The 55,722-nt window shown below is 70.1% G+C and carries 52 protein-coding genes (2 of these 52 only partly in view); 22 read left to right on the top strand and 30 right to left on the bottom strand.

Annotation, left to right across the window (positions count from 1 at the left end; genetic code table 11):
• Positions 1-349 carry the 3' portion of a nitroreductase family deazaflavin-dependent oxidoreductase gene (locus OHT21_RS41510; protein ID WP_328773399.1) on the top strand. Its footprint begins 101 nt before the window's first position, so the window shows 349 of its 450 coding nt (coding positions 102-450); its start codon lies off the left edge, out of view; it ends in the stop codon at positions 347-349.
• A gap of 152 nt (positions 350-501) precedes the next feature.
• On the opposite strand, the gene OHT21_RS41505 is transcribed toward OHT21_RS41510, so the two are convergent.
• Entirely contained in the window at positions 502-1,473 is a 972-nt protein-coding gene (locus OHT21_RS41505) for a cation diffusion facilitator family transporter (RefSeq protein WP_443050696.1), read from the bottom strand.
• 104 nt (positions 1,474-1,577) lie between these two features.
• On the opposite strand from OHT21_RS41505, the gene OHT21_RS41500 reads away from it, so the two are divergent.
• The 3 genes from OHT21_RS41500 (at position 1,578) to OHT21_RS41490 (ending at position 3,492) form a co-directional block, all read left to right on the top strand.
• Positions 1,578-2,594 carry a glutathione S-transferase family protein gene (locus OHT21_RS41500; RefSeq protein ID WP_328773397.1) on the top strand — a complete coding sequence of 339 codons (1,017 nt, stop codon included), beginning with the start codon at positions 1,578-1,580 and terminating at the stop codon, positions 2,592-2,594.
• 65 nt (positions 2,595-2,659) lie between these two features.
• Entirely contained in the window at positions 2,660-2,968 is a 309-nt protein-coding gene (locus OHT21_RS41495) for a DUF4235 domain-containing protein (protein WP_328773396.1), read from the top strand.
• Between the two features lie 62 nt (positions 2,969-3,030).
• On the top strand, positions 3,031-3,492 hold the full coding sequence (locus tag OHT21_RS41490; protein WP_328773395.1) for a peroxiredoxin: 462 nt from the start codon (positions 3,031-3,033) through the stop codon (positions 3,490-3,492).
• 32 nt (positions 3,493-3,524) lie between these two features.
• On the opposite strand, the gene OHT21_RS41485 is transcribed toward OHT21_RS41490, so the two are convergent.
• Positions 3,525-3,917 carry a VOC family protein gene (locus OHT21_RS41485; RefSeq protein WP_328773394.1) on the bottom strand — a complete coding sequence of 131 codons (393 nt, stop codon included), beginning with the start codon at positions 3,915-3,917 and terminating at the stop codon, positions 3,525-3,527.
• A 333-nt stretch (positions 3,918-4,250) separates the two neighbouring features.
• Between OHT21_RS41485 and OHT21_RS41480 the strand changes: the two genes are divergently transcribed.
• Positions 4,251-5,282 (top strand): 7-epi-alpha-eudesmol synthase, encoded by a 1,032-nt coding sequence (locus OHT21_RS41480; protein ID WP_328773393.1) that lies wholly within the window; start codon positions 4,251-4,253, stop codon positions 5,280-5,282.
• 92 nt (positions 5,283-5,374) lie between these two features.
• Here OHT21_RS41480 and OHT21_RS41475 read toward each other — a convergent pair whose 3' ends face one another.
• From OHT21_RS41475 to OHT21_RS41455, 5 genes are read right to left on the bottom strand one after another with little or no spacing between them, the layout of a single operon-like run.
• Complete coding sequence (locus tag OHT21_RS41475) at positions 5,375-6,613, bottom strand: cytochrome P450 (protein ID WP_328773392.1); 1,239 nt, start codon at positions 6,611-6,613, stop codon at positions 5,375-5,377.
• Positions 6,610-7,230 (bottom strand): GTP-binding protein, encoded by a 621-nt coding sequence (locus OHT21_RS41470; RefSeq protein WP_328773391.1) that lies wholly within the window; start codon positions 7,228-7,230, stop codon positions 6,610-6,612. The genes OHT21_RS41475 and OHT21_RS41470 overlap by 4 nt, the downstream gene beginning before the upstream one ends.
• A complete protein-coding gene (locus OHT21_RS41465; RefSeq protein WP_328773390.1) occupies positions 7,211-7,585 on the bottom strand; it encodes a DUF742 domain-containing protein in 375 nt (124 codons plus the stop codon). Before OHT21_RS41465 ends, OHT21_RS41470 begins: the two co-directional genes overlap by 20 nt.
• Complete coding sequence (locus OHT21_RS41460; protein ID WP_165340961.1) at positions 7,582-7,992, bottom strand: roadblock/LC7 domain-containing protein; 411 nt, start codon at positions 7,990-7,992, stop codon at positions 7,582-7,584. Before OHT21_RS41460 ends, OHT21_RS41465 begins: the two co-directional genes overlap by 4 nt.
• Positions 7,989-9,668: a sensor histidine kinase gene (locus tag OHT21_RS41455; protein WP_328773389.1), complete on the bottom strand. Its 1,680-nt coding sequence runs from the start codon at positions 9,666-9,668 to the stop codon at positions 7,989-7,991. The genes OHT21_RS41460 and OHT21_RS41455 overlap by 4 nt, the downstream gene beginning before the upstream one ends.
• A gap of 304 nt (positions 9,669-9,972) precedes the next feature.
• On the opposite strand from OHT21_RS41455, the gene OHT21_RS41450 reads away from it, so the two are divergent.
• Complete coding sequence (locus OHT21_RS41450; protein WP_328773388.1) at positions 9,973-11,349, top strand: cytochrome P450; 1,377 nt, start codon at positions 9,973-9,975, stop codon at positions 11,347-11,349.
• Positions 11,350-11,365: 16 nt separating this feature from the next.
• Here the strand turns inward: OHT21_RS41450 and ccrA are convergent, their stop codons facing one another.
• The 4 genes from ccrA to OHT21_RS41430 form a co-directional block, all read right to left on the bottom strand.
• A complete protein-coding gene (ccrA, locus tag OHT21_RS41445) occupies positions 11,366-12,670 on the bottom strand; it encodes a crotonyl-CoA carboxylase/reductase (RefSeq protein ID WP_328773387.1) in 1,305 nt (434 codons plus the stop codon).
• Positions 12,671-12,747: 77 nt separating this feature from the next.
• On the bottom strand, positions 12,748-13,629 hold the full coding sequence (locus tag OHT21_RS41440; RefSeq protein ID WP_328773386.1) for an alpha/beta hydrolase: 882 nt from the start codon (positions 13,627-13,629) through the stop codon (positions 12,748-12,750).
• Between the two features lie 153 nt (positions 13,630-13,782).
• Positions 13,783-18,450 (bottom strand): polyketide synthase, encoded by a 4,668-nt coding sequence (locus OHT21_RS41435; protein WP_328773385.1) that lies wholly within the window; start codon positions 18,448-18,450, stop codon positions 13,783-13,785.
• Positions 18,447-20,147, bottom strand: a complete 1,701-nt coding sequence (locus OHT21_RS41430; protein ID WP_328773384.1) for a fatty acyl-AMP ligase — start codon at positions 20,145-20,147, stop codon at positions 18,447-18,449. The genes OHT21_RS41435 and OHT21_RS41430 overlap by 4 nt, the downstream gene beginning before the upstream one ends.
• Positions 20,148-20,468: 321 nt before the next feature.
• Here OHT21_RS41430 and OHT21_RS41425 point away from each other — a divergent pair, with 321 nt between their 5' ends.
• The 3 genes from OHT21_RS41425 (at position 20,469) to OHT21_RS41415 (ending at position 22,963) form a co-directional block, all read left to right on the top strand.
• Positions 20,469-21,944, top strand: a complete 1,476-nt coding sequence (locus OHT21_RS41425) for an MFS transporter (protein ID WP_328773383.1) — start codon at positions 20,469-20,471, stop codon at positions 21,942-21,944.
• A 102-nt stretch (positions 21,945-22,046) separates the two neighbouring features.
• Positions 22,047-22,409, top strand: a complete 363-nt coding sequence (locus tag OHT21_RS41420; protein ID WP_328773382.1) for a DUF1304 domain-containing protein — start codon at positions 22,047-22,049, stop codon at positions 22,407-22,409.
• Complete coding sequence (locus OHT21_RS41415) at positions 22,406-22,963, top strand: TetR/AcrR family transcriptional regulator (RefSeq protein ID WP_328773381.1); 558 nt, start codon at positions 22,406-22,408, stop codon at positions 22,961-22,963. Before OHT21_RS41420 ends, OHT21_RS41415 begins: the two co-directional genes overlap by 4 nt.
• 92 nt (positions 22,964-23,055) lie before the next feature.
• Here OHT21_RS41415 and OHT21_RS41410 read toward each other — a convergent pair whose 3' ends face one another.
• Together OHT21_RS41410 and OHT21_RS41405 are read right to left on the bottom strand one after the other, a co-directional pair.
• Positions 23,056-24,162, bottom strand: coding sequence for an NAD(P)-dependent alcohol dehydrogenase (locus OHT21_RS41410; protein ID WP_328773380.1), 1,107 nt, complete (start codon positions 24,160-24,162; stop codon positions 23,056-23,058).
• Positions 24,163-24,207: 45 nt separating this feature from the next.
• Positions 24,208-25,662: an aldehyde dehydrogenase family protein gene (locus OHT21_RS41405; protein ID WP_328773379.1), complete on the bottom strand. Its 1,455-nt coding sequence runs from the start codon at positions 25,660-25,662 to the stop codon at positions 24,208-24,210.
• 104 nt (positions 25,663-25,766) lie between these two features.
• Here OHT21_RS41405 and OHT21_RS41400 point away from each other — a divergent pair, with 104 nt between their 5' ends.
• Together OHT21_RS41400 and OHT21_RS41395 are read left to right on the top strand one after the other, a co-directional pair.
• On the top strand, positions 25,767-26,207 hold the full coding sequence (locus OHT21_RS41400) for a MarR family winged helix-turn-helix transcriptional regulator (RefSeq protein ID WP_328773378.1): 441 nt from the start codon (positions 25,767-25,769) through the stop codon (positions 26,205-26,207).
• 180 nt (positions 26,208-26,387) lie between these two features.
• Entirely contained in the window at positions 26,388-26,768 is a 381-nt protein-coding gene (locus tag OHT21_RS41395; RefSeq protein ID WP_328773377.1) for an anti-sigma factor antagonist, read from the top strand.
• 57 nt (positions 26,769-26,825) lie between these two features.
• On the opposite strand, the gene tuf is transcribed toward OHT21_RS41395, so the two are convergent.
• Positions 26,826-28,019: an elongation factor Tu gene (gene tuf / locus OHT21_RS41390; protein WP_328773376.1), complete on the bottom strand. Its 1,194-nt coding sequence runs from the start codon at positions 28,017-28,019 to the stop codon at positions 26,826-26,828.
• Between the two features lie 428 nt (positions 28,020-28,447).
• Here tuf and OHT21_RS41385 point away from each other — a divergent pair, with 428 nt between their 5' ends.
• The gene (locus OHT21_RS41385) at positions 28,448-29,098 is read left to right on the top strand and encodes a DUF4230 domain-containing protein (protein ID WP_328773375.1); all 651 of its coding nucleotides are present in this window, start codon (positions 28,448-28,450) and stop codon (positions 29,096-29,098) included.
• On the opposite strand, the gene OHT21_RS41380 is transcribed toward OHT21_RS41385, so the two are convergent.
• Both OHT21_RS41380 and OHT21_RS41375 read right to left on the bottom strand, forming a co-directional pair.
• Positions 29,086-29,271: a hypothetical protein gene (locus OHT21_RS41380; RefSeq protein WP_328774471.1), complete on the bottom strand. Its 186-nt coding sequence runs from the start codon at positions 29,269-29,271 to the stop codon at positions 29,086-29,088. The two genes, OHT21_RS41385 and OHT21_RS41380, sit on opposite strands and share 13 nt — an antisense overlap.
• Positions 29,268-29,453 (bottom strand): hypothetical protein, encoded by a 186-nt coding sequence (locus tag OHT21_RS41375; RefSeq protein ID WP_328773374.1) that lies wholly within the window; start codon positions 29,451-29,453, stop codon positions 29,268-29,270. The genes OHT21_RS41380 and OHT21_RS41375 overlap by 4 nt, the downstream gene beginning before the upstream one ends.
• Before the next feature lie 230 nt (positions 29,454-29,683).
• Here OHT21_RS41375 and OHT21_RS41370 point away from each other — a divergent pair, with 230 nt between their 5' ends.
• Positions 29,684-30,325 carry a VanZ family protein gene (locus OHT21_RS41370; protein WP_328773373.1) on the top strand — a complete coding sequence of 214 codons (642 nt, stop codon included), beginning with the start codon at positions 29,684-29,686 and terminating at the stop codon, positions 30,323-30,325.
• Positions 30,326-30,475: 150 nt separating this feature from the next.
• Here OHT21_RS41370 and bla read toward each other — a convergent pair whose 3' ends face one another.
• Positions 30,476-31,405: a class A beta-lactamase gene (gene bla, locus OHT21_RS41365; protein WP_443050561.1), complete on the bottom strand. Its 930-nt coding sequence runs from the start codon at positions 31,403-31,405 to the stop codon at positions 30,476-30,478.
• Between the two features lie 109 nt (positions 31,406-31,514).
• Positions 31,515-31,751, bottom strand: coding sequence for a hypothetical protein (locus tag OHT21_RS41360; protein WP_328773371.1), 237 nt, complete (start codon positions 31,749-31,751; stop codon positions 31,515-31,517).
• Positions 31,752-31,926: 175 nt separating this feature from the next.
• Here OHT21_RS41360 and OHT21_RS41355 point away from each other — a divergent pair, with 175 nt between their 5' ends.
• Both OHT21_RS41355 and OHT21_RS41350 read left to right on the top strand, forming a co-directional pair.
• Entirely contained in the window at positions 31,927-32,961 is a 1,035-nt protein-coding gene (locus OHT21_RS41355; RefSeq protein WP_328773370.1) for a PHP domain-containing protein, read from the top strand.
• A gap of 76 nt (positions 32,962-33,037) precedes the next feature.
• A complete protein-coding gene (locus tag OHT21_RS41350; protein ID WP_443050559.1) occupies positions 33,038-34,264 on the top strand; it encodes an FUSC family protein in 1,227 nt (408 codons plus the stop codon).
• 106 nt (positions 34,265-34,370) lie between these two features.
• Here OHT21_RS41350 and OHT21_RS41345 read toward each other — a convergent pair whose 3' ends face one another.
• Positions 34,371-35,345, bottom strand: coding sequence for a phosphotransferase family protein (locus tag OHT21_RS41345; RefSeq protein ID WP_328773369.1), 975 nt, complete (start codon positions 35,343-35,345; stop codon positions 34,371-34,373).
• A 172-nt stretch (positions 35,346-35,517) separates the two neighbouring features.
• On the opposite strand from OHT21_RS41345, the gene OHT21_RS41340 reads away from it, so the two are divergent.
• From OHT21_RS41340 to OHT21_RS41330, 3 genes are all read left to right on the top strand, one after another.
• Complete coding sequence (locus tag OHT21_RS41340) at positions 35,518-36,012, top strand: FBP domain-containing protein (RefSeq protein WP_328773368.1); 495 nt, start codon at positions 35,518-35,520, stop codon at positions 36,010-36,012.
• 81 nt (positions 36,013-36,093) lie between these two features.
• Positions 36,094-37,341 carry an FUSC family protein gene (locus tag OHT21_RS41335; protein ID WP_328773367.1) on the top strand — a complete coding sequence of 416 codons (1,248 nt, stop codon included), beginning with the start codon at positions 36,094-36,096 and terminating at the stop codon, positions 37,339-37,341.
• Positions 37,342-37,434: 93 nt separating this feature from the next.
• Entirely contained in the window at positions 37,435-38,664 is a 1,230-nt protein-coding gene (locus OHT21_RS41330; RefSeq protein WP_328774423.1) for a lactonase family protein, read from the top strand.
• On the opposite strand, the gene OHT21_RS41325 is transcribed toward OHT21_RS41330, so the two are convergent.
• Together OHT21_RS41325 and OHT21_RS41320 are read right to left on the bottom strand one after the other, a co-directional pair.
• Positions 38,632-39,393, bottom strand: a complete 762-nt coding sequence (locus OHT21_RS41325; protein WP_328773366.1) for a DUF2470 domain-containing protein — start codon at positions 39,391-39,393, stop codon at positions 38,632-38,634. The genes OHT21_RS41330 and OHT21_RS41325 overlap by 33 nt on opposite strands.
• A gap of 107 nt (positions 39,394-39,500) precedes the next feature.
• A complete protein-coding gene (locus OHT21_RS41320) occupies positions 39,501-40,331 on the bottom strand; it encodes a pentapeptide repeat-containing protein (protein WP_328773365.1) in 831 nt (276 codons plus the stop codon).
• 217 nt (positions 40,332-40,548) lie between these two features.
• On the opposite strand from OHT21_RS41320, the gene OHT21_RS41315 reads away from it, so the two are divergent.
• Positions 40,549-40,749, top strand: a complete 201-nt coding sequence (locus OHT21_RS41315; protein WP_328773364.1) for a DUF5999 family protein — start codon at positions 40,549-40,551, stop codon at positions 40,747-40,749.
• Between the two features lie 33 nt (positions 40,750-40,782).
• Here the strand turns inward: OHT21_RS41315 and OHT21_RS41310 are convergent, their stop codons facing one another.
• The 9 genes from OHT21_RS41310 to OHT21_RS41270 all read right to left on the bottom strand — a co-directional run bounded on the left by OHT21_RS41310 (position 40,783) and on the right by OHT21_RS41270 (position 50,668).
• Positions 40,783-41,529 (bottom strand): PIG-L deacetylase family protein, encoded by a 747-nt coding sequence (locus OHT21_RS41310; RefSeq protein ID WP_328773363.1) that lies wholly within the window; start codon positions 41,527-41,529, stop codon positions 40,783-40,785.
• Positions 41,530-41,593: 64 nt separating this feature from the next.
• Positions 41,594-42,895, bottom strand: a complete 1,302-nt coding sequence (locus OHT21_RS41305; protein ID WP_328773362.1) for an alpha/beta fold hydrolase — start codon at positions 42,893-42,895, stop codon at positions 41,594-41,596.
• A gap of 56 nt (positions 42,896-42,951) precedes the next feature.
• Positions 42,952-43,977: a LacI family DNA-binding transcriptional regulator gene (locus OHT21_RS41300; RefSeq protein ID WP_328773361.1), complete on the bottom strand. Its 1,026-nt coding sequence runs from the start codon at positions 43,975-43,977 to the stop codon at positions 42,952-42,954.
• A 79-nt stretch (positions 43,978-44,056) separates the two neighbouring features.
• A complete protein-coding gene (locus OHT21_RS41295; RefSeq protein ID WP_328773360.1) occupies positions 44,057-45,481 on the bottom strand; it encodes a BNR repeat-containing protein in 1,425 nt (474 codons plus the stop codon).
• Positions 45,482-45,550: 69 nt separating this feature from the next.
• On the bottom strand, positions 45,551-45,871 hold the full coding sequence (locus tag OHT21_RS41290; protein WP_328773359.1) for an L-rhamnose mutarotase: 321 nt from the start codon (positions 45,869-45,871) through the stop codon (positions 45,551-45,553).
• A 17-nt stretch (positions 45,872-45,888) separates the two neighbouring features.
• Entirely contained in the window at positions 45,889-46,974 is a 1,086-nt protein-coding gene (gene rhaS / locus OHT21_RS41285; protein WP_328773358.1) for a rhamnose ABC transporter substrate-binding protein, read from the bottom strand.
• Between the two features lie 139 nt (positions 46,975-47,113).
• Entirely contained in the window at positions 47,114-48,124 is a 1,011-nt protein-coding gene (locus OHT21_RS41280; RefSeq protein ID WP_328773357.1) for an ABC transporter permease, read from the bottom strand.
• Entirely contained in the window at positions 48,117-49,154 is a 1,038-nt protein-coding gene (locus OHT21_RS41275; protein ID WP_328773356.1) for an ABC transporter permease, read from the bottom strand. Before OHT21_RS41275 ends, OHT21_RS41280 begins: the two co-directional genes overlap by 8 nt.
• Positions 49,151-50,668 (bottom strand): sugar ABC transporter ATP-binding protein, encoded by a 1,518-nt coding sequence (locus OHT21_RS41270; RefSeq protein ID WP_328773355.1) that lies wholly within the window; start codon positions 50,666-50,668, stop codon positions 49,151-49,153. The genes OHT21_RS41275 and OHT21_RS41270 overlap by 4 nt, the downstream gene beginning before the upstream one ends.
• A gap of 273 nt (positions 50,669-50,941) precedes the next feature.
• On the opposite strand from OHT21_RS41270, the gene rhaI reads away from it, so the two are divergent.
• The 3 genes from rhaI to OHT21_RS41255 form a co-directional block, all read left to right on the top strand.
• Entirely contained in the window at positions 50,942-52,111 is a 1,170-nt protein-coding gene (gene rhaI / locus OHT21_RS41265; protein ID WP_328773354.1) for an L-rhamnose isomerase, read from the top strand.
• 231 nt (positions 52,112-52,342) lie between these two features.
• On the top strand, positions 52,343-54,382 hold the full coding sequence (locus OHT21_RS41260; protein WP_328773353.1) for a bifunctional aldolase/short-chain dehydrogenase: 2,040 nt from the start codon (positions 52,343-52,345) through the stop codon (positions 54,380-54,382).
• Between the two features lie 8 nt (positions 54,383-54,390).
• Positions 54,391-55,722, top strand: the 5' portion of a protein-coding gene (locus tag OHT21_RS41255) for a rhamnulokinase (RefSeq protein WP_328773352.1). Its footprint extends 144 nt past the window's final position; only the first 1,332 of its 1,476 coding nucleotides appear in the window; its start codon is at positions 54,391-54,393; the stop codon falls past the right edge of the window.

The raw sequence follows: 55,722 nt of genomic DNA, 5'->3' as shown, positions 1-55,722 counted from the left end.
GGACACGGGAATGCCCGTGATCCTGCTGACCACCCGAGGTGCCAAGAGCGGCAAGCTACGCAAGACGCCCCTCATGCGCGTGGAGCACGAGGGCGTGTATGCCGCCGTCGCCTCTCTGGGCGGTGCCCCCAAGCACCCGGTCTGGTACTTCAACGTCAAGGCCGACCCGCACGTGGAGCTCCGGGACGGCACGGTCGTCCAGGACATGAGGGCCCGCGAGGTGACCGGCGAGGAGAAGGCGGTGTGGTGGGAGCGCGCCGTCGCGGCATACCCGCCTTACGCCGACTACCAGGAGAAGACCGACCGCGAGATCCCGGTCTTCGTCCTGGAACCGATCAAGGAGAACTGATCCCGTAGCCACAGTGCTCGGCAGACCCGGCCGGTTCCTTCGATCCAGTACGCATGAAGCGTCGTGCGCCGGGCACACAACCCTCAGGCCCCGCCGCGCTCCCCCGTCGCGGCGGGGTCGCCCGCTGTCCGGGACATCGGCGAAAGCGCAGGTCAGCTGCCGCGTGCCTGGCGGTGGGCGGTCCGCTTCGCGGTCAGTGCGTCCGTGATGTCGAGGAAGATCTGGTCGGCTTCCGGGATCGCGTAGGACACGGTGCGTTTGATGCGTTCCGCGACCAGTTCGACCTCTTCGCTGTCCAGGCCGGGGGTCAGGTCGACCCGGGCGGCCACCAGGGTCGAGTCCAGGCCCAGCTTCATCGTCAGCAGGGACTCCACGGAGTCGATCTCCGGCTGCGCCTGCAGCAGGGCCCGGATACGGCGGCTCTGCTCGGGGTCCGCGGCCCGGCCGATCAGCTGGTCGCGGGCGTCGCGGCCCAGGCGGTACGCCACGTACACGAGCAGCGCCCCGATGGCGCACGAGGCCAGTGCCTCCCAGACGACCTGGCCGGTGGCCATGTGGAGCGCCATTCCGGCGATCGCGAGGCACACACCGAGCACGGCGGTGCCGTCCTCGGCGACGACCGTCCGCAGCGCCGGGTCACGGGCTCCGGAGGCGCCGCCCTGGACACGTACCTGGTGCAGGGCCCGCAGCAGGGAGATCCCCTCGGAGACGAGGGCGACCCCGAGGACGACGAGGCCCGCCACATAGCCGTCGTACGACTCCGCCGCTCCCCTGCGCAGCGCCTCGAAGGCCTGGAAGAAGGAGAAGCAGCCGCCCATCACGAAGATGCCGACGGCTGCGAGAAGCGACCAGAAGAAGCGTTCCTTGCCGTAGCCGAAGGGATGGCGGCTGTCGGCGCGACGTCGGCTGCGGCGCAGGGCGGCGAGCAGGAACACCTCGTTCATGCTGTCGGCCACGGAGTGCGCCGCCTCCGATAGCAGCGCGGGCGAGCCGGCGACCAGGCCACCCACCGTCTTGGCCACGGCGATCACGACGTTCGCGGCCAGTGCCACCAGCACGGTGACACGGGTCCTGCGGTCCGACACGGTCAAGGGCTTATGGCTCACTTCGGCCGATTGCCCCAGTCGCGCGCCCTCACACGGGGTGAGCGCCGAAATCGGGGAACTCCTGTCATCAGGACAGGTCCCGGCACCTCCGCACACCCGGGAAAGGACAGGAGACAGGAGCCATGAGCGACACCGACGGCAACACCGCGTACGGCAGGAAGTCGTTCCAGCGGTCCAAGAGCCACTTCACGGACCGCATCACGGCGGACGCCCGGGACGGCTGGCCGGTCGAGGCCGGACGCTACCGGCTGGTCGTCAGCCGCGCCTGCCCCTGGGCGAGCCGCGCGGTGATCTCCCGGCGGCTGCTCGGGCTCGAGGACGCCCTGTCGATGGCCATCGCCGACCCCATCCAGGACGACCGCAGCTGGCGCTTCACCCTGGACCCGGACGGCCGCGACCCGGTACTCGGCATCCGCTTCCTCAGCGAGGCGTACGACGCGCGCGAGACCGACTACCCGGGCGGCGTCAGCGTCCCCGCGATCGTGGACGTGCCCAGCGGCCGCCTGGTCACCAACGACTTCCAGCAGATCACTCTGGACCTGGCCACCGAGTGGACGGACCTGCACCGGAAAGGGGCGCCGGACCTGTATCCGGCCGGGCTGCGCGACGAGATCGACGAGGTCATGGAGGAGGTGTACGAGGACGTCAACAACGGGGTGTACCGTGCCGGCTTCGCCACCGGCCAGGAGGAGTACGAGTCGGCCTGTGAGCGGCTCTTCCGGCGGCTGGAGCTGCTGTCGGCGCGGCTCGCCGACCGGCGCTATATGGTCGGCGACACGATCACGGAGGCGGACATCAGGCTGTTCACCACGCTGGTCCGGTTCGACGCCGTCTATCACGGCCACTTCAAGTGCAACCGCTGGAAGTTGACGGAGGATGAGGTGCTGTGGGCGTACGTCCGCGATCTCTACCAGACGCCGGGCTTCGGGGACACCGTCGACTTCGACCACATCAAGCGGCACTACTACCAGGTTCATACGGGCATCAACCCGACCCGCATCGTGCCCATCGGCCCGGATCTCTCCGGCTGGCTGACACCGCACCGCCGTGAGGAACTCGGTGGCCGCCCGTTCGGAGACGGGACCCCGCCGGGGCCGGTGCCCGAGAGCGAGCGGGTCCCGGCAGCGGGGCGGCCCTGACCGGCGCGTACAGGACCAGCGCCGACGACAAGTAGACAAAGACACAAGGACATAAGGAGTCAGCGATGGCGAAGAACAAACAGAAGAAGATGAAGCTGCCCCTCGCCTACAAGCCCCTCGGCTTCGTGCTCGGCTGGACGAGCGGAACCCTCGCCACCATGGCCTTCCAGAAGACGTGGAAGGCGATCCGGCACGAGGACGACGCGCCCGACGCGCTGGACAAGGAACGGAGTTGGGGCGAGATCCTGCTGGCCGCGGCCGTGCAGGGGGCCATCTTCGCCGTCGTCCGCAGTGCCGTGGACCGTACGGGTGCCGCGTTCATCGAACGCAGGACCGGAGTGTGGCCGTCCGGCGAAGACGGCGGGCGGGACTGAACTCCCTTACGGTGGCGTAAGGTTGAATCCGGAACGGCGGCCGGACGGCAGGAGAGCGAGCTGTGACCACCCAGCCAGAAGTGGGCGACACCGTCGAGGACTTCGCGCTGCCCGACGAGACCGGCACGTCCCGGAAGCTCTCCGAGCTCCTGGCCGAGGGTCCCGTCGTCCTCTTCTTCTACCCGGCCGCCCTCACCCCGGGCTGCACCGCCGAGGCGTGCCACTTCCGCGATCTGGCCGCCGAGTTCGCCGCCGCCGGGGCCCGGCCGGTGGGGATCAGCGGCGATCCGGTGGACCGGCAGCAGGAGTTCGCCGGGAAGCACACACTCGGGTTTCCGCTGCTGTCCGACCCCGACGGGGCGATCCGGGAGCGGTTCGGAGTGAAGCGCGGTTTCTCGATGGCGCCCACAAAGCGGGTCACCTTCGTCATCTCCCAGGACCGGAAGGTACTCGAGGTGGTGCGCAGCGAGTTCCGGATGAGCGCACACGCCGATCGCGCCTTGGCCGTCCTGCGTTCAGCCTGACCTCGGAGCCCGCGCCCTGAACTCGGTCGGATTCAGCCCGACTTGGGTGCCGTGTCGCGGTTGCGGCGCAGGGTGAAGGAGTGGCCGGCCGGATCCGCGTATCCCCGTTCCTCGAAGCGGCCGGACGCCTCCTTGGTCTCCAGCGGACGGCCGCCGAGGGAGACGACCCTGCGTTCCGCCTCGTCGAGGTCCTCCACATGGAAGTCCAGGTGGACCTGGAGGGAGTTCTCGGGGCGCGGCCAGCTCGGCGGAGTGGCGGTCATGTCCCGGCGGAACGCCATCCGGGTCCCGTCGGCGCCCTTGATCTCCACGCGGTTCGCGCTCGCGTCCGTCTGCTCGGCCTCCAGCAACTCCTTGTAGAACAGGGCGAGTTTCTCCGGTTCGGCGCAGTCCAGCACCACGACGCCTGCCACTACGAGTGCCATGTCTCCTCCGTACGGGGCCGAACACGGCGGCGTACCCAGCCGCCGCCCGTCGTCCACGGGTACCCCACCTCCTGGAATCAGTCGCCCACGACCGAACGTCTCCGCCCGGCGTAGACATTTCGCCAAGGTCGCCGGAATCGCCGGAGGAAGTAACGAAGGTCACGGTGAAGTCACGGAGGTCACGGCATAGATCATTTACGATCAGGGCAGCCTCGTAGCGATATCGAGTCAACTTTCGTCTCGGGAAGCGCAGTTCGAGTCGGCGGGGATCGGTTTCGATCACTCGCTCGCAGGGTGGGGGGCCCTGTGAATCGTCCCCAAGAGAGGATGCGAATGCCGCAGGACGTCAAATTCGACCTCCCCTTCACCACCCCCATCAGCGAGCATCTCGAGTACGCCCGTGCGCGTCATCTGCGCTGGGTCTGGGACCGTCGTCTGGTCCGCAGCAAGGAAGGTTTCGAGGAGTACCAGTCCTGGGATCTGCCCCAGGCCGCCGCCCGTACGTATCCGCACGCTTCGGCCGAGGACATGGTCGTCCTCATGAACTGGTTCTCGCTGGCCTTCCTCTTCGACGACCAGTTCGACGCCGGCCGGCCGGACCGCGCCGACCGGATAGCGGAGGTGGCGCGCGAGCTCATCGTCACGCCGCTGCGCCCGGCGGGGAGCACGCCCCGGGTGGACTGCCCGATCACGGTGGCCTGGGCGGAGGTCTGGGCGCATCTTTCGGAGGGCATGTCGCTGCCGTGGCGTACGCGGTTCGCGGCCTCCTGGGGCCGGTTCCTCGTGGCGCACACCGAGGAGGTCGACCTGGCGGCCCGCGGCCTGGAGGGCACGCTCGGTCTTGAGGAGTACGCCGAGTTCCGCCGCCGTACGGTCGGCATTCACCACAGCATCGACGCCGGTGAGCGCAGCCGCGGCTTCGAGGTTCCGGCGCAGGTGCAGGCCCATCCGCTGATGATCCGGATGCGGGATCTGGCCGCGGACACCATCGGGTTCATGAACGACATCCACTCCTTCGAGCGTGAGAAACGCAGAGGAGACGGACACAACCTGATAGCCGTGCTGCACCGGGAGCGCCGGTGCAGCTGGCAGGAGGCGGCCGACGAGGCGGTCCGGATGACCACGGACTGCCTCGACCAGTACCTCGAACTGGAGGCCCAGGTACCGCAGATGTGCGACGAGCTCGGCCTGGACGAGGAGCAGCGGGACCAGGTGCGGATGGGCGTCGAGGCCATCCAGCACTGGATCAACGGCAACTACGAGTGGGCCCTGACCTCGGGCCGCTACGCCGCGGACAAGGAAACCCCGGCGTCTGCCGCGGAGTTGGCGGGCAGGGGGTCGGTGGACGATCTGCTTACGGTCTGACGCGGTGCACTTACAGGTACGTACGAAGAATTTCGGCCGGCCACCCCCATGGGTGACCGGCCGAACCAACTCCCAAGCCGCCGTACGGACTTCTACACGGCGAACTCCACCGGCAGCCGGTCCAGTCGTGCCTCCCACGTCGACGCCGTAGACGTCAGCTCCTCGGGGGCTACCGCGAGGCGCAGGCCCGGCAGGCGGTGCAGTAGGACGTCGACGGCCGTCTCGATGATGGCCTGGCCGATGTTCTGCCCGGGGCATTCGTGCGGACCGCCGCTGAACGCGAGATGCGACTGGTTGCCGTGGACGGAGACGCCGACGTCGGGCCGGATCTCCGGGTCGACGTTGCCCGCGTTCAGGCCGAGCACCAGCAGGTCGCCCTCCCTGACGCGGTGGCCGCCCAGTTCGAGGTCGGCGGTGGCGAACCGGCCCGGCAGAACGGCCAGCGGCGGGGTGTTCCACATCACCTCCTCGACGACCGAGGAGATGTTCAACTGCCCGCTGACCAGGCCGGCGAGCCGCGTCGTGTCGGTGAGGACCAGCTGCAGCACCCTGGCGAGGAGATTGCTGGTGGTGGTGTGCGCGGCGATCAGCACCAGCCGCAGGTGGCTGAGGACCTCGTCCTCGTCGAGATCGGCGTGGTGCTCGATCAGCCCGGTGGTGAAGTCGGCGCCCGGCTCCTGGCGCTTGCGCTCGGCGAGTTCACCGAGGATGCGCACGATGCGGTCATTGTGGACGAGGGCTTCCGCCCCGCCCTTGATGACCTGGGCACAGGACTCGGCGAGTGTGCGTCCCTCACCCTGCGGGAGGCCGAACACCCTGGTCAGTACGAGCATGGGGAGGTACTCGGCGAAATCGGCCACCAGGTCGGCGCTGCCCGCGTCCGCGAAGGCGTCGATCTGCTTGTTCGCGAAATGCGTGACATGGCGGCGGATGCCGCGGCCGGTCACGGCCTGGAGGTTGTCGGTGACGGCGCCGCGCAGTCTGCGGTGCGGTTCGCCGTCCTGGGAGACGCAGTCGGGGCGCCAGCCCACCATCTGCATCAGCGGTGAGGCGTTGTCGACGCGGCCCTCGGTCCAGTCCCGCCAGATCCGCGAATCGCGGGTGAACTGGCGGGGGTTGTCGAGCACGCGCCGGTTCTCCCGGTAGCCGAGCACCAGCCATGCGGGTACGTCGCCCTCGAGCAGGACCGGCGCGACGGGCCCGTGTTCCTTGCGCAGCCGGGCGTAGATGCCGTACGGGTCGATGGCCGCCTCGGGCCCGTAGAGGCGGGTGAGGTCGGCGCCGCCGTGCGCGACGGGGCAGCCGTTCGGGGCATCGGGCTGGTCGGTCATCGGGACTCCAGAGCGACGGCGGAGCGTTCCTTGAGGTGCCGTATCAGGGCGATGAGTACGTCACGGCTGGAGGCACGGTCGCGGGCGTCGCAGGCCACGACCGGGGTGTGCGGGGGGATGTCCAGGGCGTCCCGGATCTCGTCGATCGGGTGTTCCTTGGAGTCGGGGAAGACGTTGAGGGCGATGACGAAGGGGACCTTCTGCCGCTCCATCTCCTCGATGGCCCGGAAGCTGGAGGCCAGCCGCCGGGTGTCGACCAGGACGACCGCGCCGAGCGCGCCCTTGAACAGGCCGTTCCACAGGAACCAGAAACGCTCCTGGCCGGGCGTCCCGAACAGGTACAGCACCAGCTGCTCGTTGATGCCGATCTTGCCGAAGTCGAGGCTGACGGTGGTCTCCTGCTTGTCCGCCACCCCGATGAGGTTGTCGACATCGGCACTGGCCTGGGTCAGCGTCTCCTCGGTGGTGAGCGGCTTGATGTCGCTGACCGAGCGGACCATGGTGGTCTTCCCGGTGCCGAATCCGCCGGCGATCATCACCTTCACCGAGCGGGCGCCGGCCGGCAGGGTGCCGTCGGCCGTCGGCCTGCCCGGATGGTCAAAGCCTTTCAAGTCCACTGAGTACCTCCTCAAGGAGCGCGAGGTCGGGCCCGCGACCGGCGCCGGACGCCGGGATGGGATCACGGGCTTCGATACGGCCTGCGTCCAGCAGATCGGCCAGGAGCACCGCGAGAATGTTGAACGGCAATCCGAGGTGGGCGCCGAGTTCGGCGACGGACAGCGGATCGCGGCAGCGGCGGAGGATCTCCTCGTGTTCGTGCTGCATACCGGGGACGGCGGCGGCACGGGAGATGATGAGGGTCGCCACGTCGAGAGTCGACGCCGAACCGCCGCCCGGTCCGCTGCGGCCGCCCGTGAGGACGTAGTAGCGCTCCAGACCGGACGGGTTCAGAGGTCGGCTGGGACCACTCATCCAGAGTGCTCCTCCAGGCGCGGCGTGGTTCCGAGGAGCTCACCCATCCTGCGGGCCAGATCCCTCATCTGATGCCCGAGCAGGCCCTGGTCGAGGCCTTCCCTGGCGAGGACTCCGAGGTACGTCTCCACGCCGGCCCGCACCACGAAGAGGTGGCCGCCGTCGACCTCGATCATCGCGAGCCGCAACTGCCCGGCGTACTGCGGGAACTGCTCGGCCACCGGCTGGGCCAGCGCCTGCAGTCCCGCGACCACGGCGGCGAACCGGTCCACGTCGTCGGGGTCGTCGGCGCCGTAGGACGTTATGGCCTTGCCGTCGCTGGAGGCCACCAGGGCGAAGCGGATCTCCTTGATGCTCTCGACCAGATCGCGCAGCGCCCAGCTCACGTCGGTTCCCTGTTGCGTCATGTGGACTCGTCGCTCTCTTCAGTGCTGTGCTCGGTCGACTCATGTCCCGCGGCGGACTCATGTCCCGCCGGGGCCCCGGGTCCGTCGGTCGGCTCGCGTCCGGCCGTGGCGAACGCGGCCAGGCCGGCGAAGGACGCGTCCGGTGGCACGGTGTGCGAGCCCGTGTCCGCAGACGTCGCGGCCGCGTCCCGTACGACCGGCTTCGGCCGTCCCGGTTCCGTCCCCGAATCCGCGCGCCTGCGTCGCCTGGGCAGACCGCCGGGCGTGGTGTCCACGGCTATCCCGGTATCCCCGTTTTCTTCGGCCGGGGCGTGCGCGGGCTCGGCCTCGGTGCTCGGCGCCGCCGGCGTAGCCGAGACCTGCGCGGCCTGGGCCGTAGCCGGAGTCGTGACGGCGGCGGGCAGCGGGCTGAAGTACTTGTGCGGTACGACCACGACGACCGAGGTGCCGAGCCAGGGCGAGTCCGCGAAGGTGACCCTGATGCCGTAGCGGCGGGCGAGCGCGCCCACGACGCGCAGCCCGAGGTGGGCGTCCTCGGACACACCACCGAGACCGGGGCCCGCGGCTTCGCCCGCGAGCGCCTGGAGCGCCTCCTGCTTCTTCTCCTCGTTGAGGCCCTTGCCGGAGTCCTGGATCTCGATGCCGACCCCGTTCGGAACCTCCTTGCCGGAGACGACGACGGGCTCGGTGGGCGGCGAGTAGCGCGCGGCGTTGTCCAGGAGGTGGGCGAAGATCAGCGTGAGGTGGTCCACCAGGCCGCCGTCGACGCCGAGTTCGGGCAGATGACGGACCTGGACCCGGTCGAAGTCCTTGATCCGGCCGATGCCGCCGCGGACCACGCTGAGCAGCCGCTGCGGTTCCTGCCACTGCCGTCCTGGCCGGTCGGAGCCGCCGAGTACGCCGATGCTCGCGGCCAGACAGTCGGCGGGGCCGATCTCCTGGTCGAGTTCCATCAGGCCCTGGGCGACGGCGGGCAGCCTGCCGTGCTCGCCCTGCATCTCGTGCAGCCGACCGCGCAGCTTGCTGGTGAGGACGTGGATACGGCTACCGACGCTGACGACGGCAGCCTCGGCGGAGGTGGAGCGGTTGAACTCCTCCTCCACGCCGATCAGCGCGGTCCGCAGGATCTTGCGCAGCTGGGCCCGCAGATCGGGGCTGACCTCCGCGCACTGGTTGACCGTGGGCAGCACATCGTCGATGGCCTCACCGGACCGCAGCCGCTTCAGCGCGTCGGGCAGCTGTTCGTCGGCGAGCAGCGCGACGGCGGCCTGCTGCCGGTCCAGCTGCTCCTGCCAGGCGCGGGACTGCTCGGCGATCCGTGCCTCGTACGCCTGGGCCTGCTCGGCCAGTTGGGCGTCGAAGACCGAGCGCTCGGCGGCGTACTTCCGCTCAAGCGCTGCCACATGCTGCTGCCACTGCTGGGAGTGCTCGGCCTGCGCGTTCCGGAACTCGCCCGCGCTGCTGCGCAGTTGGCGCTGGGAGCGGACAAGTAAACGTACGCAGAAGGCACTTGCCGTCGTCGCCAGCGCCCCGGCGACGATCGCGGTTATGCGGGTCTGGTCGGATCCCGCGACGGCGGCGACCACGGTCCCGGCGGCCAGGCTCAGGGGCAGCAGCCACCAGCCGTACCAGGAGACCGGAGCCCGCGCCGCCGGTGGCGGAGTGGCAAGTTCCATCTGCATCCTTCGAAGCAACATGGTCGAACAGGGGGGTGGAGATGCTCGGGGACGCACTCGACGCGCGGCGGTCAACCACGCGGCGGCATGCGTGAGCGGCGAGCGACAACAGAGTGCTACGGAGTCAACTCGCCGCGCCACATGGAACCTTATCGGGTTTGATCTCGTCAGGATCAACCTCCCCGTCAAACCTCCCTGTCCGGATCAGGGCATACCAAGTGGCCGATACCACGCGGCTGATGGGATTGCCTAACGGGCCGAGAAGGGAAGTGATCACGCACAACTTCCGCGAAGGGACCAGCTCGTGACCATCGCAGCGCCTCCCCCCATACCGAAGGCGGCGGGCTCGCTCCCGTTGCTCGGCCACGCGATACCGCTCATGCGCGACAACCTCTCGTTCATCGCCTCACTGCGTGCGTACGGCCCTCTCGTCGAGATCCGCCTCCAGCCCCAGCAGCCGACCCTCGTCGTCAACGACCCGGCGCTGATCCGCACGATGCTCGTCGATGTCGCGCCCACCCTGGACAAGGGCCGGTTCTTCGAGAAGATGGGCCAGTTGCTCGGCGACAGCGTGGTCACCGCCGCGGGCACCGAACACGTCCGCAAGCGCCGCCAGCTCCAGCCGGCCTTCCGCCACACCGAGATCACCCGATATGTCGACCTGATGCGCGAACAGGTGACCACCACCATGGCCGGCTGGCGCCCGGGTCAAGTCCTGGATGTACGCGAGGTGATGGTCAAACTGTCCCTCGACATGCTCTCCGCGACCGTGTTCTCCTCCAGCATCGACGAGGCGGCCTTCCACCGGCTGCGTCATGACCTGTCAGTGGTCATGAACGGCGTCGGCACCCGCATCATGCTGCCGGACTGGGCGGAGAAACTGCCGCTGCCCGCCAACCGCCGCTTCACCGCCGCCCGCGACGCCGTACGGGCCACCATCGGCGAGGCGGTGAACACACTGCGGGCGTCCGGCCGCGACACCGAGGACATGCTGTCCCTGCTGCTGCGGGCGGAGGACGAGCAGACCGGGCAGCCGCTGACGGCTCACCAGATCTGTTCCGAGATCCTGACGCTGGCGGTGGCAGGTACGGAAACCACCGCGTCCGTACTGTCCTGGGTGCTGTACGAACTCGCCCGCAACCCCGCGATCGACGAGCGTGTCCAGACCGAACTGGACGAGGTGCTCGGCGAACGCCCGGTCACCTTCGACGATCTCACCCAACTCCCCTACCTGGGCCGCGTCATCAACGAAGCCCTCCGCCTGCACCACACCGGCTGGCTCGTCACCCGCCGCACCCTGAAGCCCACCCGTCTCGGCCAGTGGGAGATCCCGGCCGACACCGAACTCGCCTACTGTCAGCACGCGTTGCACCGCGACCCCGCCCTCTTCCCCGACCCCCTGCGCTTCAACCCGGACCGCTGGCTGGACGAGGATCAGGCGCAGCTCGCCGACGGAGCGTTCCTCCCCTTCGGCGCGGGCAAGCACAAGTGCATCGGCGACCGCTACGCCCAGGCCGAGATCACCACCGCGATCGCGACCATCACCCGGGCCTGGCGCCTCACCTTGGCCCCCGGCCAGAGCATCCGCCCCGTGGCCCGCGCCACCGTACGGCCCAGCACCCTGAAGATGACGGCCCGGCCCCGCGAACGCGTCACCCAGAAGGGGGAGCAGCTCGCCTGATGACGAGAGCCGGTGCTCACACCTGAGGCATGAGACGCTCCCGGCGCTCGGGGTCACTGACTCCGAGGCCGGGAGCAGGGGCCAGGGAGAGGACGCCGACCTTGCCGAGGTGGTCGTTGTTCTGGACGAGACGGGCAGCCTCCGCCGTGGCGGTCAGCGGGTACGTCGCGGTGAGTGCGGGCTTGAGGTGCCCGAGGTCCAGGAGGCGCCCGACGGCGGCCTGTTCCTGCAAGTTGGAACCGTGGCTGCCGATGACGCGCTTGAGCCGCATCCAGAGGTAGCGGTTGTCGAACTCGTGCTGATAGCCGGTGCTGGACCCGCAGGTCACGACCGCGCCACCCCGCCGTACGACGAAGACGGAGACACCGAAGGTGGCCCGGCCGACGTGCTCGAAGACGATATGCGGGTCCTCACCCGTCGCGGTCCGGATCAGCTTGCCGAGCCGCTTGCCGACCACGGTGGGATCAGCGGGCGCCTCGCTGGTGGTAAGGCCGATCTCCTCCCGATTGATCACCACATGGCAGCCCAGGCTGCGGGCGTACTCCGCCTTCTGCTCGCTGCTGACGACACCGACGGCGATCCCGCCGCCGTTGCGGACGAGTTGGACGGCGTACGCGCCTAGCCCGCCGGCCGCCCCCCAGATCAGCACCACATCGCCCTGCGTCATCCGGGCGCCCCGGTCGCTGACGAGCATGCGGTACGCCGTGCCCGCGCACAGCGGGTTCGAGGCCGCCTCCTCCCAGGTCAAGTGGGCCGGCTTGGGGAGGAGTTGGCTGGTACGGGCCACGCAGTAGTGGGCGAGTGCGCCGTAGTTGGTCTCGAAGCCCCAGGCCAGCATGCCGGAGCCCATCATGCCGTCGGCGTGGGTCGCCGGGTCCTCCTCGTCGACGTACACCGGGCTCACCACGACCTGGTCGCCGACCCGCCAGCGGCGCACCCCCGATCCGGTGCGTACGACGACCCCGGACGCGTCGGAGCCGATGACGTGGAACGGCTGGTCGTGCCGGGCCGCCCAGCGGTCCTGGCGGCCGAAGTGCTTCAGGAAGGTGAAGGTCGGGATGGGCTCGAACATCGCCGACCAGACGGTGTTGTAGTTGATGCCGCTCGCCATGACGGCCACCAGCACCTCGTTCGGGGCGAGTTCGGGCATCGGCACGGAGCCGAGGTGGATGGACTTGCGAACGTCCTTGTCCGCGACTCCGGTGAAACTGTCCACGTCCTCCGCCCGCAGATGAGCGGCGGTGTAGTGACCGGGCAGGGGAAGCTGCTCCAGTTCGGCACGGGCGGCTCCCGCCACCACGGCCTCGGCCAGCGCGTCCATGGGTACCTCCTTGGTGGGACCTTGGGTGGGACCTTGGGTGGGGCCTTGAGGGGGCCTTGAAGCGGCCTTGAAGGGGGTCAGCTCAGGCCGAGGCCCGCTGCGAGCGTCGGCCACGAGGCCTTGAACTCCTGCCGCCAGTTCGGCCAGTTGTGCACTCCCCCGCTGTAGAAGTGTGTCTGGGCCGGGATGTTCAGAGCCTCCAACTGCCTTGCGAATCGGTGTGCTTGGGACCACAGAACGCCTTCGAGTACCGCACCTTCGATGTCGCCGATGTCGTCGCTGGGCAGTCCGCTGCCCTGGGAGACGTACAGCTTGGTGCCCTTGAGGTGCCGGGCCTGTGCGTAGGGGTTGTGCCGGGTCCAGTTGTCGCGCTGGAACAGCGGGCTGCCCCACAGGGTCAGGGGCAGCAACTGTTCGCGGGCGACGATCGCGTTGAGGACGGTGGGCATGCCCAGGGCGGTCGTGTCGAGGATCCCGCTGTACGAGGCTGCCGCCCCGAAGGTGCCGGGGTGCCGCGCGGCGAAGGCGAGGGCTCCATAGCCGCCGGTGGAGACACCGGCGACGGCCCGCTTCGTACCGGCCCGGAATCTCTGCGCCAACAGCCCCATCAGCTCGTCCACTTGGAACGTCTCGTAATCCGGCGCGTCGGCGCTGCCGTAGTTCCACCAGTCGGTGGGGATGCCGGTGGGGCCCGAGGCCGGCATCACGGTGAGGACATCCTTGTCCGCCATGAAGTCGGCGACGTCCGTCTCGCGGGTCCAGGAGGTGTAGTCGTCGTGGGCGCCCTGGAGGAGGTAGAGGACGGGCCAGGTGCGGTCCGGCTGCGCGGCGTAACGCGTCGGGAGGATCACGCGTACGGGCAGGGTGGCACCGACCGCCGGGGAGTCGATGGTGAGGTCGACGGTGCGGGCGTCCAGCCAGTTCTCGCCGACGATGGCGGCGCCGTGCGCGTCTGCCACGGTCGCCGCCGTGGGTGCCGCAGACGACTGCGGGGCGAGGACAACGCCCGTTCCCAGAAGCGAGGTTGTGAGCGCGAGGGCGAGAGCGTAGCGGCTGCGCTGCGAACGCGGTGGTTTCGGACGCGGCATGGGTGAAGTCCCTTCAGGAGTCCTTCAGGAGTCCCGCAGATCGCGTGTCAGCAGTCCGGCGAGTACGTCGACGACCGGGGGGTCGAGGAGTGACAGATGGTGGCCGGGCAGCGGGACGACGGTGAGGTCGGTGCAGTGGGCGTCCCAGCCGAGCGCCTCGTCGTCGCGCTCGTAGCGGGGGTCGCGGACCGTGTGCGGGGCGGGCTCGCTCGCGCGGTAGAGGAGGGTGCGGCCGGGGTGGGGCCCGGGTGTGTGGCGTTCGCCGCTGCGGAGGTCCAGATATGAGGTGCGCTGGTGCTCGAGTACGGAGTCCGGCAGTTCGACGGTGTCGCTCAGCACCTTGAGGACGAGGTCGATGCGGTCCGTGTCGTCGAGTTCGGCGAGTTCGGCGTACGGGAGGTCGAGGCGGGTGCCGTAGGTGCGTTCGACGTACGCGGCGAAGTCGTGGAAGTGGCGCAGGGCGCGCTCGGTGGCGGTGAGATCGGTCGGCAGCGGCAGTATCGAGTCGATCAGGACGAGCGCGGAGACGGTGCCGTGTGAGGAGAGAAGCCGGGCGGTCTCCTGGGCTACGAGGCCGCCGTACGACCAACCGCCCACCATCCAGGGCCCGTTGGGGCTGACCTCCCGTATGCGCCGGGCGAACTCCGCGGCTCGGCCCGGCACATCGTCGGGGTCGGGCTGCCGGTCGAAGCCGTGGACGGGGCGGTCGCCGTCGAGGCGTGCGGCCAGCCGGGCGTAGACGTCGGCGGATCCACCGGCGGCGTGGGCCAGGAAGAGGGGGGTGTGCGGGCCGGTGGCGGAGAAGGCGCGGAGGCCATCAGAGACGACGGGGCGCGCTCGTGCGGGGAGGGCCGGGTGCGCCAAGTCCACGTCACCGCCGAGGAGTTCGGCCACTCTCCGCAATGTCCCCTGTTTCAGCAGCACTCCGGGCTCGACCTCGACATCGAACTCCCGATGTACGACGGCCCGTATGCGCACGGCCGTGAGCGAATCCAGGCCGAGGTCGGTCAACGGTGTGTCGGGGTCGATGTGTTCGGGGCTGTATCCCATCACTCCGGCCACGCACAGCCGTAGCCGTTCGACAGGGCTTGCGGTGCGGTCGGTGGCGGCGGACCCGGCCGGTGCTGGTGCCGGGTTCGCCGCGGTCTCCTCCCCCACCCAGAACCGGCGGTGGCGCCAGCGCGGCGGCGGTACGTCCACGATGCGGCCCTCGTGGTGCAGACGTTCGCGCGGCCGGGCTGTCCGTACGCCGTGCACGAGGAGGGTGGCGAGCGAGGTGCGGAAGGTGAGCGCGTCGTCGGTGTCGCGGCGCAGGGTGGGGACGACCAGGGAGTCCTCGGCGCCGGACGCGCGCAGGGTTTCGGTCAGGGGGTGCAACTGCGTTGCGTGCGGGGCGACTTCGACGAAGACGCGGTGTCCGTCCTCGGCCGCCGCGCGTACAGCCTGGGTGAAGCGGACGGGGTTGCGCAGGTTGGCCGCCCAGTACGCCGTGTCGGCGGGCGCGGCCTCGCGGGGGTCGTCGAGCACGGTGGTGTAGCGGCGGCAGCGGGGGGCTTCTGCGGAGGGCCGGATCTCGCCCAGCTCGCTGCTGAACTCGCCCAGCAGGGGCTCGACTTCGGGCGAGTGACCGGCTCCGGACACGCCCAGTGCGCGGGCGAAGCCGCCGTCGCCGTTCACCCGGGCGACCAGGGCGGCGACGTCCTCGGCGGAGCCGGTGACCACGCACTGCACGGGGGAGGCGTGTACGGCGACGTCGAGGGTGGGCAACTCCCTTGCCAGTACGGGGATTTCGGCGGCCGGTAGATCCACGACGGCCATCGATCCGCCGGTGAGCCGGTCCAGCAGCCGGGACCGTACGGCGATGATGCGGGCACCGGTGGCCTCGTCGAGGGCTCCGGAGACGACCGCGGCGGCGATCTCGCCCAGGGAGTGGCCGATGACGGCGGCGGGTTCAAGACCGTACGAGCGCCATAGTTCGGCGAGGGCGACCTGGATGCCGTACAGGACGGGCATGACGGTGGCGGGGCTCGACAGGACGGTGTCGGGGTGGAGCCCGGCGCGCAGGGAGACGCCCGCGTGTTCAAGGAGCAGTGGTTCCAGGCGGTCGACGGCGTCCGCGAACACCCCTTCCGTGGCGAGGAGTTGACTGCCCATACCGGGCCACTGGGAGCCGTAGCCGGAGAACACCCAGACCGGGCCGGGGCCGCCCGGCGTCCCCTCCCCCGTGATCAGATGCGGGGACGGGGCGCCGGTGGCGAGACGCGTGAGCGCGGTGACGGTCTCGGTGCGGTCGCGGGTGACGAGGGCCGCGCGTTGCCTGCCGCGGCCGATGCGGCCCGCGAGGGTGCGGGCGAGGTCGGCCTCGCGTACGCGTCGGCTGTCGGGGCTGTTCAGCCAGGCGGCGAGCTCGGCCGCGTACGACCGCACCCTTTCTTTGGTGGGCCCGTCGAGCAGCAGGAGCCGGGGACGCTCCGGCACGCTGCTCGCCCGACGGGCCGGTCTGGGGCCGGGTCCGGGTCCGGGTTCGGGTTCGGGTTCGGCGAGGACGACATGGGCGTTCGTGCCGCCGAAGCCGAAGGCGGAGACGCCTGCGGTCGCCGTGCCCGAGTAACGGGGCCAGGGTTCCGGGGCGGTGACCACGCGCAGGCCGAGTGCGTCGAGGTCGGCGTGCGGGCCCTGGCGTGTGAAGTGGAGCTGGCCGGGGATCTCGCCGTGGTGCAGGGCGAGGACGGTCTTGATCAGACCCGCGATACCGGCGGCGGCTTCCAGGTGTCCGAGGTTCGTCTTGGCGGAGCCGATCAGCAGGGGCTGGTCCGCGGGACGGCCCCGCCCGAGTACGGCGCCGAGGGCGCTGGCCTCGATGGGGTCGCCGAGGGCGGTGCCGGTGCCGTGGGCCTCGACGTAGTCGACGGTCGTGAGGCCGGCATGTCCGGGGTGTGCCTGGTGCGCTTCGGTGAGGAGGGCGCGTTGGGCTTCGGCGTTGGGGGCGGTCAGTCCGTTGGAGCGGCCGTCGGAGTTGACGGCGGTCGCGTGGATGACCGCCAGGACGCGGTCGCCGTCGCGTTCGGCGTCGGCGAGACGTTTCAGTACGACCACGCCGCAGCCCTCGCCGCGTACGATCCCGTCGGCCTCCGCGTCGAACGCCTTGCACCGGCCGTCTGGAGCGAGGGCGCCCGCGCGCTGGAGGCCGAGGGTCACGGCGGGGCTCAGCAGCAGGTTCACCCCGGCGGCCAGCGCCGTGTCGCTCTCGCCGCTCACCAGGCTCCGTACCGCATGGTGCACCGCGACCAGCGACGACGAGCACGCGGTGTCGACGGACATGCTGGGCCCGCGCAGATCGAGGGCGTACGACAGCCGGCCCGCGGCGATGCTCAGGGAGGCGCCGGTGGCCGTCCAGGCGTCCACGGCACCGGGGTCGGCGGTGGTGAGATGGGCGTACTCGTTGCCGCTGATGCCGACGAAGACACCGGTACGGCTGCCGGCGAGCGCGGGCGCGGGCAGGGCCGCGTGATCGAGTGCCTCGCGGGCGACTTCGAGGAGCATGCGGTGCTGCGGGTCCATGGCAACGGCCTCGTGCCCCGCGATCCCGAAGAACTCGGCGTCGAACCCGGCGATCTCGTCGAGGCCGCCGACGAAGGCGCCGTGCGGGCTCACGTCGTCCGGCAACCGCGTGGGATCGCGCACGAAGGGCTCCCATCGTCCCGGCGGGAGCGTGCCAACCGCGTCCCGCCCCTCGGTGAGAAGCCGCCAGTACGCCTCGGGTGAGCGAACCCCGCCGGGGAGACGGCAGCCGAGGCCGATGACGGCGACGGGGTGCGGGGCTCCACTGCCGTCCGCGCCACGCGGGGCGTGTGCGCCAACACCGGGTGTGGGGCGGGCGGTTGGGGCGCCCGGCGCACAGCCGCCACCCTCCGCGCCCGGCGCTGGGCTGTCAGCAGGCGTCGCACCTGCCGCACGACCGTCGGCAGCTACGCCCGCCATCCGACCGTCCGCCGCCGCAGCCGGCGCACTGACCGCAGGACCTACGGCGCCATCAGCGACGGACGGCGCCTGAGCCACCGTGCCGGGCCCATGGCCGTCGACCGGTACGCCCGGCGCGCGGCCGTCCGCCACCGCGAGCGGCGCACTGACCGCCGGACCCGCGACGCCATCAGCGACGGACGGCGCCTGAGCCACCGTGCCAGGCCCCTGACCGTCGGCCGGCGCGCGGCCGTCCGCCGCCCCAAGTGGCGCACCGGCCGCCGTAACTGCGGCGCCATCAGCGACCCGCGGGGCCTGAGCCGCCGTGCCGGGCCCGTGGTCGACGGCCGGTACGCCCGGCGCGCGAGCGTCCGACGCCGCGGCGTCGGCAGCCCAGCCGCCGCCAAGCGCGAGCGGCGCGTGGCCTGGCTGCGGGCCGCCCTGCGTCGGCGGGGGCGCGGTTTGCGCCTCGTCGGCGCCGGCCACGGCCCCGGCGTCCTCCGTCAGTCGCGTCACCACCGCGTCGATCGTCGGAGCGTCCCACAGGAACGTGCTCGGTAGGCGGCGGCCGGAGAGTTCGCTCAAGGCTGCCGTGAGGGTTATCGCGTCGCGGGAGGTGAGGCCGGTTTCTGCTAGGGGGAGGTCGTCGGGGAGGTCGGAGGGGGCGAGGCCGTACCAGGTGTGGAGCCGGTCTGTCACCAGGGCGCGGATCGCCGTGCGGGACGTGGTCATCGGGTGGCGAAGCCTCCTTCCAGGTACCGGTTCCGGGTCGCCGTGCGGGAGACCTTGCCGCTGCTGGTGCGGGGCACGGAGCCGGGTGGGACGAGGAGCAGGGTGCCAAGGCGCAGGCCGTGGCGGGTGGAGACGGTGGCGCGGGCGGTGCGTTCGGCCGCGCGGGCGTCATCGGCCGTCGGTTCGGTGTCGCGGCGGTGTTCCGCGATCACGACGAGTTCCTCGCCCGTGCGGTCCGGCCGGGTGACGCCGAACGCGGCGAGCCGGTCGCGGCGGACCAGGGAGACTGCCGTCTGTACGGTCTGCTCGATGTCCTGGGGGTAGTGGTTGCGCCCGTCCACGATGATCACGTCCTTGTGCCGCCCGGTGACGAGGAGCCGCCCCTCGTGGAGGGCGCCGAGATCGCCGGTGCGCAGCCAGTCGCCCGTCGCGCCGAAGCCGAAGGTCTCGGCGGAGAGTTCGGCGCGCTTCCAGTAGCCGGGCCCGACGTTCGGCCCACGTACCTGGATCTCACCGACCCGCCCCTCCGGCAGTACCGCACCGTCCGCGCCGACGATCCGCATCTCCTGCCCGACGGGCGTCCCGCACGAGACGAGAACCGCAGCCGTCGCCGCGTCCGGCGCCTCCTCCACGCGCCCTTCCGCGAGCGCGTCGGCATCACAGGCCACGGTCGAGGGCGCGGCGTCCGACGCATCCGCGGTCACGAACACCGTGGCCTCCGCCAGTCCGTACGCCGGGCAGTGCGCCGCGGGATCGAGCCCGGCGGGCGCGAACCTGGTGCGGAAGCGGTCCACCGTCTCCGCGCGCACCGGCTCGCTGCCGTTGATGAGCACGCGTACGCGGTCCAGGTCGAGTTCGCCGGCCAGCGCCGGATCCGTACGGGCGACGCAGTAGTCGTACGCGAAGTTCGGGGCGGCGCTGACGGTCCCCTCGTACGAGCCGAGGAGGCGCAGCCAGCGGGAGGGGTCCTCGAGGAAGGCGAGGGGGTCCATGAGGACGGACGGGAAGCCGCCGACCACGGGGGCGGCGATGCTGAGGACCAGGCCCATGTCGTGGAAGAGCGGCAGCCAGCCGACCGTCGTGGTGGTCGACGGATCGGCGACGAACGCGTCGATGGCCTGGCGGGCGTTGGCGACGACGTTGGCGTGGCTGATCATCACGCCGGCGGGGTTGCGGGTGGAGCCGGAGGTGTACTGAAGGTAGGCGATGTCGTCGGGCTCGGGCCGCGCGTGCGGCTCGCCCGAAGCCTCGAACCCGGTGTCAGGGGCGGGCAGTTGGTCCAGCGGGACGACCGGCACGTCAGGCAGTTCGCGGTCCCGTACGAAGGCGCGTACCGCGGGTGCCGTGGCGGAGTCGGTGAGCAGGCAGGCCGGTTCGCAGTCGGCGAGGACGCCCGTGAGTCTGCCTTCGTGGCCCGGCAGTCCGGGGCCGAAGAGGGGTACGGCGATGACGCGGGCGTACAGGCAGCCGAGGAACCCGGCCGCGTAGTCGAGCCCTTGGGGCAGTACGAGGGCGGCCCGTTCGCCGGGGGACGTGATCGTGGCGAGGTGGTCGGCGACGGCTCTGGCGCGGGCGTCGAGGGCGCGCCAGCCGAGGGTGCGGTGCCGTCCTGTGGGGGCGCTGTCGGGGAAGTCGACGTGGCTGAAGGCGCGTTGCTGCGGCCGGTGCCGGGCCCAGTGCCGCAGATGGTCCGTCATGAGGGTGGCTTCGACAGTTGGCCGGGCGGGCTGCATGGCGACTCCAACTGTGAGGGGGGCGGCGCGAGTTGAGGCGATGCCCGTTCAGGCGGTGCCCGTTCAGGTTGTCCCCGTTCGGGCGCTGCACCTTGAGGCGGTGCACCAGATTCCGCCTCTGCGGGCTGAGGGGTTAGGGGACGTACTGACAGTTCGTCTGGCGCGTTCTGTCAGTTCGCTGACAAAGCGGGGCGCCGATTCCATGCCGTGGGCCAGAGCCAGTGCGCGGCCACGCCGCCGACAATCCGGGGCTACGGCTGCCCCGGCCGGCGGAAGGAGCGACTCTTGGGACGTACACGGCTGTTCGCGTTGTTTGCACTGCTCACGCTGACCGGGTTCATCACGACGCTCGACAACACGGTCATCAACGTGGCCCTGCCGACCGTGCAGCGCGAACTGGGCCTGAGCGTCACGGACTTGGAGTGGGTGGCCAGCAGTTACGTACTCAGCTTCGGCGCGCTGCTGCTGCCCGGCGGGCGGCTGACCGACCTCTTCGGGCGCCGGTCCGTATTCACGGTCGGGGTGGTGGTCTTCACGGCGGCGTCGGCGGCCGCGGCCGTCGCGGACAGCGGTGGGACGCTGATCGCGGCCCGTACGGTGCAGGGCGTCGGGGCCGCGCTGGTGATCCCGGCGTCGCTTGCCGTGGTCGCCGCCGATCTGCCCGCGCGGCGGCAGTCGATGGCCGTCGGCTTGTGGACGGCGGCCCTCGCCGTGGCACTGGCGCTGGGCCCCGTGGTCGGCGGCTTCGTCACTCAACAGTGGAGCTGGGGCTGGGTGTTCGCCCTGAACGTCCCCTTCGGGATCATCGCCCTGCTACTGATGCCGGCCGTACCGGCCAAGGCGAAAGACCCACCCGGGTCCTCCGAATCTCGCCGCGGCGGACTCGATCTGCCGGGTGTCCTGTTCTCCGTCCTCGCGCTGTATCTGCTGACGTACGGGCTGGTGCGCGGCACGGAGCACGGGTTCGGCGCCGCGCCCGTACCGCTGTGCCTGGCTGTTGCGGCCGTCGCCACCTGCGTGTTCCTCCTCGTGGAGTCCCGGACCGCCCGACCACTCGTAGAACTCGCCCTGTTGCGCGACCGATTCCTCACGGGCGGGGTGCTCGCCCAGGTGCTCTGGGGCATCGGCGTGAACGGCGTCTTCTTCTTCACAGCCCTCTACCTCCAACAGGTCCTCGGCTTCTCACCCACCAGGGCCGGTCTGGCCTTCCTCCCCCTGGCGGGCGCGCTGCTGCTCTGCACACCACTGGCCGAGCGCGCCGCACGCGTACTCGGCGCCCATGTCTCGATCGCGGCGGGACTCGCCATGGTGGCGACCGGCCTGCTGTACGTCTCAGGATCAGGCGCACAGGCCGACTACTGGGACCTCCAGCCTGGCCTCCTACTGATCGGCGCAGGCTCGGCCCTCACCACTCCCCTGACCGTGCGCTGCCTCACCCAAGTCCCGCACGCCCGAACGGGCATGGCCACCGGCCTGGTGAGCGCGGCCCGCGAAGTCTCCGGCGTCTTCGGCGTGGTACTGGTCGGCGTCGTCCTCACCCGCCGCGAACGCTCCGAACTCCGCTCAGGAGCAGACCCACGCACCGCGTTCCTGGAGGGCTACGACCTCGGCCTACGACTCGCGGCGTGCTGCGTCCTGGCGGGCGCGTTCGTCACCCTGGCGACACTGCGACGCCGGGGTCGGCATCGGCGAGTACGGCAACGGTGGATACGACCGCGCCGGGAGCCGACGCGGACCGAAACTCCCCTTGTCATGAAGTGACGCTCACAAGGAGCCGAGGTAATTCCTGGTCAGCTGTCCATGTATGGTGGACATCTGTCCAGGAAATCCCAGGGCAGCACCACCCCTCAGAGGAGCCCCCTCATGCAAGCGCTCGCAAGCACACTGGTCGGGCTCGTGGCTGCCCTGCACGCCTACATCTTGGTTCTTGAGATGTTTCTGTGGGAGAAGAAGCCAGGGCGGGGGCTGCACGGGTTCGATCCGGAGATGGCGCGGGCCACCGCGCCGATGGCCGCCAACCAGGGGCTCTACAACGGGTTTCTCGCCGCGGGGCTTGTGTGGGGGCTGGTTGCCGGGGATCCAACCGGGTTTCGTGCGCAGGTCTTCTTCCTGGTGTGCGTCATCGTCGCGGGGGTCTATGGGGCCGTGACCGCGAACCGGCGCATTCTGTTCGCTCAGGCGCTGCCGGGCACGCTCGCCCTGGTCGCCGTCCTCGTCGCCCAGTGACCCCCGCCGCCGACCCCCGGGCCGAACGCACCCGGGCCAAGCTGCGTCGCACGCTGCTCGACGAGTGTGCGCGGCGCCCGCTGTCGGAGGTCAGCGTTGCGGCGCTGGTGCGGGGGGCTGGAGTCGGGCGGGCCACGTTCTATCTGCACTACGCCGACCTGGAGGACCTGGCCGTCGACGCCTGCGCCGATGTCGTACGCGAGGCCGTGGACGCCCTGCATGCCTGGCGCGGGCGGCCCGATCCGAGGACCGCGCCGCCCGCGCTGCTGGCGTTCTTCGAGGAGCTGCCCCCTCATGCCCCGCTCTACCGCGCCCTGTTGAGCCCGGGCGGCGGAGGCCCGCTGGGCCGCGTACTGCATCAGGACCTGCGCGCCCGCAGCCAGGCCGAGCGCGAACTCGTCGGCGCCCCCGAGGCGCCGCTCATCGCCTCCGCCGTGGCCGCGACCTTCGCCGGCGTCCTCGCCGACTGGCTGCACGGACTCATCGAGGCCACCCCGGAGGAGATCGCCCACCGGGTGTGGCGCCTGCTCGTCACCCTCAACCTCAGCCAGTAGCCAGGCAGAGGCGCCCCAACTCCCGGGAAGTTGGGGCGCCTCGACACCCATCACGCATCACGCGTCACACATCACGCGTCACACATCAGGCATCACGCGAAGGTCATCACCGGCTTGATCGCCTTGCCCGCACCCATGTCCTGTACGGCCTGGCCGATATCCTCGAAGGCGTACTTGCTGATCAGCCGGTCCAGCGGCAGTCGGCCCTCGCGAACCAGCTTCACCAGGGCGGGTATCGCGGTCTGCGTCTCGTGGTCGCCGAGGGTCAGGCCCACCACGCGCTTGCCGCCGAGCATTCCGTTGACGTCCAGCGCGACCTCCGAGCCGAACGGCGGGGCGCCGACGATGACCGCCGTGCCGCGCGCGGCGAGCGCGTCCACGCCCTTGCGCAGGACGGCGACGCTGCCGGTGGTCTCCACGACGCCGTCGGCCCCGGCGCCGTCCGTGATCACCTGGATCGCCTCCAGGATGTCCCCGTCACCGGCGTTCACGGTGTGAGTGGCACCCAACTCGCGGGCCAGCTCCAGCCGTTCGGCCACCAGGTCGACGGCGATCACCGTGGTCGCGGGCGTCATGGCGGCGGCCATCACCGCGGACAGACCGACCGCGCCGGCCCCGAGGATCACCAGCGTGTCCCCGGTCCGGGGCGCGAGGACGTTCCACACGGCGCCCACCCCGGTCTGCACGCCGCAGCCGAGTGGTGCGATGGTCTCCAGCGGTACGTCCCGGTCGACCTTGACGAGGCTCCGCTGGTCCACCAACGCCCGCTCGGCGAACGAGGACTGGCCGAAGAAGTGGCCGCCGAGGGGTTCGCCGTCGCGGCTGATGGGGCTGGTGCCGTCGGGCCGGCGCCCGCCGATCAGGTTCAGCGGCAGCCAGGTGGCGCAGTAGGCCGGGTGGCCGTCGCGACAGTTCTTGCAGCCGCCGCAGGACGTGAAGGACATCAGGACGTGGTCACCGGGCTCGATGCCGGTGACGGCGGAGCCAACGGCCTCAACGACGCCCGCGCCCTCGTGCCCGAGAACTCCGGGCAGCGGGAACGGCAGACCGCCGCCCGCCACACCGAGGTCGGTGTGGCACAGCCCGGCGGCGACCATCCGGACAAGCGCCTCGTTGGGGCGCGGTTCGTCGAGCTCGACGGTGGACAGCGTGAACGGTGCGCCCCCGGACTCGACCACAGCTGCACGAGTAGTAGACATACTCAACTCCTTACGAGAGTTACGAGAGACGAGAAGCGGGAGCGCTCAGTCGAGCGAGATCACGACGGACTTGACCTTGGTGTACGCGGCGAGCGCCTCGGGCCCGTACTCGCGGCCGAAGCCGGATGCCTTGACCCCGCCGAAGGGGACGTTGGGGTCGAGCATCGCCCACTCGTTGACCCAGACGATGCCGGCCTCGATGCGGTCGGCGACCCGGTGTGCGCGGGCGAGGTTGGTGGTCTGGAGGCCCGAAGCAAGTCCGTACGGCGTGGAGTTGGCCATCGCGACGGCCTCGTCCTCGGAGTCGAAGGGCTGCACGGTGAGGACCGGGCCGAAGATCTCCTCCTGGACGACACGGGAGTCGTTGGCGAGGTCGGCGATGACCGTGGGCTTGTAGTAGAAGCCGCCGTTCAGGTCGAGGCGCTCACCGCCGCAGACGATGCGGGCGCCCTCCTTGCGGGCCAGTTCGACGTACTCCTCGACCTTCTTCAGGTGCTTCTCGCCCGCCATCGGGCCGATGACGGTCTCGGGCTGCCGGGGGTCGCCGATGGGCACGCCGGGCACGGCGTCGGCGAGGATGCCGACCACGGTGTCGTAGAGCGGGCGGGCGACCAGCAGGCGGGGGCCGCCCATGCAGAACTGACCCGTGTTGAAGACGAAGCCCTTGATGACGGCGCCGATGGCCTTCTCGAGGTCGGCGTCCTCGAAGACGATGTGGGCCGCGTTGCCGCCGAGCTCCATCGTGACCGGCTTGAGGGCCTCACCGGCGACGCTCGCCGCGTGCCGGCCGACCGCGGTGGAGCCGGTGAAGGCCACCTTGTCGATGCCGGGGTTGCGCAGCAGCGCCTCACCGGCGACCGGTCCGCTGCCGGTGACGACGTTGTAGACGCCGTCCGGGACGCCTGCCTTCTTGAGCAGTCCGGCCATGTAGAGAGCGCTGAGCGGGGTCTCGTCGGCGGGCTTGTGTACCACCGTGTTGCCGGCCGCGAGCGCCGGGGCGATCTTCGAACCGGCAAGAATCAGCGGGAAGTTGAAGGGCGTGATCGCGGCGACCACCCCGAGCGGACCGCGCCGGGTGTAGGCGTGCGCGTTGAGCGGAGTGTCACGGGTCGCGCCGTCCAGAGTCCAGGCGAGGGAGGCGTAGTACTCGTAGTCATTGGCCGCGTTCGTGATGTCGACGGCGTGGGTCAGTGTGATCGGCTTTCCTACGTCCAGGCTCTCCAGACGCGCGAGCTCGTCCGCGTTCTCCCGGATCAGCTCGGCGACCCGGTGCAGCACGCGGCCGCGCTCTCGGCCGCTCAGCGTGGCCCAGCCGCTGTTGTCGAAGGCGTCGCGTGCCGCCCGTACCGCCGCGTCGACGTCGGAGGCATCGGCCTCCGCCACCGTCGTGACCACCCGGCCCGTGGACGGGTCGATCACATCCGTACGCGCCCCGCCGGACGCCTCCCGCCACTGGCCGCCGATGAACAGCTGCCCGGGCTCGCTCTCGAAGGTGGTCATGGCCACTCCCCAGCCTTGTTCGCCAAGATTCAATCAACAGGATTCCTGTTGGTCCGAAGTCTCATTACAGACAGGTTTCCTGTCAATGCCCTAGGCTGACCCTTATGGTCGGCACCAAGGCATCCACCAAGGCACCCCCGTCGCTTCTCTACATGATCAAGCAGGTGGAACTCGTGGTGCGCTCCCATTTGGACGAGCTGCTGCGCCCCTCGGGGATCACGGCGTTGCAGTACACCTCGCTCACCGTCCTGGAGCGGCACGACGGTCTGTCCGCGGCCCAGCTCGCGCGCGACTCGTTCGTCACCGCGCAGTCCGTGGCCGATGTAGTCCGGGCCCTGGAGAACCGCGGCCTGGTACGCCGCGAGCGCAACCCCCGCAACCGCCGGGAACTCCTCATCCTTCTCACCGAGTCTGGCCGCGATCTGCTCGATCGGCACGCCGAGCCCGTACGGGAACTCGAGGAGCGCATGGTCCGCGATCTCACCGCGCACCAGACGGAACAGTTCCGGTTGACACTGTCGAAGACGTGGCAGGCGCTGTCGTAGCGGCACGGCCGTACGGACGGCACGGTTGCGTTGTACGGAAGTGAGCCCATAACCACTGGGCGCAGAACCCGGCAAACCCAAGACATATGTCAATCGAACATGCTGGAATTCACCCCATCGGGGTTGGATCGCAGGCTGCTCCAGAGTTTTCCGGGCGGGGAACGGTGAGGTGATGTCGGCGTGCGCAACGGGACTGAGACCCTCACCCCGCATCTGCACGTCCACCGGAACCGCGGATACACCGTGCTCGAGTTCCACGGCGAGATCGACATCGTCGCGGCGCTGGACATCGTGCCGTTCCTGGACGCGGCGACGGCACATCCCGGCGCACAGGTCGTGCTCGATCTGCGGCACATCGAGTTCTTCGACTGCTCGGGACTGCGCTTACTCCACCGGGCCCGCCTCCGGGTCCTCGACCGCGGCGGGCGGCTGCAACTGGTCTGCACCCACCCGCTGACCCTGCGCATCCTCCAAGTGACCGGGCTCGATGCGTACTTGCCCGCGCTGTCGACCCTGGACGAGGCCCTGGGGCATCCCGAGGCCACCTCCGGCTCCGTATGACATGCCATCGACTTGCTTATGACCTGCCCCGGAGGTGCGCCCCGGAAGTCCCGAGGGCTACTTCACGATCTTGGTGACCTGGCCGGCGCCGACCGTCCGGCCGCCCTCACGGATGGCGAACTTCAGCCCCTCCTCCATGGCGACGGGCTGGATCAGCTCGACGTTCATGGTGGTGTTGTCGCCGGGCATGACCATCTCGGTGCCCTGCGGCAGGGTCACCACACCCGTCACGTCCGTCGTACGGAAGTAGAACTGCGGACGGTAGTTGTTGAAGAACGGCGTGTGCCTTCCTCCCTCGTCCTTGGACAGGATGTACGACCGCGCCTCGAACTCGGTGTGCGGAGTGACCGAGCCCGGCTTGATGATGACCTGGCCGCGCTCCACGTCCTCACGCTTCACCCCGCGCAGCAGCAGACCGCAGTTCTCGCCGGCCCTGCCCTCGTCGAGGAGTTTGCGGAACATCTCGATGCCGGTGACCGTGGTGGTGGTCTTCTCCGGCTTGATGCCGATGATGTCGACGGTCTCGTTGACCTTGAGGACGCCGCGTTCGATACGGCCGGTGACGACCGTACCGCGGCCCGTGATGGTGAAGACGTCCTCGATCGGCATCAGGAACGGCTGGTCGATGTCGCGTACCGGCTCGGGGATGAACTCGTCGACGGCCCTGAGGAGTTCGAGGACCGACTGGCCCCACCGCTCGTCGCCCTCGAGGGCCTTGAGCGCGGAGACGCGGACGACCGGGACGTCGTCGCCCGGGAACTCGTACTCGGTGAGGAGCTCACGCACCTCAAGTTCTACGAGTTCCAGGATCTCCTCGTCGTCCACCATGTCGGCCTTGTTCAGGGCGACGACGATGTACGGCACGCCGACCTGGCGCGCGAGCAGGACGTGCTCCTTGGTCTGCGGCATCGGGCCGTCCGTGGCGGCGACGACGAGGATCGCCCCGTCCATCTGGGCCGCGCCCGTGATCATGTTCTTGATGTAGTCCGCGTGACCAGGGCAGTCGACGTGTGCGTAGTGCCGGTTCTCCGTCTGGTATTCGACATGCGCGATCGAGATCGTGATGCCGCGCTGACGTTCCTCGGGCGCCTTGTCGATCTGCTCGAACGGCGTGTACGGGTTCAGGTCGGGGAACCTGTCGTGCAGCACCTTCGTCACGGCTGCCGTGAGAGTCGTCTTACCGTGGTCAATGTGACCGATGGTCCCAATGTTCACATGCGGTTTGGTCCGCTCGAACTTCGCTTTGGACACTGCAGGCCCTCCTGATCACCTGGGTGACGCCGAGCGCGCTTGGCTTGGTCCTGTAGCCGCGTTCTTTCAGCGGTATGCGGCCTTTTCTTCAGAATACGCGGGTGGTCCCCTCTCGCCAGGTGCTTGTTTCCGGGCTCAAGGCGGCGGTGAGCGGGCGGCGCGGTAGCGGATCGCACCCTGAGAGGCCGCAGGCCTCTAGGGGCGCGGGGCTCTAGGGGCGCGGGGCTCTAGGGGCGCGGGGCTGTGACATTTGCGGCTCCGCCGCGGGGCGCGACCAGCCACAACGAACCCGCAGCTTCGAAACTGCCCCTACCCAGCGGAGCGCGTGCGCCCTCAATGCGCCCCCGTCATCCGTCGCATTCGGCCAAGAAAGCGGTCCGGCAAGGGACTTGATGGGTATTCAACTAGCGGGAAGGAGGTCGTTCGACATGACGACGTCCCTGAAGCGCCTGCCCGGATGGGCGAAGCTCCTGAGTGCGGTGCTCCTGGTACTGGTGGTGCTCTTCGCCGGGCTACGGCTGAGTGTGCTGCCCGGTCTGGGCGATGTGTTCCGCGAGGACACCCACGACCGTTCGGGGCCCACGCTCCTCAAGTCGATCCAGGACATCAGCCGTTACGACGCCGCCTCCGGCAACTTCCAGGTGGTGGTGGATCTGGAGAAGGACGCCCGTTTCCTGCCCGACGCGCTCCGCGGCACCCGCACCCTGTACGTGGGCGCCGGCACCGTGGACGCCTACGTGGACCTCGGAAAGGTCGGCGAGAACGACGTGACGGTCAACGAGGACCGCACGTCCGCCACGCTCAAACTCCCGCCCGCCGCGCTGGGCAAGCCCGCCCTCGACCCCGACCAGTCGTACGCCGTGTCCAAGCAGCGCGGTCTGCTCGACCGGCTCGGTGACATCTTCTCGGACAACCCCAACGACGAACGCGCCGTGCAGCGGCTCGCCGCCCGGCACATCGGTGACGCGGCGAAGGACAGCAAGCTCACCGCCCGCGCCGAGGAGAACACCACCGGCATGCTCAAGGGGCTGCTGGGCTCCCTGGGCTTCAAGGAGGTGAACGTGACCTACGGGACGTGAGTCCCACTCTTCGACCCGTACCGGGCGAGCAGCAGCAGGGCGGGGCAGAACAGCGTCGTGGACAGGTTCTGCGCGACGACCCGGCGCCGCAGCGGGCCCGTGGCCACGCCCCACACCACCGCCGCGCCGCCCCCGGCGAGCGCGGCCGTCGCCGTGACGGTCCAGCCGTTCATCCGGCGTCCACCGCCCGGCGCGCGGCTCGCGCGGCGACGGCGCCGACGAGGGCGGCGCCCGCCCCCACCACCAACTCCAGGGTGTCCACGGTGGTGATGAACACGAGCCAGAGCACGGTCAGGTCGGCCCACCAGGCGAGGACTTCGGACAGGGCGCGGATGAGAGTCGTACGTCGCGTCATGCGCACCACCTCCGAACCGCTGATCCCTTTTCAACCGACATATCTGACACGTCATCCAAACACCGTCGGAGTGCCGCCCGGTGACGGCGCGCGACGTGTTGGTGGCCGGAGTGCCCCTGTAGTGCGAAGGAAATCTCGATGTGACCGGTTCGGGGGCGGTCGTCGGCATCGTCGACCGTTTCGGGGGTAACTGTCTTGGTTGAAGCGTCAGTTGAACGCTGGAGGGTTGCATGGCCCGTGCCCCGAAGTCACGTTCGAGCACCCCGAAATCAGGCTCAAGCACCCGGAAATCAGGTTCAGACACCCCGAAGTCCCGCTCAAGCGCCTCGAAGGCTCGCTCAAGTACCGCGAAATCCCGCTCCCGTACGCCCCGTACGGCGAAGTCGGGCCGTAAGCCGGCGCCCGCAGCGAGCGGCCGACGTCCCCTGCCCCTTTTCGTACGCCTGCTGGTGCTGCTGGTCGCCGTCGCCGCCATGGTGGCGTTCGCCGCGGCGCTGGCCCAGATCACGCTCCAGCCGTCGCCCGCGTCCGAGGCGCTGACGCACACCAACCTGCGCCCGGGCCGCTCCCTGCGGGCCTACCTGGACCAGCCCGAACTCCGCGACGCGGCCAAGCAGATCGGCGGCAACATTCTCCTCGGCGTCCCCTTCGGGATCCTGCTGCCCGTGGTACTCCCCGGGGCGCACGGAATCCTGCGGGTCATCGCGCTGACCGCGGTGGTGATGATGCTCGTCGAGCTGGTGCAGGGGGCGCTGGTCACCGGTCGCGCCTTCGACATCGACGACGTACTGCTCAACGTCACCGGGGCGACGGCCGGTTACCTGCTGCTTGGGAGGCGGATGGGGCGGGCGGTGCACCCGGCTAAGCGCTGAGCGCTCCGCTGGGTGGGCGGTTCGAAGCTGCGGGTTCGTTGTGGCTGGTCGCGCCCCGCGGTGGAGCCGCATATGCCACAGCCCCGCGCCCCTGAGAGGCCTGCGGCCTCCTCAGGGGCGCGGTACTGCATCGGACTTCCACAAGTCCGCTTAGACCAGCGCCTTCGCCAGGAGAGCCGCAGTGTCGGCGACGAGCCGTTCGTCCATCGGAGCCTCGCGGCCGGCGCCCGGCTTCGTGGACAGGACGGCCAGTACGAGTGGTGTGCCGTCCGGTGTCCAGGCGATGCCCGCGTCGTTGGTGGTGCCGTACTTGCCGGTGCCCGTCTTGTCGCCGAGGGCCCAGTCCTGGGGCAGCCCCGCGCGGAAGCGGTTGGTGCTGGTGGTGTTGGCGAGCAGCCACGCGGTCAGCTGGCGTCGGTCGCGGGGCGTGAGGGCGTCGCCGAGGGCGAGCTTCGCGTAGGTGCGCCCGATGGCGGCCGGGCTCGAGGTGTCCGTCACGCGCTCCGGTTCGGCCGAGTTGAGCTCGGGCTCCCAGCGGTCGAGCCGGGTCCTTCTGTCGCCGATCGAGCGGCAGAAGCGGGTGATCGCCGTGGGGCCGCCGAGTTCACGGAGCAGGAGGTTCGCGGCGCAGTTGTCGCTGTAGGCCACGGCGGCCTCGCACAACTCGGCGACGGTCATGCCGTTCGCGAGGTTCTCCATCTTGCCGGTGACCGGGGCGCCGCCCGCGTCCTCGACGTCCTGCTCGGTGTACCTGATGCGCAGGGAGAGGAACTCACCGTGCCGGTCAAGGTCCCTGAGGACGGCGGCGGCAGCGAGCGTCTTGAACAGCGAGCACATCGGAAACGGTTCGTCCGCGCGGTACAGCACGCTCCGGCCGGTCACGGTGTTGCACCCGAACACCCCGAGCCGGGCCGAATGCTCCCGCTCGAGTTGGTTCAGCGCCTGCTGGATGTCGTCACCCGGCGAACCCGGTGAGGCCGCGTGGGCGGATCCGCTCGCGGACACGGCGGCGGCGAGGGCCGTACCGGCGCCCAGGGCAAGCACGGCGCGGCGGCTGGGGCGTACTCCTAAGAACTCCACGTGCACTGTCTCCTCGTAACGATGATCAGTGTTCGCAGAGGCAGACTCCCCGCCGGCGCCGCCCGGTTCCCTCACTCAGGCTGTGTGTCGCGGGCCACACCGGAGGTTCTCAGTGGATCTTCCAGGTGTGTTTGTCGCCGCCTACCCAGCGGACGGCCTCGGGGTCGTCGGCGTCGTGCACGGGGATGCCGTAGGCCGCGGCGGCGACGAGGACGTCGGTGAAGGACTTGGCCTCGCCTATGACGGCGCCGTCGATCTTCACGATGCGGAAGGGCGGATTCCCGGGTTGGACGCCCAGAACCATGATCCGCGGGTGCGAAATGTAGGGGCTTGCGATTTCAGTCATGATCCCACCGGCTCCACACGCGGCCGCCGGCAAGCTGCCGGACGGCGATGTCAGTCGTGGCAATCGGCTGCGCCGATATGGCCAGGCGGCCGAAAAAGGGTCGCAATTCATCGTGGCACAGCAGGGCTCCGGTGACCGCTGTGCGGAGCCGTCCGGGTGGCGCGACGCTGGGGACATGGAACCTGCCGAAGCTCTGGACCGGATCGCCTTCCTGCTGGAGCGGTCCCAGGCACCTACCTATCGCGTACGGGCGTTCCGCACGGCGGCGAACGCGATCGCGGCGCTGCCCGCCGAAGAGGTCGTCAAGAGGGCGGCCACCGGATCGCTGGAGTCGCTGAAGGGCGTCGGGCCGAAGACCGCACAGGTGGTGCGGGAGGCGCTGGCGGGTCAGGTGCCGGGGTATCTGGAGCGGCTGGAGCAGGAGGCCCCGGATCCGCGCGCGCAGGGCGGGGAGCGGCTGCGTGCGTTGCTGCGCGGCGACTGTCACCTGCATTCGACCTGGTCGGACGGAGGGAGCCCGATCGAGGAGATGGGGCGGGCGGCGGCCCGGCTCGGGCATGAGTGGGCGGTGCTCACCGATCACTCGCCGAGCCTCACGATCGCGCGTGGGCTGTCGCCGGAGCGGCTGCGGGAGCAGCTCGACGTCGTGGCGGAACTCAACGCGCGCTGGGCGCCGTTCCGGCTGCTCACCGGCATCGAGTGCGACATCCTCGAGGACGGTTCGCTGGACCAGGAGCCGGAGTTGCTGGACCGGCTGGACGTCGTGGTGGTCTCGGTGCACTCGAAGTTGCGGATGAAGGCGGCGGCGATGACCCGCCGTATGGTCGCCGCCGTACGCGATCCGCACTCCGACGTGCTCGGGCACTGCACCGGGCGGCTCGTCGGCGGGCGCGGGCGACCGGAGTCGGAGTTCGACGCGGACGCGGTGTTCGCGGCCTGCGCCGAAACGGGGACGGCGCTCGAGATCAACTGCCGTCCCGAACGGCTCGATCCACCGCGCCGGCTGCTGCGCCGTGCGGTCGACGCGGGCGTGCTGTTCTCCGTGGACACCGACGCGCACGCACCCGGCCAGCTGGACTGGCAGGGGTACGGGTGCGCGCGGGCCGAGGAGTGCGGGGTCCCGGCCGAGCGCGTGGTCAACACGTGGTCGGCGGACGAGCTGCTGGCGTGGACGCGGCATCGGGACGTGCCGGGTGGCGTGACCTCGTAGGGACGAGGGGCCCGGCTGCGTAGTACCAAGAGGCCCGGATGTGTGCGCGGCCCGTTTCTCCGGTTACTCGGCTCGGATGATCCGTCTGACCGAGGCCAAGGACCGGGTGGGGAACGAGATGCGGACCGTGGCCGAGGCCGCGCGGCTGGCGGCGCGTGGGCCGGGCAGGGAACGCGACCTCCTTGTGCAGTCACTCAAAGCCGCCGCGGCGGCGCTGCTCGCGTGGACCGTGGCGGACGAATGGCTCGGCGACCCGATGGCGCTGATGGCGCCCTGGGTGGCCGTGGTCCTCGTACAGGCCACCGTCTACAGCTCGCTGCGGCAGGCCGCCCAGCAGTTCGCGGCGATCTGCGTCGGCACCCTGCTCGCCTCGGCGGCCCAGGTCCTCACGGGCAACACCCTGGCCGCACTCGCCCTGTCCATCCCGGTGTTGATGCTGCTGGCCAACTGGCGCCGCTTCGGCGACCAGGGCATCTACGCCACGACCACCGCCCTGTTCACGCTGGCCTCGGAAACGGTGACGACCTCGGCGATCAGCCACCGGGTCGCCCAGGCAGCGCTCGGGGCCGTCATCGGGGTCGCCGTCAACGCCTTGATCCTGCCGCCGGTCCACCTGCGCGACGTACGCGAGAACCTGGCGGCTCTCGCGCAGGAGACGGGCGACGTACTGGCCGATATCGCCGAGGACCTGCGGCACGGCGATCTGGACGTGTCGACCGCCGCGCACTGGTCGCGCGCCTCCGCCCGACTGGCACGCCGGCTCGAGGGCCTGCGGGCGGCCAGGGGCTGGAGCCAGGAGAGCCTGCGGCTCACGGCGGACTCGCTGAAGGCGTTCCACCGGGTGCCGCTGGATGTTCCGGCGGCGGACGAGGACGAGCGGTGGAGCAGGATCACCGGGCATGTGGCGGCGCTGATCCGGGCCCTGGTGGTCTCGGTCGACGGCGAGCGGACCGCCGACCCGCCGGACGGAACCGCCCTGCACAGCTACGCCCGGCTGCTCGCCCTGCTCGCGGAGAACTGCCACCGCGAGAGCCGGCGGCTGCTGGAGCCGGGCGCACGCCGGGACGATGCGGATCCGGACGACTCGGATCGGGACGACTCGGATGCGTACGGTACGGACCGCCGGGCGGAGGCGACGATGCGGGAGCTGCACGAGACGCTGCAGTCCAGCCTGCGCGACCACGCCGGCCTGGGCGCGCCCCGCGCCGCCGTCCTGGGCACCCTGCTGCTCCAGGCCGAGAACATCTGGGCCGAGACGGACAGCCGGGCCCGACCCCTCGCTCGTGACGCATCTCACGGTTGACCTGCGCGGACCGGGGAACCCAGGCCAGTAGTTTCCCGTTAAATGAGATGTGGGGCCCCGACCGTGATTCCCCCGTCCGGTCGGGGTCCCTTTCCGTTGCCAGGGCTCAGTCGAGTGCGTCCAGGGCGGCCGTCAGCTCCGGAGCGACGGCGTCCCGGATCCAGGGCTGCCGCTCCTCGACCTGAGCGCGGGGCACGAGCTCGATGTGCATGATCAGGTAGAGGTAGCTGCGGTAGAGGGCGAGGCGTCGACGAGCGGCCGAGGTGAACACGGCGTTCCCGCCCGCCTGTTGATATCCCTCCAGGAACGCCTCGTCCACCTCGATGTCACCGAGCAGCGCGAGCGAGACGAATTCCGCCAGCGGATCGCCCCAGAACATGCGCTCGCCGTCGATCAGCCCGCCGATCCGGGGTGCCGCGCCGCCCTCCGGACGCTCGACCAGGATGTTCCCGTCCCACAGGTCGAAGTGCACGAGGCGCGGCTCCGTGACCTCGTCGAGCGCGTCGTACGCGGCCTTGGCCGACCGGGCGATCTCGTCCACGGGCCGGGGCAGCCAGGCCGAGTAGCGGCGTGCGTCGTCCAGAACGGCGTCGTACATCGTGGTGAAGGCCGTACGCCAGTCACCGGCCAGCGGCCCGAGGGCACCGGACGGGTATCCGAACCCGGGTCCGGTCACCCGGTGGAGCCGGGCCATCTGGCGCCCCAACTCCCCACGCAGACCTGGCCGTTCGCCCTCAGTGACGGAGGAGTCCCACGGTTCGCCCGGGCATGCCGTCATCAGCAGATACCGCCCCGTGGACGCGGCCTCGTCGTGACAGACGCCCACCACACGCGGCGCCGTGACGTCGACTGTGGCGGCAGCGCGATAGAACTCCGCCTCGGAGACGAGCAGTTCACGCTCATGACGCATACCGGGGTCGCTTGGCGGGGGCGGAACCTTCAGTACGTAACGACTGCCGTCGTCGAGCAGCAGCTCCTCGACGGCGTTGTACGTTCCCCCGGCCAACGACCGGCACCGGACCAGCCGTTCTCCCGACATCCCGGCCGCCTCGAGCACCCGCCGAGCCCGCGCCTCCGACATCCTGCCCCCACCCAGTTGATGATCCGGCCTACGGTTCCGGTACAGGGTACGGGGCGAGAAATCCGTTGGCTCTCACCGATTTGGCTATGTAGCGTAGGCCGAAACCTAGGAGCCCTAGGTTCGTAAATCGGCCCCGCGCCGACAGCCCTGACTCCCCACAAGGACCCCCACAATGCGACCGCTCACCGAGCAGGACATCCGCACCTCGTTCATCAACTGTTCGAAGGGCGAGGCGAAACGCCTCTCGATACCGCGTGACCTCGCCGAACGCCCATGGCCCGACCTCGACTTCCTCGGCTGGCGAGATCCGGGAGCGCCCGACCGCAGCTATCTCGTCACCGAGCGCGAGGACCGGCTCGTCGGCGTCACCCTGCGCTTCCCGTCTTCCCAGCGCGGCTTCCTGCACCGCAGCATGTGCTCCCTGTGCATGACGACCCACCCGGGCAACGGCGTCAGCCTGATGACGGCGCGCAAAGCGGGCGCGGCGGGACGTGAGGGCAACTCCGTGGGCGTGTACATGTGCGCCGACCTGGCCTGTTCGCTGTACGTACGCGGCAAGAAGATCCCGGAGTCCGGGCTCCGTATCGAGGAAAGCCTCACCGTGGACCAGCAGATCGCGCGGGCGACGGGCAATCTCTCCGCTTTCCTGGACAAGCTGTACACATAGGGGGCCTGTCGCTGCTCGCCGACCGGCCTGTGTCACCGTCGGACACGTTCGGTGGGGCTACGGGACGGGAAGTGGCGAAGGATGCGGGATGTACGTGAGGCGTGGGCCGCGGGCGCGGCCCAGGTCGCGAAGTGGCGCCAGGAGCCCGTGTTCGTGCAGACGGTGCGGTCGGCCGCGGCCGCGACGATCGCGTATGTGGTCGCGCTGCAGTTCAGCCCGGAGGTGGCCCCGCTCACCGCTCCGCTGACCGCCCTCCTCGTCGTCCAGGTGACCCTCTACTCCACGCTCACCACGGGCGTACGCCGAGTGAACTCCGTGGTGGCCGGCGTGCTGCTCGCCATCGCGTTCAGTGCCATCGTCGGACTCACCTGGTGGAGCCTCGGTCTGCTGATCCTCGCCTCGCTGGCCGTCGGCCACCTGGTGCGGGTCAGCGAATTCGTGCCCGAGGTGGCGATCAGCGCGATGCTGGTCCTCGGCGTCACCAGAGTCGGCGACACAGCCTGGGCCCGGGTCCTTGAGACCTTCATCGGAGCCGTGGTCGGGCTCGGCTTCAATCTGCTCTTCGCTCCCCCGGTGTGGGTGGTCGCGGCCGGCGAGTCCATCGAGGATCTGGCACGCCGGATGCGGCAGTTGATGCTGCTGGTCGGCGAGGAGGCGGGCGGGCGCACCCCCGTGGCGTACGCGGCGGAGCGCCTGTACGAGGCCCGTCGCCTCGACCACGACATCGTCGAGGTGGACGCGGCCCTCAAGCAGGCCGAGGACAGCCTGAAGCTCAATCCCCGGGTACGCGAAGGGCTACTGCACCGTGTCGTCCTGCGGACCGGACTCGACACGCTGGAGATCTGCACGGTGGTCCTGCGGGTGCTCGCCCGCAGCCTCACCGACCTCGCCAAGCTGCGGGAGCCCGAGCCGCTGTTCGAGCGCGAGACCGGCGCCACGGTCGAGCAGCTGCTGGCCGAGGTCGGCGACGCCGTGGTCAGCTTCGCCGTCCTGGTCACCAGCGACGTCAGCCAGAGCGCGGAGTCCGCGGAGGCCCGGCTCGCCACCGAACTGGCCCAGGCGACCGCCACCCGCGACAAGCTGGCCCAGCTCATGCTCGACGAGGTCCAGCGGGACGCGCGCCAGTGGCAGCTGCACGGCGCGGTGCTCACCGAGGTCACCCGGATCCTCGACGAACTCGACATGGAGCACCGCTCCGACCGGCTCCTGGAGGAACTGGACCGCTGCACGCGCGAGCAGCGCGAACGCCTGCCCAGCCTGAACCGCCTGCGCCGCCGTCTGCGCAAGCTCCGGCGGAAGCCTCGTACCGCCTCGGATCGAGCCGCCTGACCAGCCACCACTTGCAGCCGCATTTGCCCCGCACCGCCGAGAGCGGTCAAGGTGGCTGTCACGGCCGAGGCGATCGAGACCAGAGGTGCGGGCATGGGCAAGGGTGCGGAACCGGCGCGAGGCGGGCTCGGCAGGCGCCGTTTCGTCGGGGCGCTCGCGGCGGTCGCGGTGACCGGCCCGGCCGGCTGCGGCACCCAGGACACCCCGGACAACCCCGAGGCCGGCGCCCCCTCCACCCCGGCGCGCGCCGCGTCCCCCTCCCCCTCCGCGAAGCCCCGCCCCACCGGCCCGCGCCCCCTGTTCCTCGGCACGTACACCTCCGTCGAGGGCGGCGGCACCGGCATCGGACTCGCGACGTACGACACCGCGACGGGCCGTATCACCGGCAAGGGAACCCTCACCGGCATCGGCGACCCGTCCTACCTCGCGGCGCACCCGGACGGCCGCACGCTCTATGCGGTCAACGAGCGCGAGGACGGCGGCGCGACGGCGGTCCGGCTCTCAACGGGCGGACGGCACAAGGTACTTGGCACGCGCGCCACGGGAGGCGCCGCCCCGGCTCACCTGTCCGTACACCCAGGCGGGCGCTGGCTGCTCAGCGCCAACTACGGGTCCGGCAGCGTGGCGGTGCACCCCATCGAGACCTCGGGCGCGCTCGGCGAGCGGACGGATCTGGTGACACACTCCAGCCCGCCGCCCGGCCCCGGCCAGGAGAGGCCGCACGCGCACCAGTTCATCACCAGCCCGGACGGCGGCCATGTGCTGGCGGTCGATCTGGGTACCGACACGGTCTACACCTACCGCCTGGACGAATCCGCGGGCACGCTCCGCCCGGTCTCACAGGCCCGCACGCGCGCCGGCGCGGGTCCGCGGCATCTCACCTTCCACCCCGGGGGCCGCTTCGCCTATCTGGCGAACGAACTCGACAACACGGTCACCGTGTGCGCCTACGACCCGGAGACGGGACGGCTGACGCCGGGCGATCCGCAGCCCACGGGCACGGGCGGTGGCACGAGTTACCCGTCGCAGCTACTGGTCACACCGAAGGGCTCGTACGCGTATCTCGCCAACCGCGGCCACAACAGCCTGACCCGGTACGCCGTCGAGGCGAACGGGGCCCGGCTGCGCCTCCTGGACACCGTGCCGGTGCGCGGGGACTTCCCGCGTCACATCGCCCTCTCGCCCGAGGGGAACCTGCTGTTCGCCTCGAACCAGAAGTCGAGCACGGTCAGCGTCTTCCACGTCGACGGGAAATCGGGCCAACTCCGGCCCGCGGGCGAGCCGTTCGCGTCACCCGTCGCCGTCTGTGCGCTGCCGCTGTAGTGCGCGCGGGCAGGTTCCGCCGCTGGCCTGGGCGAGGAGGATGTGCATACGTTCCGTCAGCTGGCCGAGGTCGTCGGCGGGCCGGTGGAAGGGCAGGCGTACGTCACCGTGGCCGCGTGAGCGCTCGATGCGCAGGGTCAGCGCGTGCCGGTCCACGGCGAGCGGCTGGACGCGTACCGCGCCGTGCAGGCTGTCGGGCTCGACCAGGCGGGTGAGCCGCTCGACGGCGTCCGGGTGGGCGTCGGCGAGGTGGGTCAGCAGCCGGGCCTCGGCGGTGGCCAGCGGATCGGGCTCCGCGCGGGCGTACTCTTCGCGGTCGACCACGACCGCCCCGCCGGAGTCGCGCAGCACGATGCGGGTCGGGGTGAACGTCAGGTGGCCCTCGTCGGGCGCGAACCAGCCGGCCATCCAGAGCCGGGCGCGGATGCGGTTGTGTACGGGAACGGGTGCCACGTCGGCGAACTCGAGGACGGCGGACGGCTCTCCGCGCGGCGCTCCCCCACTCTCGGCTCCGCTCGAGCGGGGGGACCCCCAGATCGCGGCCGTGGTGAGCATGCTGTCGTCCGGCAGGTGCAGCAGCGCGCGGCCGTCCTCGGCGACGGTGTGGACGCCGATGAACTCCTCGCGGCCGCCCTCGGCGGTCACCGCGCAGGACCATGCCGTGGCGAGCACGGAGCGGGCACGCTGCGCCGTTGACGGCACGGCGGTCCAGGTGTGACGGTCACCCATCCCAAACCTCCCTTAGGTAAGCCTTGCCTAACCTACCGAAGATCGAGGCTCACGCCAACCACGTCGGGCTCTTTTCACAGGTAATGCAGGCGATGGGCCGTTCGCCGTCAGAGCCGCGCGGTCCAGTGCGTGGGGTGGGTGACCGACCCCGGCAGTCTCGTACTCCCGCTTCCCCGGGCCGAGTTGAGCTGCGGCTGGGTCAGGAAGAAGGCGCCGGTCAGGTCCGCGTCCGTCAGGTCGGCGTCGCGGAGATCCGCGCCGATGAGGTCCGCGCCCCGCAGGTCGGCGCCGGTCAGGTCGGCGGCGATGAGGTAGGCGCCGCGCAGGTTGGCGCCCTTGAGGTCGGCTCCCTTGAGGCGGGCGCCCATGAGGTCGGCACCCCGGCGGTCCTTCTTGCGGCCACGGGTGCCCGCCCGCACCAGTTCGCTGGTCCGCAGCAGGAGCACGTTGACCCTCTGCCGGTGTGCGGCAACGTCCAACTCGCCCAGTTCCTCCGGGGTTTGGCGGGCCAGCCGCTCGGTCTCGCCGAGCAGCCGGCGGAGGTCGGCGTGGACGGGACGGGCGGCGGGCAGGGTCAGCGCCTCCGTCAAGTACCAGAGGAGCTCATGGAGTTGCCGTACGACCGGAAAGACGTCGAACATCCGCTGGGCCTGCTCCCGCGTCCCCGTCCGCCAGTCCTCCCCGCCGAAGGTGCTCTGCGAGACCCGCTGCCCCGCGCCGAAGCAGTCGTAGACCGTGCAGCCGTTGAAGCCGCGCTGCCGCAGTTCGGTGTGGATGCCACAGCGGGAGTCGGTGCGCAGGTTGGAGCAGGGCTTCCCCGCCGCCTTGTCGACCGGGAAGTCCGCCGAGGCCGAGAAGGGCAGCGCGACACAGCACAGGCCGAAGCAGCGGGTGCAGTCCGCGCGGAGATCGTGCAGGTCGAGGGGGTGGTCGTGCATGCCGTCAGCCTACGTCGGACCCGCTCCGACCCGTCCGGCTCCCCCGCTCCGACCCGTCCGGCTCCCTGCTCGGACATCCAACTCCCCTCCACCGAACGAAAACTCACCGATGAGTTTCCGGCCGTGTGGGGGTCTCCACATACAGAAGAAAACAAGCTCCGCTACTACAGAGATACGAGCCAAGAGTTACGCACCACACAAACCACAGGAGAGCGTCATGTGCACCCACCAGCCCCCGTGCCCCACCGCCGAGAGCCCCGACCACCACGCCGCCGTGATCGTGTCCGCCCACCCCGAGCAGGGCTGGTACCTGCTGTGCAACGGAACCATCGTCTTCGACGACACCGGCGAACTCCTCCCGGACGGCAGTGTCGTCAACCCGCTCCGCGCCCTCGGCCCGCTGACCGTGGCCGCCTGAGACTCACCGGCGCAGCAGCCACCGGCCGGACAGCTACCGGCCGAAGAGCTCGAAGGCCACGGCCGGCTTGCCGCCGAAGCGCTCGCCCAACTCCTGCGCGTAGCCGATCAGAAAGCCACGGACGTACGTCTCAGGGTCCTCGTCCGTCAACACCTCGATGTACGTGCGGTGTTCGAGCAGAGACCGTACCGCCCGCTCCAGACCCGGCGTCGCGTCCACCGCGTGCGTGGGGCTCGCCGAACCGGCGACGGCGACCCAGCGGACCCCGTTCCAGGGTTCGAGGCCCTGGTCGGTCAGTTCGGGAAAGATCCATCGGTTCCCCGCGTCGGCGGCGGCGTCGAGCGTGGCCCGTCCCACGGCGACATGGTCCGGGGTGTTCCAGCCGACCCCGCCCCAGGTGTCCCGGTGGTTGAGGGTGATGACCAGTTCGGGCCGGTACTTGCGGATCGCGGCCGCGATGTCCCGCCGCAGCGCGATCCCGTACTCGACGACCCCGTCCCGGTGGTCCAGGAACTCCACCTCGCTGACCCCGACGATGGCTGCGCTGGCCCGCTGCTCCCGCTCCCGCAGCGGCCCGCATTCGGCGGGGTCCATCGTGTCGATGCCCGCCTCACCACGGGTCGCCAGCACATACGCGACCTCGCGGCCCGCGTCCGTCCACGCGGCGATCGCGGCCGAGCAGCCGTACTCGAGATCGTCCGGGTGGGCCACCACGGCGAGGGCGCGCTGCCAGTCGTCCGGCATGGGCTTGAGCTGGTTGTCAGTGCTCGGCTCCGTCATGGTTCGCAGATTAATGGGGCCCGGTCGTATGCGCCCGCGCAACAACCGGGCCCGCACCAGTCGTTCAGACCTCGTCCCGGGACAGGGCGATCAGCCGGTCCAGTACGCGTGGGCCGCCGGCCCGTACCCCGTCGTGCTCGAACTCGTTCGTCACCCAGGCACGCAGCCCCCGGATGGTGCCCGCCGTCTCCAGCGAGTGCTCGGTGTCGACGTACATGTCGTCGTGGTAGACGGCCGCGGCGACGGGGACCTCGTTGGCGGCGAGGCGGTCAGGGGCGTACAGCGGGGCCCAGTCGGCGCGCTCGGCGAGGAGATCCGCCGTCTCGCGCAGCGGGCGCAGCGCCGGGTCGTTGTCGAACGTCCAGGGGTGCACGGACTCGCCCGTGAACAGCAGCGGCCCGTCGCCCACGAGGGTCTTGGCCGCGTCGAACTGCGGGAACTCGGCGCGCACGCGCTCCGCGGCCCAGCCGGTCGGCTCCGCGCCCTGGCCGTAGCAGGCCTCGTGGACCAGCGCGTACAGCGGGTGGCCGGCGAACGACAGCAGCCCCTGTACCTCCTCCTGGAAGGCGTCGGAGAGGGCGGGGCCCTGCGGGGTGCGGACGAAGGCGTCCTCCAGGAGGTAGTGGAGGCGGTGGCTGCCGTCGCTCTTGCCGAGGACGATGCCGAGGGACTGGAAGGCCTCGACGGTGAGCCGGTAGCCGTTCGGCAGGACGACGTCGTGGGCGAGGAGGTGCTCGGCGATCCGCCGGGCCCGCTCGACGTCCTGCGGGTAACGGGCGTAGTGCGCGGCGGCCTTGTGCTCGATGCGCGGGTACGCGGCCCGGTAGACGTCGTCCGCGTGCGCGTCCAGGGAGGGCAGGCCGCCGGTGATCAGGGCGGTGCGCAGGCCTTCGGGCGCGTACGACAGATAGGTCACCGTGCAGAAGCCGCCGAAGCTCTGGCCGAGAACCGTCCACGGGGCGCCGCCGGTGACCGTGGGACGGATGGCCTCGCAGTCGCGGACGATGGAGTCGGCGCGGAAGTGCGCGAGATAGTCGGCCTGTTCACGCGGGCCGCCGCGCAGCGGGAGCGTCTGGCGGTTGGCGGGCGTGGAGTTGCCGGTGCCGCGTTGGTCGAGCAGCAGCACGCGGTACTCGTCGAGGGCGCGGCCGAGCCAGGCCTGCTTGCCGATGAAGCGGTTCGCGCCGAAACCGGGGCCGCCTTGCAGGTAGACCAGCCAGGGCAGGTCGCGCTCGGCTTTGTCGGTGGCGACGACTTCACGGGCGTACAGCTCGATCGTCTCCCCGTCCGGGGCGTCGTGGTCGAGGGGCACCGTGAAGCGGCGGTCGGTGAGGACGACGCCGGGCTGACGGTAACTGGCGCTCACTGCGGCTCCCGAGGACGTGCGGACTGACCTTGCGGGGCCAGTTCAGCACATGATCGTCAGCGCGGGGGCAGGCTGGAGCGGCGTACGACGAGTTCCGGCTGGAGTACGACGCTTCGGTGCTCGTGCGGGACCGGGGCCGTCTCGGACTCGGTCTCCTCCAGGAGGAGTTCGGCAGCGAGGGCGCCCATGGTCACGGCGGGCTGGCGTACGGAGGTGAGGGGGACGGCGGCGGCGGCCGCGAACTCGATGTCGTCGTAGCCGACGATCGCGAGGTCGTCGGGGACGGAGACGCCGGCCGCGAACATGGCCTGGAGGACGCCGAGCGCGAGCAGGTCGTTGGCGCAGAAGACGGCGGTCGGGCGCTCGGCGAGACCGAGGAGCCGGGCGCCGGCGTCGCGGCCGGCGGCCACGTCGAGCCGCTCGGTGGGCAGTTCACGCAGGCAGTCCGCGCCGAGTCCGGCCTCGGCCAGCGCGTTCAGCGCGCCCGTCCGCCGGTCCCTGACCTGGTTCAGTCCGGGCGGCCCGCTCACATACGCGATGGAGCGGTGCCCGGCGTCGATCAGATGGCGTACGGCCAGTGCCCCGCCCGCCACATCGTCGACGGACACCGAGCATTCGGTGGCGCCCTCGGCGACCCGGTCCACGAGTACGAACGGGATGCCGTGCCGGCGGAACGCCTCGATGTTCCGCCCGGTCGCGTCGGCGGGCGTGAACAGCACGCCCCGCACCCGCTGTTCGGCGAACAGCGACAGATACTCGGCCTCCTCGCCGGGGCTCTGCGCGCTGTTGCAGACCATCACGCCGAGACCGGCGTCACGGGCGGCGCGCTCGGCGCCGCGTGCCACGTCCACGAAGAACGGGTTGCCCATGTCCAGGACGAGCAGGCCCATGATCCGGCTGCGCCCGGCCCGCAACTGCCGCGCCGACTCGCTGCGGACATAGCCGAGCCGGTCTATCGCGGACAGCACGCGGGCACGGGTCTCGGAGGCGACCGTGTCCGGCCGGTTGATCACGTTCGAGACGGTGCCCACCGAGACACCGGCGACGCGGGCGACGTCCTTGATACCCACCGAATGAGCCATCAGGCAGGAACCTCCAGGGTGACAAGGGGCGGCGGGCAGGCCCTCACATTACCGGCGTGCCCACCGCCATGAGCTGCGCTCACGCGGGCAGCCGGAAGTCGACGACATGGAGCGCCGAGGGCGTCGTACCGCTGGACTTCTCCTGGTACATGACCGACAGGACGCCGTCCTGCGCGATCCGCATCTCGTCGATCACGACCTCGCCGAAGGCGTTCAGCCCGGCGCCGTCGAACAGGATTCTCCAGTCGGTGTGTCCGGAGGCCACCGAGGCACCGGCGATCCGGCCGAACGGGAAGATCGCGTACGCGTTGTTGTACTTGTCCATGACCAGCTTGGTGCGCTGGCTGGAGTCCAGGGGCACCGGGATCTCGGTCTTCGCCCAGGCGCCGGAGGAGCTCTTGCGGACGAGGAAGGCGCGGCCGTTGGCGGTCCGGTTGGCGACGTAGTTCGTGGTGCACTGGCCGAAGCGGCCCGGTACGTAGCTGATGATGGCGTGCGGGCGGCCCGCCGAGTCGGTGAACTGGCTCTCCTGGTTCATCAGCGAGTGGTCGGGGTTGAGCGGGTCCACGACCAGTCCGGCGTCGTTGACGGAGACCCGGTCCGAGCCGCCGGTGGTGCCGACGACGGCGCCCGCGTTGTTGCGCCAGGTGCGGCCGCGGTCGTCGGAGTAGACGTAGCCGGTGTCGTGGTTGGTGATGCCACCGCTGTTGCACATCACGGAGTTGCTCTGCTCACGCCAGGTGAACATGGAGTGCAGACGCCCGTTGCGGTCGTAGTCGATGCCGTGCAGATACATGTTGCGGGCCGTGCTGGAGCCGTGCTCGCTGCTGTAGGTGCCGGTGGAGCTGGTCCACTCGCCGAGGTTGGTCCACCTGGTGCCGTCGTACTCGGCGAGGGCGTTGCGGCCGTTGCCGGAGATGCCGACGCGGTAGCTCAGCTGGAGGCGGCCCTCGGGCGTCGAGATGAACTGCGGGTACGTGAACTGCGAGGTGAGCGCCAGTCCGTCGAGCGTGGACTGCGGGGTGCCGAAGCGGCTCGCGGTCCAGCTCAGCCCGGCGGGGTTGTCGAGGAGCCCAGCCACCGACTTGACGTAGGTGAAGCCGTCGCTGTGCGAGTCCATGTTGAGGTGCAGCCGGCCGTCGGTCTTCGAGACGCCCATGGAGATCACGTTGTGGGAGTCGTTGTAGCGCAGGGTGTGGCCGACCTTGACGGTGGACCAGGTGCTCGAGCCGAGCGCGCGGCGGCCGACGACGGCGTTGCGGTCGGCGGTGTACCAGGCGGCGTACTGGTAGCCCTTGTACGTGAACAGGCCGTTCTTCTGGAACGAGTTGTTGTTGACCAGACCGTTGTACGACACGAAGAAGATGGCCTGAGCGTCGAGTCGGCTGCTGCCGATGCGGGTGACCGAGGGGCCGGGGTCGGCGGCCCGTGCGGCACCGGCGCCGATGACCGGGCCGGCCACGGCACTGAGGATGGTGCCGGCCAGCAGCGTACGTCTTCTCATCTCGGAGGACTCCTTTGTCGGGCGAGATCGGGAACTGCAACGGGGGCGAGAGGTGTCATGCGGGTCGGGTCAGGCGAGGTGGAACACCTCGGTGAGCGGTTTCATGGCCTCGTCGGGGCGGGCGCCGTCCAGCGACTCGAAGAACGGCGCCATCTCCGCCTGCCAGCGGGCGTTGACCTCGGCGGCCTCCATACCGGCCACCGAGGCCTCGAAGTCCTCGGTCTCCAGATAGCCGACGAGCAGGCCGTCCTCGCGCAGGAAGAGCGAGTAGTTGTGCCAGCCGGTGGCCGAGAGAGCTTCGAGCATCTCCGGCCACACGGCGGCGTGCCGCTCGCGGTACTCGGCGATCCGGTCCTTGCGGACCTTCAGCAGAAAGCACACGCGCTGCATCAAGGACCCTCCGGGGCCTAGAAGTTGAAGTCGTCGATGTTCTTGGCGTCGAACACGGTCGGCTTGCCGAGGTTGATCACGCCGTCCTTGCCGATGGTGTACTCGCCCATGTCACCGGCGGTGAACTTCTCGCCCTCCTTGCCGGTGATCTGGCCCGAGGCCAGCGCCACGGACGTACGCGCGGCCAGCTCGCCGAGCTCCGCCGGGTTCCACAGCTCGAACGCCTCGACGGTGCCGTTCTTGACGTACTTGCGCATGTCGTTCGGGGTGCCGAGGCCGGTCAGCTTGACCTTGCCCTTGTACTTGGAGCCCGACAGGTACTGGGCGGCCGCCTTGATGCCGACGGTGGTCGGGGAGATGATCCCCTTCAGGTTCGGGTACTCCTGGAGCAGGCCCTGGGTCTGCTGGAAGGACTTCTGGGCGTCGTCGTCACCGTAGGCGATCTTGACGAGCTTCATGTCCTTGTACTTGGGATCCTTGAGCTCGTCCTCCATGAAGTCGATCCAGATGTTCTGGTTCGTCGCCGTCTGCGCGGCGGACAGGATCGCGATCTCGCCCTTGTAGCCGATCTGTTCGGCGAGCAGCTGCACCTCGGTACGGCCCAGGTCCTCGGCGCTGGCCTGCGAGACGAAGGCGTTGCGGCAGTCGGGCTTGGTGTCGGAGTCGTAGGTGACGACCTTGATGTCGTTGCTCATGGCCTGCTTGAGCGCGGTGCACAGGGCGCCCGGGTCCTGCGCGGACACGGCCATCGCGTCGACCTGCTGCTGAGTGAGCGTGTTCACGTACGACACCTGTCCTGCGGTGTCGGTGGCGCTGCTCGGGCCGACCTCCTTGTACTTGGAGCCCAGCTCCTTGAGGGCCGCCTCGCCGCCCTTGTCGGCGGTGGTGAAGTACGGGTTGTTGACCTGCTTGGGCAGGAACCCGACGGTCAGGCCCTTCTTCAGTTCGGCGTTCGGGTCGGCCTTGCCGGCGGAGGCGGCGGCGCCGCCCTCCTTGCTGACGTCTTCCTTGGTGGTGCCGCCGCCGCAGGCGGTGGCGGCGAGGGCGAGCGAGGTGACGGCGGCGAGCGCGACGGCGCTGCGGCGGATCGATGACTTACGCATGACGGTGTGTCCCTTTGAACGGAGGGTGAGTGGGTGCGCCCCGAAGGGGCGCGGGGCGGTGTCGATTTGCGGCTCCGCCGCGCGGGCGCGACCAGCCACAACGGATCCGCAGTTTTCGAATGGCCTTTCAGCGGAGCGCTTACGTCGGAGTGGGGGCCTTGGAGACAGGCGCTGAGGCCGCTTTTCGGCCCGCCCTCGCGATGGAGATCTGCCGTGCGACCCGGGGGCCGAGCACGGAGACGACGAGCAGTACGCCGGTGACGACGATCTGCGACTGGGCGGAGACGTCCTGGATGCTCATCACGTTCTGCAGCGCGCCGAGCAGGAAGACTCCCGCGATCGCGCCGCCGAGCGTGCCCTTGCCTCCGTCGAAGTCGATGCCGCCGAGCAACACGGCGGCCACGACGGAGAGTTCGAGGCCCGTGGCGTTGTCGTAGCGGGCGCTGGCGTAGTGCAGCGCCCAGAAGATGCCGGTGAGCGAGGCCATCAGGCCGGTCAGGGTGAACAGGATCAGTTTCTGCCGCCTCACACGGAGGCCTGCGAACCGTGCGGCCTCCTCGTTCGCGCCGATCGCGAAGAGCGAGCGCCCGAACGGGGTGGCATGCAACGCGACCACGGCGATCGCGAGCAGCACGAGGAAGGGGAAGAAGGCGTACGGGATGAAGGTGTCCCCGATGCGTCCGGACGCGAAGTCCAGGTACTGGGTGGGGAAGTCGGTCACCGCGTCCGAGCCGAGCACGATCTGTGCGATGCCCCGGTAGGCGGCGAGGGTGCCGATGGTGACGGCGAGGGAGGGCAGCCCGAGGCGGGTCACCAGCAGGCCGTTGATCAGCCCGCAGACCACGCCGAGCAGCAGGCAGATCGGGATGATCGTCTCGATGGTCATGCCCTGGTTCCACAGCGCCCCCATCACGGCACCGGACAGACCGGCCGTGGAGGCGACCGAGAGGTCGATCTCGCCGGACACCACGAGCAGTGTCATCGGCAGGGCGATCAGCGCGATCGGCAGGGTGTTGCCGATCAGGAACGACAGGTTGAGGGCGTTGCCGAAGCCGTCGACGGTGGTGAAGGACAGCAGCAGTACGACGATGAGGAGGGCGCCGACAACCGTGTCCCAGCGGACGGCGCGCCCGAGCAGCGAGTCAGCCATGGCGGGCGTTCCTCTTCTTCAGGGCGGACGCCACGCGCAGGGCGACGATGCGGTCGACCGCGATGGCGAGGATGAGCAGGATGCCGTTGATGGCGAGCACCCAGACGGAGCTGACGCCGAGGGCTGGCAGCACGCTGTTGATGGAGGTAAGGAGCAGGGCGCCAAGAGCAGCCCCGTAGACGCTGCCGGAGCCACCGGTGAAGACGACGCCACCGACCACCACCGCGCTGACGACGGTGAGTTCGTAGCCGGTGCCGGTGCCGGAGTCGACATTGCCGAACCGGGCCAGGTACAGCGCGCCGGCGAGACCCGTGAGGGCTCCGCAGAAGGTGTACGCGACCAGGATCCGCTTGCGTACCTGGATGCCGGCCAGCCGGGCGGCCTCCGGGTTGGAGCCGAGCGCGTACAGCTCGCGTCCGCTGCCGAAGTGCTTGAGGTAGTAGGCGGTGGCGATCAGTACGGCCAGCGCGATCAGGGCGAGATAGGGCACCGCCCAGATTCCGCCGGAGCCGAAGTCCGCGAATCCGTCGGGGAGGTCGGCCGCCGTGATCTGCCGTGAGCCGACCCAGATCGAGTCGATGCCGCGGATGATGTAGAGCGTGCCGAGGGTGACGACGAGGGCGGGCACCTGGCCGAGGCTGACGAGCAGTCCGTTCAGCAGCCCGATGCCGACACCGAGCAGGACGGCCAGGAAGATGGCCACGACGGAGTTGCCGCCGCCCTGGAGGTACGTACCGGCGGCGAAGGCGCTGATGCCGAGGGTCGAGCCGACCGACAGGTCGACGTTCCGGGTGATCACGACCAGGGACTGGCCGGTGGCCACCAGCATCAGGATCGTCGCGTTCAGCAGCAGGTCCTTGATGCCCTGCTCGGACAGGAACTCGCTGTTGCCCGCCTGGGTGACGGCGATCATCACCAGGAAGACGACCAGGATGGCGAGTTCGCGCATCTTGAAGACCCGGTCGACAAGTCGCGTACCGCTCGACTTCTCCACTTCGGCGGGGGGCGCGGGGGGTGCGGTCACCGTCATGCGGCGGCCCTCCCCGTGGCTGCGGCCATCACGGTTTCCTCGGTGGCTTCGGTGCGGGGGATCTCGGCGGTGATCCGGCCCTCGTGCATCACGAGCACGCGGTCGGCCATGCCGAGAATTTCGGGCAGGTCGGAGGAGATCATCAGGACGGCGACCCCGTCGGCGGCCAACTCGCTGAGCAGCCGGTGCACTTCGGCCTTCGTACCGACGTCGATGCCGCGCGTCGGCTCATCGACGATCAGTACCTTCGGGCCGGTGGCGAGCCACTTGGCGAGGACGACCTTCTGCTGGTTGCCGCCGGACAGCGTGTTGACGGTGTCGGCGATGCGGGCGTACTTGACCTGGAGCTTGACGGCCCAGTCGAGGGAGCGGCTGCGCTCGGCGCCGCGGTCCATGAGGCCCGCCTTCACGGTCGTACGCAGCCCGGTGAGCCCGATGTTGCGCTCGATCGACATGTCCATCACGAGGCCCTGGGCCCGCCGGTCCTCGGGGACGAGGGCGAGCCCGGCGGCCATGGCGGTGGACGGCGCGCCGTTGGTCAGCGCCTTGCCGTCGATCTCGACCTCGCCGGCGTCCCACCGGTCGACACCGAAGACGGCTCGCGCCACCTCCGTACGACCGGCTCCGACGAGCCCGGCGAGTCCGACGATCTCGCCGCGCCGGACGTCGAAGGAGACGTCGGTGAAGACGCCCTCGCGGGTCAACCGGCGGACGCTGAGCGCCACTTCGCCCGCCCGCACCTCCTGCTTGGGGTACAGCTCTTCGAGATCGCGGCCGACCATGCGACGTACGAGATCGTCCTCGGTCATGCCGTCCAGCAACTCGCTGGAGATCAGGGCGCCGTCGCGCAGGGTGGTGACCCGCCGGCAGATCTGGAAGATCTCCTCAAGGCGGTGCGATATGAACAGCACCGCGGCGCCTTGTTCGCGCAGGGTACGGACGACCCCGAAGAGACGGGCCACCTCGCTGCCGGTGAGGGCGGCGGTCGGCTCGTCCATGATCAGGACGCGGGCGTCGAAGGAGAGCGCCTTGGCGATCTCGACGATCTGCTGGTCGGCGATGGACAGTCCGCGTGCGGGGCGGTCGGGGTCGAGTTCGACACCGAGGCGCTGCATCAGGGCCAGCGTCGCGGTGTGCGTGGCCTTGTGGTCGATACGGCCGAGGGCTCGGCGGGGCTGGCGGCCCATGAAGATGTTCTCGGCGATCGACAGATCGGGGAAGAGCGTGGGCTCCTGGTAGATCACGGCGATGCCCGCGTCCCGGGCGTCGGCCGGACCGTGGAAGACGGTGGGCTCGCCGTCCAGCAGCACCTGGCCGGCGTCCGGTCGGTGCACCCCGGCGAGCGCCTTGATGAGGGTCGACTTGCCCGCGCCGTTCTCTCCGGCGAGGGCGTGCACCTCGCCGGGGAACAGCTCCAGGGACACGTCCCGCAGGGCGCGTACGGCGCCGAAGGACTTCGAGATGTCCTTGAGCGCCAGCACGGGGGCCGGACCCGTGTCGGACGGGTGGGTCATGAGGGGCTCCTCAGCGACGCGGGGCGGGGGCCTCACGACGTCGTGAAAGGTTTCAACTGGATTGCCGGGACGTTAGACAGGTCACGCAGGTCACGTCAATGGGTCCCGGACGAAAATTTCGATAGCCAGAGGTCACAACCGAGTCACGGAACGAAGTCCCTGCAAGAGGGCTTGACAGTCCTCCGGGTGACTCATAGCTTCGCGTTCTGAATCGTTTCAGACCGAAGCCCTTCAGAAGACGTCTTCCAGACCCGAAGTCACAGGAGTCCCGAAGTGACCGAGCTCGCCGCGGTGAAGGCCGCTCTCAAGACCCAGGCCGTAGAGACGCCGTCATGGGCGTACGGGAATTCCGGGACCCGCTTCAAGGTGTTCGCGCAGGCCGGAGTGCCGCGCAATCCCTTCGAGAAGCTGGACGACGCGGCGCAGGTGCACGCCTATACGGGCGTCGCGCCGACGGTGGCGCTGCACATCCCCTGGGACAAGGTCGACGGCTCCCATGGATACGCAGAGCTGGCCAAGTACGCGCAGGACCGCGGCGTGAAGCTCGGCACCATCAACTCCAACACCTTCCAGGACGACGACTACAAGCTCGGCAGCGTCTGCCACGCCGACCCGGCGGTGCGGCGCAAGGCCCTTGATCATCTGCTCGAGTGCGTCGACATCATGGACGCCACGGGGTCCAAGGACCTGAAGCTGTGGTTCGCAGACGGCACGAACTATCCCGGCCAGGACGACATCCGCGAGCGCCAGGACCGGCTCGCGGAGGCGCTGGCCGCGGTGTACGAGCGGCTTGGTGACGACCAGCGGATGCTGCTCGAGTACAAGTTCTTCGAGCCCGCCTTCTATACGACGGATGTGCCGGACTGGGGCACCGCGTATGCGCACTGCCTCAAGCTCGGGTCGAAGGCGCAGGTTGTGGTGGACACGGGGCACCATGCGCCCGGCACCAATATCGAGTTCATCGTGGCGACGCTGCTGCGGGAGGGGAAGCTCGGGGGGTTCGACTTCAACTCGCGGTTCTATGCCGATGATGACCTGATGGTGGGGGCGGCTGATCCGTTCCAGTTGTTCCGGATCATGTATGAGGTGATTCGGGGTGGGGGGTTCACGCCTGACGTTGCCTTCATGCTCGATCAGTGTCACAACATCGAGGCGAAGATTCCGGCGATCATTCGGTCGGTGATGAACGTGCAGGAGGCTACCGCGAAGGCCCTCCGGGTTGATCGCGAGGCTTTGGGTGCCGCCCAGCGGGACGGTGACGTTCTTGAGGCGAACGCTGTGCTTATGGATGCGTATAACACTGACGTGCGGCCGTTGCTTCGCGAGGTGCGCGAGGAGATGGGGTTGGACCCCGATCCCATGGGGGCGTACCGCCGGTCTGGGTGGGCGCAGAAGATCGCTGAGGAGCGGGTTGGTGGTCAGCAGGCCGGCTGGGGGGCCTGACCGGCTGGATCGCGTCTGCCGACTAAGGACCGTTGCAGGCTGCAGGCGGTACGTGGCTAGTCGCGCAGTTCCCCGCGCCCCTAACGGGGCGCCCCAGGCACCCCGCGCTCCACAGGACCCGGAGCAGGTCCGCACCACAGGACCCGGAGCAGGTCCTCTCCACAGGACCCGGTGCAGGTCCAAAGGACCCCGAGTACACGTACACACATCACCGAAGGACTGATCACACCCATGGCACCCCACCCCGAAGCCGATGCCCTCCTCTCCCGTTCTCACCGGCTCGGCGCCGACCCCCGTAACACCAACTACGCCGGCGGCAACGCCTCCGCCAAGGGCACCGACACCGACCCCGTGACCGGCGGTGACGTCGAGCTCATGTGGGTCAAGGGGTCTGGTGGCGATCTTGGCACTCTCACCGAATCGGGGCTGGCCGTTCTTCGGCTCGACCGGCTGCGGGCGCTCACCGAGGTGTACCCCGGCGTCGAGCGCGAGGACGAGATGGTTGCCGCGTTCGACTACTGCCTGCACGGGAAGGGCGGCGCGGCTCCCTCCATCGACACCGCCATGCACGGGCTCGTGGACTCGGCCCACGTCGACCACCTCCACCCCGACTCCGGTATCGCGCTCGCGTGTGCCGCCGACGGGGAGAAACTGACCGCCGAGTGCTTTGGGGACACGGTCGTGTGGGTGCCGTGGCGTCGGCCGGGCTTTCAGCTCGGGCTGGACATCGCGGCCGTGAAGGAGGCCAATCCTCAGGCCATCGGGTGCGTCCTCGGTGGGCACGGGATCACGGCTTGGGGGGCGACCTCCGAGGAGTGCGAGCGCAACTCGCTGCACATCATCCGTACCGCCGAGGCGTTCCTGGCCGAGCGCGGCAAGGACGAGCCGTTCGGGCCGGTGATCGAGGGCTACGCGGCTCTCGGCTCCGCCGAGCGGAAGGAGCGGGCGGCCGCGCTGGCGCCCGTCATCCGCGGTATCGCCTCGCAGGACCGGCCGCAGGTCGGGCACTTCACCGACTCCGAGGTGGTCCTCGACTTCCTCGCGAGCGCCGAGCACCCGCGTCTCGCGGCCCTCGGCACCTCCTGCCCCGACCACTTCCTCCGTACGAAGGTCAGGCCGCTCGTTCTCGACCTGCCGCCGACCGCTTCCGTCGACGAGTCGATCGCCCGCCTCAAGGAGCTGCACGCCGGCTACCGCGAGGAGTACGCCGCGTACTACGAGCGGCACGCCCAGCCCGACTCCCCCGCGATGCGCGGCGCCGACCCGGCGATCGTGCTCGTGCCCGGTGTCGGCATGTTCAGCTTCGGCAAGGACAAGCAGACCGCGCGGGTGGCCGGCGAGTTCTACGTCAACGCGATCAACGTGATGCGCGGAGCCGAGGCGGTCTCCACGTACGCGCCGATCGAGGAGTCGGAGAAGTTCCGTATCGAGTACTGGGCCCTTGAGGAGGCCAAGCTCCAGCGGATGCCGAAGCCCAAGCCGCTCGCGACGCGGGTCGCGCTGGTGACGGGTGCGGGCAGCGGGATCGGCAGGGCGATCGCGCAGCGGCTCGCGGCCGAGGGCGCGTGTGTCGTGGTCGCGGACCTGAACGCCGAGGGGGCCGCGCAGGTCGCCGAGGAGCTGGGCGGCCCCGACAAGGCCGTGTCCGTCACGGTCGACGTGACCTCCGAGGAGCAGATCGCCCAGGCCTTCAAGGCTGCGGTGCTCGCCTTCGGCGGCGTCGACCTCGTCGTCAACAACGCCGGTATCTCCATCTCCAAGCCTCTGCTCGAGACGACGGCGAAGGACTGGGATCTCCAGCACGACATCATGGCCCGCGGTTCGTTCCTCGTCTCGCGCGAGGCGGCCCGGGTGATGACCCAGCAGGGCCTGGGCGGCGACATCGTCTACATCGCCTCCAAGAACGCCGTCTTCGCGGGCCCCAACAACATCGCGTACTCGGCGACCAAGGCCGACCAGGCGCATCAAGTCCGGTTGCTGGCGGCCGAGTTGGGCGAGCACGGGATCCGCGTCAACGGCGTCAACCCGGACGGCGTGGTGCGCGGCTCGGGCATCTTCGCGGGCGGCTGGGGCGCACAGCGCGCCGCCACCTACGGGATCGAGGAGGAGAAGCTCGGCGAGTTCTACGCCCAGCGGACCATCCTCAAGCGCGAGGTTCTGCCGGAGCATGTAGCCAATGCCGTATTCGCCCTGACCGGTGGGGACCTGACCCACACCACGGGCCTGCATGTTCCCGTCGACGCCGGCGTCGCCGCCGCCTTCCTGCGATGACCGCTCCGATGACGGCTCCGATCTCGGCTCCGGTGAAGTCGTACGCGGCGGTCGACCTCGGTGCGTCCAGCGGGCGCGTCATGGTCGGCCGCGTCGGGCCGGACTCACTCGGCCTCACCGAGGCGCACCGCTTCCCGAACCGGCCGGTGCGCACCCCCGAGGGGCTGCGGTGGGACATCCTCTCGCTGTACGCCGGTGTCCTCGACGGGCTGCGTACGGCGGGGCAGGTGGCCGGGCGGGTCGACTCGGTCGGCATCGACAGCTGGGCCGTGGACTACGGGCTGCTGGACGCGGACGGGGCGCTGCTCGGCAACCCGGTGCACTATCGCGACCCTCGCACCGAGGGTGTCGCGGAGAAGGTGTGGGCGACGGTTCCGGCGGACGAGCTGTATGCGCGTACGGGCCTCCAGTACGCGCCGTTCAACACGCTGTACCAGTTGGCGGCGGCTCGTGAGTCGGCTCAACTGGCTCACGCCGAGCGTCTGTTGCTCATCCCGGACCTGCTGACGTACTGGCTCACGGGCGAGGCGGGCACGGAGCTCACCAACGCCTCGACGACCCAGCTGATCGACCCGCGCACCCGCGAGTGGGCCCACGATGTCGCCTCGCGCCTGGGCATCGACCTAGGGCTGTTCGCACCGCTGCGGCGGCCCGGAGATCCGGCGGGCCTCCTGCGCCCCGAGGTCCTGGAGGAGACCGGGCTGACCGGTCCGGTCCCGGTGACCACGGTCGGTTCGCACGACACGGCGTCCGCGGTCGCGGCCGTCCCGGCCACGGGCGGCGAGCGTTTCGCGTACATCTGCACGGGCACCTGGTCGCTCGCGGGCCTGGAGCTGGACGCGCCCGTGCTGACCGAGGCGAGTCGGGCGGCCAACTTCACCAATGAGCTGGGGCTCGACGGCACGGTCCGTTATCTCCGGAACATCATGGGGTTGTGGCTGCTCCAGGAGTGTCTACGGGCCTGGGGGGACCCGGAGTTGACCGAGTTGCTGCACGCGGCTGCCGACGTCCCGCCGCTCAGATCCATCGTGGACGCCGGGGACGCGGCGTTCCTGGCCCCCGGCCGGATGCCCGCACGGATCGCCGACGCGTGCCGGGACTCGGGCCAGCCCGTGCCCCAGTCCCCCGCCGAGATCACGCGCTGCATCCTCGACTCGCTCGCCCTCGCCCACCGCCGGGCGATCACCGAGGCCCAGGCCCTCGCCGACCACCCGGTCGACATCGTCCACATCGTCGGCGGCGGCACCCGCAACGCCCTGCTGTGCCAGCTGACGGCGGACGCCTGCGGCCTCCCGGTGGTGGCGGGTCCGGCGGAGGCCGCCGCCCTGGGCAACGTCCTC

Source organism: Streptomyces sp. NBC_00286, assembly GCF_036173125.1.
GTDB lineage: Bacteria > Actinomycetota > Actinomycetes > Streptomycetales > Streptomycetaceae > Streptomyces.
This window is presented reverse-complemented; position numbering and strand designations above follow the sequence as displayed.

What these genes read in the sequence shown, in the direction of transcription:
- OHT21_RS41340 (WP_328773368.1), top strand. Translation starts at nt 35,518, where the DNA reads ATGCGACCGCTCACCGAGCAGGACATCCGCACCTCGTTCATCAACTGT.
- OHT21_RS41430 (WP_328773384.1), bottom strand. Translation starts at nt 20,147, where the DNA reads ATGACGGACCATCTGCGGCACTGGGCCCGGCACCGGCCGCAGCAACGC.
- OHT21_RS41385 (WP_328773375.1), top strand. Translation starts at nt 28,448, where the DNA reads ATGACGACGTCCCTGAAGCGCCTGCCCGGATGGGCGAAGCTCCTGAGT.
- OHT21_RS41500 (WP_328773397.1), top strand. Translation starts at nt 1,578, where the DNA reads ATGAGCGACACCGACGGCAACACCGCGTACGGCAGGAAGTCGTTCCAG.
- OHT21_RS41460 (WP_165340961.1), bottom strand. Translation starts at nt 7,992, where the DNA reads ATGACGCAACAGGGAACCGACGTGAGCTGGGCGCTGCGCGATCTGGTC.
- OHT21_RS41335 (WP_328773367.1), top strand. Translation starts at nt 36,094, where the DNA reads ATGCGGGATGTACGTGAGGCGTGGGCCGCGGGCGCGGCCCAGGTCGCG.
- OHT21_RS41355 (WP_328773370.1), top strand. Translation starts at nt 31,927, where the DNA reads ATGGAACCTGCCGAAGCTCTGGACCGGATCGCCTTCCTGCTGGAGCGG.
- OHT21_RS41420 (WP_328773382.1), top strand. Translation starts at nt 22,047, where the DNA reads ATGCAAGCGCTCGCAAGCACACTGGTCGGGCTCGTGGCTGCCCTGCAC.
- OHT21_RS41370 (WP_328773373.1), top strand. Translation starts at nt 29,684, where the DNA reads ATGGCCCGTGCCCCGAAGTCACGTTCGAGCACCCCGAAATCAGGCTCA.
- OHT21_RS41380 (WP_328774471.1), bottom strand. Translation starts at nt 29,271, where the DNA reads ATGAACGGCTGGACCGTCACGGCGACGGCCGCGCTCGCCGGGGGCGGC.
- OHT21_RS41310 (WP_328773363.1), bottom strand. Translation starts at nt 41,529, where the DNA reads ATGACGGAGCCGAGCACTGACAACCAGCTCAAGCCCATGCCGGACGAC.
- OHT21_RS41475 (WP_328773392.1), bottom strand. Translation starts at nt 6,613, where the DNA reads ATGACCGACCAGCCCGATGCCCCGAACGGCTGCCCCGTCGCGCACGGC.
- OHT21_RS41290 (WP_328773359.1), bottom strand. Translation starts at nt 45,871, where the DNA reads ATGCAGCGCGTGTGCTTTCTGCTGAAGGTCCGCAAGGACCGGATCGCC.
- OHT21_RS41480 (WP_328773393.1), top strand. Translation starts at nt 4,251, where the DNA reads ATGCCGCAGGACGTCAAATTCGACCTCCCCTTCACCACCCCCATCAGC.
- OHT21_RS41260 (WP_328773353.1), top strand. Translation starts at nt 52,343, where the DNA reads ATGGCACCCCACCCCGAAGCCGATGCCCTCCTCTCCCGTTCTCACCGG.
- OHT21_RS41345 (WP_328773369.1), bottom strand. Translation starts at nt 35,345, where the DNA reads ATGTCGGAGGCGCGGGCTCGGCGGGTGCTCGAGGCGGCCGGGATGTCG.
- OHT21_RS41455 (WP_328773389.1), bottom strand. Translation starts at nt 9,668, where the DNA reads ATGGAACTTGCCACTCCGCCACCGGCGGCGCGGGCTCCGGTCTCCTGG.
- OHT21_RS41350 (WP_443050559.1), top strand. Translation starts at nt 33,038, where the DNA reads ATGATCCGTCTGACCGAGGCCAAGGACCGGGTGGGGAACGAGATGCGG.
- OHT21_RS41300 (WP_328773361.1), bottom strand. Translation starts at nt 43,977, where the DNA reads ATGGCTCATTCGGTGGGTATCAAGGACGTCGCCCGCGTCGCCGGTGTC.
- OHT21_RS41315 (WP_328773364.1), top strand. Translation starts at nt 40,549, where the DNA reads ATGTGCACCCACCAGCCCCCGTGCCCCACCGCCGAGAGCCCCGACCAC.
- OHT21_RS41485 (WP_328773394.1), bottom strand. Translation starts at nt 3,917, where the DNA reads ATGGCACTCGTAGTGGCAGGCGTCGTGGTGCTGGACTGCGCCGAACCG.
- OHT21_RS41400 (WP_328773378.1), top strand. Translation starts at nt 25,767, where the DNA reads ATGGTCGGCACCAAGGCATCCACCAAGGCACCCCCGTCGCTTCTCTAC.
- OHT21_RS41360 (WP_328773371.1), bottom strand. Translation starts at nt 31,751, where the DNA reads ATGACTGAAATCGCAAGCCCCTACATTTCGCACCCGCGGATCATGGTT.
- OHT21_RS41495 (WP_328773396.1), top strand. Translation starts at nt 2,660, where the DNA reads ATGGCGAAGAACAAACAGAAGAAGATGAAGCTGCCCCTCGCCTACAAG.
- ccrA (WP_328773387.1), bottom strand. Translation starts at nt 12,670, where the DNA reads ATGGACGCGCTGGCCGAGGCCGTGGTGGCGGGAGCCGCCCGTGCCGAA.
- OHT21_RS41330 (WP_328774423.1), top strand. Translation starts at nt 37,435, where the DNA reads ATGGGCAAGGGTGCGGAACCGGCGCGAGGCGGGCTCGGCAGGCGCCGT.
- OHT21_RS41320 (WP_328773365.1), bottom strand. Translation starts at nt 40,331, where the DNA reads ATGCACGACCACCCCCTCGACCTGCACGATCTCCGCGCGGACTGCACC.
- OHT21_RS41325 (WP_328773366.1), bottom strand. Translation starts at nt 39,393, where the DNA reads ATGGGTGACCGTCACACCTGGACCGCCGTGCCGTCAACGGCGCAGCGT.
- OHT21_RS41275 (WP_328773356.1), bottom strand. Translation starts at nt 49,154, where the DNA reads ATGACGGTGACCGCACCCCCCGCGCCCCCCGCCGAAGTGGAGAAGTCG.
- OHT21_RS41435 (WP_328773385.1), bottom strand. Translation starts at nt 18,450, where the DNA reads ATGACCACGTCCCGCACGGCGATCCGCGCCCTGGTGACAGACCGGCTC.
- OHT21_RS41280 (WP_328773357.1), bottom strand. Translation starts at nt 48,124, where the DNA reads ATGGCTGACTCGCTGCTCGGGCGCGCCGTCCGCTGGGACACGGTTGTC.
- OHT21_RS41465 (WP_328773390.1), bottom strand. Translation starts at nt 7,585, where the DNA reads ATGAGTGGTCCCAGCCGACCTCTGAACCCGTCCGGTCTGGAGCGCTAC.
- OHT21_RS41270 (WP_328773355.1), bottom strand. Translation starts at nt 50,668, where the DNA reads ATGACCCACCCGTCCGACACGGGTCCGGCCCCCGTGCTGGCGCTCAAG.
- OHT21_RS41410 (WP_328773380.1), bottom strand. Translation starts at nt 24,162, where the DNA reads ATGTCTACTACTCGTGCAGCTGTGGTCGAGTCCGGGGGCGCACCGTTC.
- OHT21_RS41405 (WP_328773379.1), bottom strand. Translation starts at nt 25,662, where the DNA reads ATGACCACCTTCGAGAGCGAGCCCGGGCAGCTGTTCATCGGCGGCCAG.
- OHT21_RS41375 (WP_328773374.1), bottom strand. Translation starts at nt 29,453, where the DNA reads ATGACGCGACGTACGACTCTCATCCGCGCCCTGTCCGAAGTCCTCGCC.
- OHT21_RS41295 (WP_328773360.1), bottom strand. Translation starts at nt 45,481, where the DNA reads ATGAGAAGACGTACGCTGCTGGCCGGCACCATCCTCAGTGCCGTGGCC.
- rhaS (WP_328773358.1), bottom strand. Translation starts at nt 46,974, where the DNA reads ATGCGTAAGTCATCGATCCGCCGCAGCGCCGTCGCGCTCGCCGCCGTC.